We start from the raw sequence: 54,400 nt of genomic DNA, 5'->3' as shown, positions 1-54,400 counted from the left end.
AACTTCACCACCACGCGCGAGGTGCGCAACCCCACACCACCCCGCGCGAGGTGCGCACCCCTCACCGCGCGGCTGGACATTGAGACCCTGGCCGGCCAGCTGGCCGAGGTGACGCGCCAGCGCGAGGCGGCCGAGCGCCGCCGCCCCGCCCAGCACGGCCGCCGCCGCCGCCAGCCCCAGCCGGCCGGTGACGCTGGCCGCCGCGCGGGCCAGCCGGGCCCGCTTCCCCGCCGGCACCAGCGCGCCGTCGCGCAGGCCGATGCGGCGGCCCCGCCCCTCGCGCAGGGCGGCGTAGGCGGCCTCGGCCGCCGCGACCTCGGCCCGGGTGGGGGCGGTGCGGATGGAGACGTAGCCCGTGACCTGCCCCGCCTCCAGCACGGGGGTGACGTTGGCGCGCACCCAGTAGAAGTCGCCGGACTTGGTTCTGTTCTTCACCAGCCCTTCCCAGGGGCGGCCGGCCTTGGCGGTGGCCCACAGGTCGGCGAAGGCGGCGGGCGGCATGTGGGGGTGGCGCACGATGTTGTGCGGCGCGCCCGACAGCTCCTCCATGCTGAAGCCGCTGACCTGCACGAAGGCGGCGTTGCAGAAGGCGATGCGCCCGCCGGCATCGGTGCGGGAGACCAGCATCTCCCCCTCGGGCAGCGGCACCTCGCGCCCGGTGATGGGTTGGTTCACGCGCATCGGCTTCACCCTGTTCCTCGCCCGCCAGGGTGGGCGGCGGGGATGAAGGGAGGGTGAAGCGCGCGGTTACAAGCCGGTCAGGACGGCGCCACCTCCACCACTGCGTCCGCCGCCCAGGCGCCGTCGGCGCGGGCCAGCAGCGGGTTGACCTCCGCCGAGAGCAGGCGCGGCCCGGCGGCGGCGCCGAAGCGCGACAGCGCGGCCAGGGCGCGGGCCACCGCGGCGACGTCCGCCCGGGGCCGGCCGCGCGCGCCGTCCAGCAGGGCGAAGCCCTTCAGCGAGCGGATCATCGCCTCCGCCTCCGCCTCGCCGAAGGGGCAGCGGCGGAAGGCCACGTCCTTCAGCACCTCGATGAACACGCCGCCCAGGCCGACCATGGCGACGGGGCCGAACACCGGGTCGCGCACCACGCCCAGCGCCATCTCCACCGCGCCGTCCACCTGCTTGGCCACCAGCGCGCCTTCCAGCCGCGCCCCCGGCGCGCGCGCGGCGGCGCGCTCCATCAGGGTGGCGAAGCCCTGGCGCACCGCCGCCTCGTCCCCCACGCCCAGCAGCACGCCGCCGATCTCGCTCTTGTGGAGGATGTCGGGGGACAGGATCTTCATCACCACGGGGAAGCCGATGCGGCGGGCGGCCGCCACCGCCGCCTCGGCGTCGGCGCAGGCTTCCTCCGGCACCGGGGGCAGGCCGGCGGCGGCCAGCAGGCGCTTGGCCTCGGCCTCGCCCGGGGTGGCGGCGGGCAGGGACACCGCGGGCAGCGCGGCGGCGGCGGCGGGGGCGCGGGCGAAGGCCTCGCCGAAGCGCCCCTGCGCGTGCAGCGCCACCACGGCGCGCGTCGGGTCCTCAAACACCAGGAAGCCCGCCTCCTCCCACTCGCGCACCACCGGCGGCTCGGCGATGATGGACACCGCCCACAGGCGGTCGGGGTGTTCCGCCGCCACCGCGGCCATCTGCGCGCGCACCTTGGGCCCGACGGTGGGCGAGCCGCCGACCTGGGTGAAGAAGCCCAGGCAGGAGGTGTAGCCGCCATCCACCGCCATGGCGCGGGCGAACTCGCCCACCAGCTCGATCTGGTTGAAGGCCTGGGCGGTGCAGTCCACCGGGTTGCGCGGGGCGCAGAAGGGCACGAAGCCGCGCAGGCGCTCCTGCGCCGCCTCCGGCATCGGCGGCAGGGGGAAGTCCAGCGTCTCCGCGACGTCGGAGATCAGCACGCCGGCGCCGCCGCTCACCGTCACCACGCCCAGGGTGTTGCGCACGGGGTAGACGCGCTTCGTGGCGGCGTAGGCGATGTCCAGCAGCTCCTCCGTGTTGCGGGCGCGCACCACGCCGAACTCGGCCAGCACGGCGTCGGTCACCGCGTCGTTGCCGGCGATGGAGGCGGTGTGGGACTGAGCGGCGTGCGCGCCCAGCTCGGAGCGGCCGACCTTCATCATCACGATGGGCTTGCGGTTGCGCCGCGCGAGGTCCAGCGCGGCGAGGAACTTCTCCGACTCGCGGATGCCCTCGGCATAGGCGCAGATGACGTCCACCTCCGGCGCCTGGGCCATCCAGCCCAGCACGTCGCCCAGCGCCACCTCGGCCTCGTTGCCGGTGGTGACGCAGACCGGCGTGCCGATGTTGCGGTTGCGCGCCAGCGAATACAGGTGGGTGCCGTAGGCCCCCGACTGCGAGGCGATGCCGATGCGCCCGGGCACCGGCCAGCCCTGCTCGAAGCTGGCGGAGAAGATGGGGAAGAAGCCGATGGCGTCGTTGAACAGGCCCAGGCAGTTGGGGCCCAGCAGCCGCATGCCGTGGCGATTGGCCGCCTCCACCAGCCGGTCCTGCATGGCGGCGCCTTGGGCGCCCACCTCGGCGAAGCCGGCGGTGAACATGATGGCGGCCTTGGTGCCCTTGGCGCCCAGCGCCTCCACCGCCGCCAGCGCCGCCGCGCCCGGCACGGCGATGAGGCCGACATCCGGCGTGCCGGGCAGCGCGGCGACGTCGGGGAAGCAGCGCAGCCCCTGCACCTGATCGCGCTTGGGGTTCACCGGCCACAGCTCGCCACCGAAGCCGCGCGCCTTCATGTAGGCGATGGGCCGGCCGCCGATGCGCGTGGCGTCGTCGGAGGCGCCGATGATGGCGAGCGAGCGCGGGCGGATGAGGGGGTCGAGCGAGGCGAAGTTCATGGCGAGGCCGGTGTCCCGTTCAGCAGGGTGAGGTAGAGGTCGCGCGCGGCGTCCAGCTCGGCCAGCGCCACGCGCTCGTGCGGGGTGTGCGCCACGCCGATGTCGCCGGGGCCGAGGATCACGCAGGGCGCGATGTCCTGCAGGATGGAGGCGTCGGTGCCGAAGGGCACGGTGCGCGCCGCCTGCCCGGCGGCGGCGGCGCATTCGCGCACCAGCGGGTGGTCCTCCGGCAGCTCGGGCGGCAGGCCCTCGCGCGCGATGTCCAGCGCCACGCCGCATTCCCCCGCCGCGCGCTCCAGCCGCGCCAGCAGCGGCGCCGGGTCCATGCGGCGGGAGTAGCGGAACTTCACCCGCGCGGTGGCGACCGGCACGGTGACGTTGATGGCGGTGCCGTGGTTGTCCAGCACCAGGTTGAAGTCGGAGAAGGGCGGGTCGTAGGCGGCGTCCTGCCAGGCGGGGTCCTCGCGCAGCGTGGCGTGGATGGCGCGCAGCTCCATCAGGAAGGGGATCAGCGCCCAGTTGGCGTTGCTGCCCAGCCCGGTGGAGGAATGCGCCTGCACCCCGCGCGCGGTGGCGGTGACGTTGATGTGCGAGCGGTGCCCGCGCACCGGCGCCAGCCGCGTCGGCTCGGCCACCAGGATGCCGCGCGGCGCCGCCTGCCGCACCAGGGCGGAGCGCGCCGCCACCTCCCGCGCGCCGGCCTTGGTGGTTTCCTCGTCGGTGGTGAGGATCAGCGTGGCGCGCGGCGCGGCCTGCGCGGCGCGGAGGATGGCGGCCAGCGGGCCCTTCATGTCGGCGGAGCCCAGCCCGTGCAGCACGCCGCCGCGGATGGCGCCGGACCACGGGTCCTCCGTCCAGCCCGTCTCGGGCACGGTGTCCATGTGGGCGGAAAGCGCCAGCCCGCCCGGCCCGCCGCGATGCGCCACGATCACGCGCTTGGCCACCCCGGCGGCGTCCGCGTAGTCCAGCCGCTCGACGGCGAAGCCGGCCAGCTCGGCCTCCACCCGTTCGGCGACGGCGAGGTTGGAGACGGCGGAGCGGCTGTCGGTCCGCACCAGTTCGGCGGCCAGTGCGCCCAGGTCGTTTCCCATCGGCCCAGGCTTGCCCGAAGCGGCGGGAAGGGCAACCCTCGCCGCCATCATGACAGCCTATCTCGACCCGCGCACGGGGCGCGAATACCCGCTCGACCAGCCGCGCTGGTGCGGCGAGGGCAAGGCGCCGCTGCTGCTGACGCCACTGCCGGGCATCGGGCGCGACGACATCGCGCCGCTGCGCTCGGTGTGGCGCTTCGCCGCCGCCCTGCCCTTCCTGCCGGCCACGCCGATCTCCATGGGCGAGGGCTGCACGCCGCTGGTCGAGGCGCCGCTGGGCGGCGGCACCGCGCTGCTGAAATGCGAGTGGTTCATGCCGACCGGCTCGTTCAAGGACCGCGGCGCCTCGGTGATGCTGTCGCTGCTGCGCGAGCAGGGGGTGCGGGCGGTGCTGGAGGATTCATCCGGCAATGGCGGCGCGGCGGTGAGCGCCTATGCGGCCGCGGGCGGCATGGAGGCCACCATCTACGTGCCGGCCTCCACCAGCCCGGCCAAGACGGTGCAGAGCCGCGCGGCTGGCGCCGCCATCACCCTGGTGCCGGGCAGCCGCCAGGATTGCGCCGAGGCGGCGGAGGCCAGGGCGCGGGACATCTTCTACGCCAGCCACAACTGGCACCCCTTCTTCCTGCACGGCACCAAGACCCTGGCCTATGAGCTGTGGGAGGAGCTGGGCTTCCGCGCGCCGGACAACGTGGTGATTCCCTGCGGCGCGGGCTCCAACGTGCTGGGGTTGCAGATCGGCTTCTCCGAGTTGCTGCGGGCCAGGCAGATCGCGCGGCTGCCGCGGCTGTGGGCGGCGCAGCCCGCCCATTGCGGCCCGATCGCCCGCGCCGCGCTGGGCCTGCCGCCGCAGGAGGCGAAGCCCACCATCGCCGAGGGCACCGCCATCGCCCAGCCGATCCGCCTGCCCGAATGCGTGGAGGCGCTGAAGCGGAGCGAGGGCGGCGCGGTGCTGCTGGAGGAGGCGGAGATCGCCGCCGCCGCGCTCGCGCTGGCGCGGCGCGGCGTCTATGTGGAGCCGACCTGCGCCCAGGCCGCCGCGGCCTTCAGCAAACTGCTGGAGGCCGGGCGTATCGCTTCGCGCGAGACCACGGTGGTGCTGATGACCGGCACCGGGCTGAAATCCACGCCGCGCTACGCCGAGCTGCTGGGGGTGACGCTGTGACGCTGGACGAGCTGGATACCCCCGCCCTGGTGCTGGACCTGGGCGTGCTGCGCCGGAACCTGGCGATGATGCGCGACGCCATCGCGCGGCACCCGGGCGTGGCGCTGCGCCCGCACCTGAAGACCGCCAAGTGCCGCGAGGTGGCGGAACTCGCAGCACCCGATGGCGGCCCCATCACCGTCTCGACCCTGGCGGAAGCGCGCTTCTTGCTCGATGGCTGGCCGGACCAGATCTACGGGGTGGGCATCACGCCGAAGAAGCTGGGCGCGCTGGCGGCGCTGAACGCGCAGGGCGCGCAGGTGAAGGCCATCACCGACGACGCCGACGCCGCCCGCGCCATCGCTGCCGACGGACGCGTGGACGCGCTGGTGGAGGTGGATTGCGGCGAAGGCCGCGGCGGCGTGGACCCGGCCGAGACGCTGGCGGTGGCCCGCGCGCTGGGCCCGCGCTTCGCCGGCATCTTCACCCATGCCGGCCATTCCTATGCCGGGCGTTCGCCGGACCAGATGGCGGAGATCGCGGAGGCCGAGCGCGCCGCCGTGGTCCGCGCCGCCGATGCGCTGCGCGAGGCGGGGCTGGCGCCGCGCATCGTTTCCATGGGCTCCTCGCCCACCGCGCTGCACGCGCGCTCGCTGGCCGGCATCACCGAGCTGCGGGCCGGCGTCTACATGTTCGGCGACCTGTTCCAGGAGCAGTTGGGCACCCACCCGGAGGGCGAGATCGCCGTCACCGTCCTGGCCAGCGTCATCGGCCGCAAGCCACGGCAGGGCGTGCTGCTGCTGGATGCCGGGGCGCTGGCGATGAGCAAGGACCGCTCCACCCAGGCCGCGCCGCGCGACGACGGCTTCGGCCTGGTGCTGGACCTGGACGGGCAACGCGCCTTCGGCCACGCCGTGCTGCACCGCGCCTACCAGGAGCACGGCGTCGCCTCGCCGATGCCCGACATGCCGGTGGGCGCGAAGCTGCGCGTGGCGCCCAACCATTCCTGCCTGACGGCGGCGGCCTTCGACCGCTATCATGTGGTGGATGGCGGCCGCGAGGTGGTGGCGACATGGGAGCGCGTGAACGGGTGGTGAGCCTTGCGGCGCTGCGGGAGGGCGAGGCGGCGCGGATGGACGCCGCCTGCATCCGCTGCGGCGCCTGCTTCGCGGCCTGCCCGATGGTGCCGTTCAGCGCGGCGAAGGACGCCGACCCGGTGGGCGCGGTGGTGGGCGTGCTGGACCTGCTGGCCGGCGGCGCGGGGGACGAAGCCAGCCGCGCCTGGACGGCGGCCTGCACCCGCACCGGGTCCTGCAACGAGGCCTGCCCGGCCGGGGTGGACCCGCGGCTGATGCTGCGCCTGGCGAAGTGGCGCGGGAGCGAGACCGGCGCCCTGCCGAAGCGTGACGCGCGCGACGCCATGGCGCGCGCCAAGGTGTTCGCCCGGCTGGGCATGAGCGAGGAGGAGCAGGCGCGATGGCTGTGAACCTGTTCTGGTACGGATGCAACATGACGCGCCACGCCGAGATCATCCGCCTGGGCGAGCGCCTGCTGCGCTGCGTGGGCACCGAGGCCGAGCCGGTGGGCGGCCCCGGCGCATGCTGCGGCAGCCCCAAGGAAAGCGAGCCGCGCATCAGCGAGGCGATGGCCGGGCGCACCATGGCGGGCTTCGCGGCGCGCGGGGCGGCGAAGGTGCTGACCTGGTGCCCCTCCTGCCACATGAACCTGGAGGACTTCATGGCGCCGGTCAGCGGCGCCGGCTTTACCCACGCCCATCTGTGCGAGGCGCTGCACGAGGGGCGCGCGGCGCTGCGCCCGCTGATGGTGAACCGCGTGCCGGCGCGGGTGCTGCTGGACGCCCATGCCGGCTTCAACGACCGCGCCGAGGTGAACCGCCTGATCCCCGACCTGCTGCGCCTGGTGCCCGGCGTGGAGGTGCTGGCGCACCCGTATCGCGCGCCGTCCTACATGTGCTTCGGCCTGGCCGGGGTGCCGGGCGCGCTGGACGCGCACAAGGCGCGGCTGCTGGAAGCGGCGCGCGAGACGGGCGCCGACACGGTGGTGACCATCTTCCATTCCTGCCACCGCGAGCTGGTGGCCCTGGAGCGCACCCATGGCCTGCGCGTGCTGAACTGGGTCCACCTGCTGGCCGAGGGCGCCGGCTGGGAGTACCGCGACGACTACAAGGACTGGCGCAACGCCGACGACCCGCTGGCGGCGATGGGCGCCGCGCGCGTGAGGGCGGCGGGCGAGGAGGCGGTGCGCAAGCTGGCGGTGCCGGAGCTCACCCGGCCGCGCTGAACTCGCCGCGCCGGTAGCCCTGGGCGAAGAGCAGCGCCGAAAGGTCGCCCTGCGTCACCACATGGCGGGCGGCGGCGCGCACCGCGGGCTTGGCGCGGAAGGCCACGCCCAGCCCGGCGGCCTGGATCATCGGCAGGTCGTTGGCGCCGTCGCCCACGGCGCAGCAAGCCTCCAGCGGCAGGCCGCGCGCGGCGGCCAGGCGCTTGAGCGTGGCCAGCTTGCTGTCCTTGTCCAGGATGGGCTCGGCCACCGTGCCGGCCAGCTTGCCGGCCTTCGTCAGCAGCGTATTGGAATGGTGCTCATGGAAGCCCACCCGTTCCGCCACCCGCCCGGTGAAGAAGGTGAAGCCGCCGGAGACCAGGGCGCAATGCGCGCCATGCGCCCGCATGGTCCCCACCAGTTCCAGCGCGCCGGGCATCAGCTGCGTCTCGCGCCAGGTGTCCTCCAGCGCGGCTTCGTCCAGGCCCTTGAGCATCGCCACGCGCTCGCGCAGCGCCGCCTTGAAGTCCAGCTCGCCATTCATCGCCCGCGCCGTGATGGCGGCGATGACGTCCTTCAGGCCGGCGGCGGCGGCCATCTCGTCCAGCGTCTCGGTGGTGACGATCGTGCTGTCCATGTCGGCGATGAGCAGGCGCTTGCGGCGGCCCTCGGCGGGGGTGGCCAGCAGGTCCGGCGCATCGGCGCCCAGCGCGGCGCGGGCGGCGGCCACCGCCTGCTCGGGCGCAAGCTCGGCGAAGGGGAGGTCGGCGGCCTCGGCCTCGCCCAGCCAGTCGGGCGCGCCGGTGGCGGCGCCCAGGGCGCGCAGCGCGTCGCGCGCCGCCGAGACATGCGCGGGCGCCAGCGCGCCCGGCGCGGCGACGAGGGTCAGGACATGGGACATGGCGGCCGGACCATGGCGGCGCGGCGGTGAGCGCGCAACCCCGCGTCCGATCGCCGCAAGGCGGAGCCCGGAGGCGTGAACCGGCCGCGCGACCCCGCGCCGTCATCGTCTGCGGCCCCACCGCCTCGGGCAAGTCGGCGCTGGCGCTGGCGCTGGCGGAGCGGCTGGGCGGCACCGTCATCAACGCCGACGCCATGCAGTGCTACCGCGAGCTGCGGGTGCTGACGGCGCGGCCCGGCACGGAGGACGAGGCGCGGGCGCGGCACGCCCTGTACGGCTTCCTGCCGGCGGCGGTGGCCGGTTCCGTCGCCTCATGGCGCGCGGCGGCGCTGGAGGCGATGGCGCAAGCGCGGCTGCCCATCCTGTGCGGCGGGACGGGCATGTACCTGCGCGCGCTGACCCAGGGCATCGCCGCCCTGCCCGATGTCGCGCCCGCCGCCCGCGCCGAGGCCCGCGCCCTGCTGGCCGAGCGCGGCGCCCCCGCCCTGCACGCCCTGCTGCACCCGGAGGACGCGGCGATGCTGCGCCCCTCCGACAGCCAGCGCATCGCCCGCGCCTTCGAGGTGTGGCGCAGCAGCGGCACGCCGCTGGCGCAGTGGCAGAAGCAGGCCCCTGCCCTGCCGCCCGCCCCGCACGCCTTCCGCGTGCTGCGGCTGGACCCGCCGCGCGACGCGCTGCGGCAGGCGATCGCCGCGCGCTGGCACGCCATGCTGGAAGGCGGCGCCGTGGAGGAAGTGCGGGCCCTGCTGGCGCAGCGCCTGGACCCTGCCCTGCCGGCGATGCGCGCCCATGGCATGCCGGAACTGGCGGCGCTGCTGCGCGGCGAGGTGACGGAGGCCGAGGCCAGCCGCCGCGCCATCGCCGCCACCGTGGCCTATACCCGGCGCCAGGGCACTTGGTTCCGGCATCAGACGCTGGTGGACCCGGCGGGCGTGCATATCATCTATGCGCGCATCGCGTCTCTGTCGCAATTTTCGGAAAGCGAACGGGCCGAAATCTTTGCTTTTCTTCACGAGGACGGTTGACGCGCCGCAGCATGGGCCGTAGGACGGCGCTTCCTTCGCCACCACGGAAGCATCGGAAGCCATGTCCGCCACCACCGCCGCCACCCCTGCCGCCACGGATCTGCGTCCGGGCGCGGAGGTCGTCCTTCGCGCGCTGAAGGACCAGGGCGTGGACGTCATCTTCGGCTATCCCGGCGGCGCCGTGCTGCCGATCTACGACGCGCTGTTCCAGCAGAACCACATCCGCCACATCCTGGTGCGGCACGAGCAGGCGGCGGTGCACGCGGCCGAGGGCTATGCGCGCTCCACCGGCAAGGTCGGCGTGGTGCTGGTCACCTCCGGCCCCGGCGCCACCAATGCGGTGACGGGGCTGGTGGACGCGCTGATGGACAGCATCCCCATCGTCTGCCTCACCGGGCAGGTGCCCACCCACCTGATCGGCAACGACGCCTTCCAGGAGGCCGACACCACCGGCATCACCCGGCCCGCCACCAAGCACAATTACCTGGTGAAGCGCAGCGAGGACCTGGCGGGCGTGGTGCACGACGCCTTCTACGTCGCGCGCTCCGGCCGGCCCGGGCCGGTGGTGGTGGACCTGCCCAAGGACATCCTGATCAAGCCGGCGCCCTACAGCGAGGCGCCGAAGCCCGAGGCGCCGCACAAATCCTATCGCCCGCGGCTGGAGCCGGATGCCGATGCCATCCGCGCCGCCGTGCGCCTGCTCAAGCGCGCCGAGCGGCCCATCGTCTATGCCGGCGGCGGCGTGATCAACGCCGGGCCGGAGGCGTCGCGCCTGCTGGCGGAGTTCGTGCGCCTGACGGGCTTCCCCTGCACCAACACGCTGATGGGGCTGGGCGCCTTCCCGGCCAGCGACCGGCAGTTCCTCGGCATGCTGGGGATGCACGGCACGGTCGAGGCCAACATGGCCATGCATGGCTGCGACGTGATGCTCAACATCGGCGCGCGCTTCGACGACCGGGTGACCGGGCGGCTGGACGCCTTCTCGCCGGGGTCGAAGAAGATCCACGCCGACATCGACCCCTCCTCCATCAACAAGAACGTGAAGGTGGACGTCGCCATCGTCGGCGATGCCGGCCGGGTGCTCCACGCGCTGATCGAGGCGTGGAAGGCCGACGAGACGCCGGTGCCGCGCGCCGCCCAGGCGGCGTGGTGGGAGGCCATCGCGGGCTGGCGCGCCAAGGATTGCCTGCGCTACGTCCAGCAGGGCTCCATCATCAAGCCGCAGCACGCGGTGCGCCGCCTGTACGAGATGACGCAGGCCAGCGGCCGCGACACCTTCATCTCCACCGAGGTGGGGCAGCACCAGATGTGGGCGGCGCAGTATTTCGGCTTCGACAAGCCGAACCGCTGGATGACCTCCGGCGGGCTGGGCACCATGGGCTACGGGCTGCCGGCGGCGATGGGCGTGCAGATCGCCCACCCCGACGCGCTGTGCATCGACATCGCCGGCGAGGCCTCGATCCTGATGAACATCCAGGAGATGGGGACGCTGGCGCAGTACCGCCTGCCGGTGAAGGTCTTCATCCTCAACAACGAGTACATGGGCATGGTGCGCCAGTGGCAGGAGCTGCTGCACGGCTCGCGCTACAGCGAATCCTACTCCGAGGCGCTGCCCGACTTCGTGAAGCTGGCCGAGGCCTTCCACGCCCGCGGCCTGCGCGCCGAGAACGCCGAGCAGCTGGACGGCGTGATCGCCGAGATGCTGGCGCATCCGGGGCCGGTGATCGCCGACATCTGCGTCGCCAAGGACGAGAACTGCTTCCCGATGATCCCCTCTGGCGCGGCGCACAACGAGATGATCCTGGGCCCGGGGGCGGAGCAGAACGCCCGGAGCGTGACGGACGAGGGCAAGGTGCTGGTGTGATGCAGCGTTCCGCCACCATCGCCGTGCTCGTGGAGAACGAGGCCGGCGTGCTCGCCCGCGTGATCGGGCTGTTCTCCGGCCGCGGCTACAACATCGACAGCCTGACCGTGGCCCCGGTGGCCGAGGATGGGCGGCTGTCGCGCATCACCGTCGTCACCTCGGGCACGGAGATGGTGATCGAGCAGATCAAGGCGCAGCTGGACCGGCTGGTGCCGGTGCACCGCGTCAGCGACCTGACGCTGGAGGGCCCGCACCTGACGCGGGAGCTGGCGCTGATCAAGGTGGTGGCGAAGGGCGACCACCGGGTCGAGGCGCTGCGGCTGGCCGATGCCTTCCGCGCCCGGGTGGTGGACGCCACCACGGAAAGCTTCGTCTTCGAGATGACCGGCAACGCCGAGAAGATCGACGCCTTCCTCGGCCTGATGCGCCCGCTGGGCTTGGCCGAGGTGTCGCGCACCGGGGCCGTGGCGATCGCGCGGGGCACCTGCGCGCTGGCGGCCTGAAACCTTGGCAGGGCTGGCGCACTTCGCGGGACGTTCCACCACGGATGCCATCGCCATGCGCCTCTTCGCCTGCCAGGAGTGCCGCAACCTGCTGCACTTCGAGAACGTCTCCTGCGAATCCTGCGGCCACGCGCTGGGCTTCCTGCCCGCGCGCGGCATGATGAGCGCCTTCGACACCCAATGGGTGTCGCTGCTGGACAAGCGGCCCTGGAAGCCCTGCGGCAACGCCCAGCACGGCGTGTGCAACTGGATGCTGCCGGCCGACGACGCGCAGGAGTTGTGCGCCGCCTGCCAGCACAACAGCGTCATCCCCGACCTGTCGGTGAGCGAGAACCTGCCGCTGTGGCAGAAGCTGGAGATCGCCAAGCGGCGCCTGCTCTACACGCTCGACCGCCTGTCCCTGCCGCATGACCCGGCGGAGCTGCGCTTCGAGTTCCTGGCCGACACCCCCGGCGCCCCGGCGATGACCGGCCACGACAACGGCCAGATCATCATCGCCCTGGCCGAGGCCGACGACGCCGAGCGCGAGAAGCGCCGCACCGCGCTGAACGAGCCCTACCGCACCCTGCTGGGCCACATGCGCCACGAGGTCGGCCACTACTACTTCCTGGTGCTGGTGGAGCGCGCCGGGCGCACGGAAGAGTTCCGCGCGCTGTTCGGCGACGAGAGCACGGATTACGGCGCCGCCCTGCAGGCGCACTACGCCAAGCCGCCCAGCGACGAGTGGCGCGGCGCCCACATCTCCAGCTACGCCGCCGCCCACCCGCACGAGGACTGGGCGGAGTGCTTCGCCCACTACCTGCACATGATGGACAGCCTGGAGATGGCGGCGAGCTTCGGCATGCGCGTCCGCCCCCGGCTGGACCGCGAGGGGGTGCTGGAGGCGGAGGTGGACTTCAACCCCTACAAGGCGTCCATGGAGGAGGTGCTGAGCGCCTGGACGCCGCTGACCGTGGCCATGAACGCGATGAACCGCTGCATGGGCACGCCGGACCTCTACCCCTTCGTGCTGAGCGGCCCGGTTGCGGAAAAGCTCGGCTTCATCCATCGCATCATCCAGGAGCGGCCGCACTAGCGCCGCGCCCATCACCCGGAGAGAGAACAAGACCATGCGTGTGTATTATGACCGCGACGCGGACGTGAACCTGATCAAGGCCAAGAAGGTCGCGGTCATCGGCTTCGGCTCGCAGGGCCACGCCCATGCGATGAACATGCGCGATTCCGGCGTGAAGGACGTGGCCATCGGCGCCCGCCCCGGCGCCTCCTGGCGCAAGGCCGAGGCCGCGGGCTTCCAGGTGATGACGCCGACCGACGCCGCCAAGTGGGCCGACATCGTCATGGTGCTGACGCCCGACGAGCTGCAGGGCGACCTGTACCGCGACGAGCTGCACGCCAACCTGAAGGAAGGCGCGGCCATCGCCTTCGCGCACGGGCTGAACGTGCACTTCAACCTGATCGAGCCGCGCGCCGACCTCGACGTGTTCATGATCGCGCCCAAGGGCCCCGGCCACACCGTGCGCTCCGAGTACCAGAAGGGCGGCGGCGTGCCCTGCCTGGTGGCCGTGCACCAGAACCCCTCGGGCAATGCGCTGGAGATCGCGCTGTCCTACGCCTCCGCCGTGGGCGGCGGCCGCTCGGGCATCATCGAGACGACCTTCAAGGAGGAGTGCGAGACCGACCTGTTCGGCGAGCAGGTGGTGCTGTGCGGCGGCCTCGTCGAGCTCATCAAGGCCGGGTACGAGACGCTGGTCGAGGCCGGCTACGCCCCCGAGATGGCGTATTTCGAGTGCCTGCACGAGGTGAAGCTGATCGTGGACCTGATCTACGAGGGCGGCATCGCCAACATGAACTACTCCATCTCCAACACCGCCGAGTACGGCGAGTACGTGACGGGGCCGCGCATCATCACCGCCGAGACCAAGGCCGAGATGAAGCGCGTGCTGGACGACATCCAGAGCGGCAAGTTCGCCCGCGACTGGATGCTGGAGAACCGGGTGAACCAGGCCAGCTTCAAGGCCACCCGGCGGCGGCTCGCCGAGCACCCGATCGAGCAGGTGGGCGAGAAGCTGCGCGGCATGATGCCCTGGATCGGCAAGAACGCCCTGGTGGACAAGGCGCGGAACTGAGGCGACGCGCATCCGGCGCGCAGCCTGGGTCGCGCGCCGGGTTTCCCCTTGCCTGACCCGGGCGAAGGCCCGGGTGCGGCGCCGGGCTGCGGCCCGGCTGCTCGCTTTCGCGTCCCGGCGCCGCGGCGCCCGGCCCATGCAGCGCCGCGCCGGGCGGGCGCTTGACGCGCCGCCGGGCCGGGCGCACCTCGGGCGCGTGCTGCACCTCATCAAGCTCTCGGTCGGGCCGAAGGATGTGGGCCAGCTGCGCCGCATCCAGGCGCTGCGCGCCGCCGCCCAGCCCCCGCTTCGCCACCAGACGCGCATGTCCCCCAAGCGCCGGGAGGAGCTGCTGGCCGGCGGCTCCATCTACTGGGTGGTGGCGGGCTTCGTGCAGGTGCGCCAGCGCCTGCTCGACATCGTGGAGGACCGCTGGGACGACGACACCGCCTGCTGCGGCCTGGTGCTGCACCCCGAGCTGGTGCCGGTGGAGGCGCGCGCGGTAAAGGCCTTCCAGGGCTGGCGCTACCTGCCGGCCGAGGAAGCCCCGCCCGACGTGGTGCCGGGCCAGGAGGCGGTGCGCGGCCTGGACCGCCTGCCGCCCAGGCTGCGCGCCGCGCTGCGCGAGGCGCGCCTCATCTGAGCGCCGCGCCCGGTCCGCGCGGGGCACGGCCCGGAACGGCCGCGCATCGGCGCCGGGTGCCGCCCGGCACGGCGCACCATCTGCTCAGCGCCAGGCAGCGGGCACGTGGCGGAAGGGCAGCGCGCCCAGGTCCAGGCTGGCCGGGCCGGGGCAATCGGCCTCGATGATGGCGCTGCAGCGGGCCTCGAAGGCGGCGCGGAAATGGTTCTTGGCCTTGTTGGCCAGCAGCCGCACCGCCCCGGGCGCGATGCCGTGCAGGGCGAAGAACTCCGGGTCCACCGCCGCTTCCTTGCGGCTGGTCAGCACCACGCGCAGCGGGCCGCGGCGCAGCAGCGCGGTGGGGCCAAGGTCCACCGGGGCGCCGTGCTCCATCGGGCCGCTGTTGAGGAAGCGGCCATGGGTCAGCCGCTCCACCACCCCGGCGAAGGGCACCGGCGGGCCGAAGGCGGCGGTGGTGCGCCCGCCCAGGGCGCGCTCCAGCCGCCCGCCCTCGCCGGCGGCCTGGGCGGCGCGCACGGCGTCGGCATCGTGCAGGAAGGCGAACACCGTCTCGGGCAGGGCGTCGCCGCGGTCCAGCAGGGCGCGCAGCAGGGCGGGCGTGTCGGCCGCGCCGCCCGACAGCGGGTTGTCGGCCGGGTCCAGCAGGGCCACCAGCCCGGGCGGGGCCGCCAGCGCCTGCTCCAGCGCCGCCTCCGGGCCCGGCAGCGCCACCGCGAAGCGCGCCTCCCGCGCGGCGATGGCGTCGCGCAGGCGGCGCGCCAGGGCGCGCACCGGCACCTCCTCCGTGCCCCAGACCATGGCGGAGGGGCCGGCATGCGGGCTGTCGCCCCAGGCGAAGCCGCCGAAGGGCGAGGCGTCGAGGATGGGCCCGCCCTCGGCTGCCGCCGCCTCGGCCCAGATTTCGGCCATCGGGCCGGCGGCGTGGCGCATGTGGAAGGAGTGCAGCACGCGCGGGTGCTTCACCAGGCAGCCGTGCAGGCGCTCGCCGCGCAGGGCGCGGTCCAGCAGGCGCAGGGCGCGGGTGGCGGCGGCGTCCATGTCGGTGTGCGGATAGGTGCGGTAGGCGCTGGCGCCGTCCAGCAGGCCCGGGACCTGCGGGGACATGTTGCCGTGGAAGTCGAAGGAGGCGACGAGGCGCGCGCGCGGCCCCAGCGCGTGGCGGGCGCGGCGCAGCGCCGTCAGGTCGGCCTCCGGGTCGGTCTCGGTGACGCAGGCGCCGTGCAGCGAGAGGTAGGCGCCGTCGAAGCCGCCCTGCGCCAGCCCGGCCTCCACCTCCTCCAGCCAGGCGGCGAAGGCGTCGTCGGCCATCGGGCCGCCGGGCTGGGCGGCGGCGCAGCGCAGCACCGTGATGTCCCAGTCCGGCCGGGCGGCGGCCCAGGCGGCGACGGCGCCCAGTTCGGTCGCGGTGCCGGCGTAGCGGCGCAGCGCCTCCTCCCCCGCCAGCCATTCGCGGCCGGCGAAGGCGTGCAGCGGCGTCGGCGCGGGGGCGAAGCTGTTGCCCTCGAACCACAGGCGGGCGACGGCGATGCGCGGCATGGCCCCGGTCTAGAGCACGATCCGCATTGATGGAATCATCAAAGCGGTGAATCGTCCTCTCAGCGAGGGCTGGATCATGATCCAGCCCGCCCGCGCCGCTCACACCACCTGCAGCAGCCCGGCGAACAGGCGGCCGCGCTGCGCCAGCGAGGGCACGTGGATGTGCTCCTCCAGCGTGTGGGCCATGGCGCCCTGCACCCCCAGCCCGTCCAGGGTGGGGATGCCCATGGCCCCGGTGAAGTTGCCGTCCGAGCCGCCGCCGGCCGATTCGTGCGGCAGGTCGAAGCCCAGGCGCCGCGCCAGCCCGGCGGCGGTGGCGTGCAGCGCCAGCACCTGGGCGTCGGGCTCCCACACCGGGCGCGTCACGCCGCGCGTCACCGTCAGCGCCACGTCGTTGCCGCTGGGGCGCAGGGCCAGCATGCGCTCCACCGCCGCGTCCAGGTCCTGCTGGCGCTTGGCCATGGACAGGCTCTCGGCGTCGCAATGGGTGGCGACGCAGTTCACCCACTGCCCGCCGCGGATGACGCCGACGGAGAAGGTGCAGGCCTCCGACGTCATCTCCTCGATGGCGACCACCTGCTTCGCCATCTCGCGGATGGCGGAGCGGCCCTCGGCCAGCCGGGCGCCGGCGTGGGAGGGGCGGCCGGTGGTGCGCAGGTTGAAGCGCGCGATGGCGTAGCGGCCGGTGACCACGCCGCCATCGGCGCGCGCCGGCTCGGGCACCAGCACCACGGCGTGGCGCGCCGCCTCGGCCTCGATGAGGTCGCGCGTGGAGGGGGAGCCCACCTCCTCGTCGCTGGTCAGCAGCACGCTCACCGGGCGGCGGGTGGCGATGCCGGCGCGGAGGAGCTGGCCGATGGCCTCGATGGCGAGAAAGGTGCCGCCCTTCATGTCCTGGATGCCGGGCCCCCAGGCGGTGTCGCCGGCGTGGCGGAACGGCAGGCCGCCGGCCAGGGTGCCGACGGGGTGCACCGTGTCCAGGTGGGCCAGCACCAGCACGCCCTTCTCCCGCGAGTCATGGCCGAAGCGGGCGCGCACGCAGTCGCCGAAGCCCAGGCGGCCGGGGATGGTCTCCACCGCCGCGCCCATCAGCGTCAGGTGGCGCGCGGCCATGGCCATCATGCGGTTCACCGCGGCGCTGTCGTGGGTGGGGCTCTCGCACTCCACCCAGGCGCGCAGCCCTTGCAGCATCGCTTCGGCGTCGAAGGGGAGGTCGAGCTTGGCGTCCATGGTCATTCCCTGTCCTATGGGGGAATCATGAAGCTGCTCGTCGCCAACGCCAACACCACCCAGGCCATCACGGAGCTGTGCGCCGCCGCCGCCCGCGCCGCCGCCAGCCCGGGCACCGAGGTCATCCCCGCCACGCCGCGCTTCGGCCCGGCGGTGATCGGCACCCGGGCGGAGGACATCGTCGCCGGCCACGCCCTGCTTTCCCTGCTGGCGGAGCATGCCGGGCAGGTGGACGCGGTGGTGCTGGCGGTGAGCCACGACACCGCGCTGGAGGCGGCGCGCCAGCTGATGCCCTGCCCGGTGGTGGGCATGACGGAGGCCGCCTGCCTGATGGCCTGCACCCAGGGCGGGCGCTTCGGCCTGGTGACCTTCGGCGGGGTGGAGACCTACCGCGAGCGCATCACCCGGCATGGGCTGATCGGGCGCTGCGCCTCGCTGGTGGGGGTGGACGCCACGCCGCAGGAGGCGGTGGCCGACCGCGCGGCGGTGGAGGCCAAGGTGCTGCGCGGTATCACCCACGCCGCCACCGAGGGCGCCGATTGCGTGATGCTGGGCGGGGCGGCGCTGGCCGGCATGGCGGCCGGCCTGGCGCCGGCCAGCCCGGTGCCGCTGCTGGACGGCATCGCCTGCGCCACCGTGCTGGCCGAGGCGCTGGTGCGGCTGCGCCTGCCCAAGCCGCGGCTGGGCTCCTTCGCCGCGCCGTCCGGCCGGGCCTCCATCGGGCTGGACGCGGCGCTGGCGGCGATGCTGCGCGGCTGATTCCCTTGAACGTGGGCGGGTGGCGCGTCATCTAGGGCCGATGGTCGAGCTCAAGCCGTGCAGGCGCCGCAAGGCGGTGGGATTCGCCGCCATGGCGATGGGTCCGGTGGGGCTGGTGCTGCCCGTGCTGCCGGGCTTCCTGTTCGTGGCGGTGGGCGTCTTCGTGCTGCGCGACCAGTACGTGTGGGCGCATCGCGGCGTCGGCGTCATCCGCGAGCGCTGGCCGCAGATGATCCCGGGCATCGAGGCGCGGGAGGAGAAGGCGCTGGCCTGGGCCGACCGGCAATGGGCGAAGGCGCGCGGGGTGCTGGGGCGGGGCTAGATCATGATCTAGCCTTTGCTGAGAGGAAGATTCACCGCCTTGATGATTCCATGGGGGCGGATCGTGCTCCGGGGCCACCCGCCCGCGGCGGAGCGCGCGCTAGCCGCGCTCCATCGCCGCGCGCAGCGCCGGGCTGGCCTGGGCGCGCACGCCGGCCTGGTCGGCCTCCGGCCGGTTCTGCGACAGCTTGCGCTTGCCGGACAGCGCCTCCACCGTCAGCACCACGCCGACGATGCCCTTGAGCTGCGCCTGGACGAAGGCTTCCGGCGCGTCCTCCACCGCCCAGGGCTCGGGGCGGCCGGCCTCGTGATGGTCGGTCAGTCCGGCGACGATCTCCCGCAGCCGGGCGGCGTCCTCCACCAGCTCCACCGGGCCCTCGGCGTGCACCGCCTCGTAGTTCCAGGTGGGCACCACCTTGCCGTGCTCGCGCTTGCTCGCGTAGGCGGAGGGGGAGACGTAGCCCTCCGCCCCCGTCCACACCGCGATGGCCCGCCCGGCGGCGCGCAGGGCGGCGACCTGCGGGTTGGCGCGGGCCAGGTGGCCCACCACCCGGCGCCCGTCGGTCAGCAGCGGCAGGTGGCTGAGCGCCGGCACGCCGCCGGGGCCGTGGCAGGCCAGCAGCGCCAGCCGCGGCGCCTGCATCAGCGGCAGCAGCGCCTCCAGCCGCTCCTCGCGGAAGGCGGGGGGGTTGTAGAGGCTCACAGGGCGGGCAGCGGCGCGCCGGTCTCGCGCCGCAGCGGGAAGCGGCCCCAGCCGCGCTCGTATTGCGGCGGGATGGCGAAGGCGTCCTGCGCGCCCAGCTCCTGCGCCGCGCGCAGCGGCCAGTGCGGCTCGCGCAGCAGGGCGCGGGCCAGCAGCACCATGTCGCATTGCCCGGCTTCCAGCGCCGCCTCGGCCTGGCGGGGCTCGGTGATGAGGCCGACGCCCATCACCGGCAGGCCGGCGCCGGCGCGCACCGCCGCCGCGCCGGGCAGCTGGTAGCCGGGGCCGACGGGAATCTGCTGGCGCGCGTCCAGCCCGCCGCTGGTGATGTCCGCCACGTCGGCCACGCCGCGCAGGCGGCGGCACAGCTCCACCGTCTCCTCCGTGGTCCAGCCGCCCTCCACCCAATCGGTGTGGGACAGGCGGATGCCCAGCGCCACCTCCTCCGGCAGGGCGGCGCGCAGCCGGCCCATCGCCTCGCGCACGATGCGGGTGCGGCCGTCGAAGCCGCCGCCCCAGGCGTCGTTGCGGCGGTTGGACAGCGGCGACAGGAACTGGTGCAGCAGGTAGCCATGGGCGGCGTGCAGCTCCACCAGCGCGTAGCCGGCGCGGGCGGCGCGCACCCCGGCGGCGACGGTGGCGGCCAGCGCCGCCTCGATGTCGGCCTCCGTCATGGCGCGCGGGGTGTCGTAGCCCTGGAAGGCCTCGGCGCTGGGGGCCAGCGCCTCCCAGCCCGGGGTGGCGGGGGCGGTGTCCCAGGCCGGGGCGCGGGAGCCCTTGCGGCCGGAATGCGCCAGCTGGGTGGCCGGCACCGCGCCGACGGCGGCGATGGAAGCGGCCAGCCGCCGGTGCCCCTCCAGCTGGGAATCGTCCCAGATGCCCAGGTCATGCGGGGAGATGCGGCCCTCGGGCGTCACCGCCGCGGCTTCCGTCATCACCATGCCGGCGCCGCCCACGGCGCGGGACAGCAGGTGGGCCAGGTGCCAGTCGGTCGGGCGGCCGTCCTCGCCGGCGCAGTACTGGCACATGGGCGAGACGCCGATGCGGTTGCGGAAGGTGGCGCCGCGCAGGCGCCAGGGCTGGAACAGGGGGCTCACGAACGGTTCTCCTGGCTCCAGGGCGGCAGGCGGCCCAGGCGGTTCTGGAGGATGACGAGGGTGGGCGACAGGATGCGCCCGGCGGCGTCCGCCGGGAAGCGGGCCAGCGCCACGGCGTCGGAGACGTTGCCGCCCACCGCCTCCACCACCCCCGGCCCGGCGGCCACCACCAGGTCGCAATGCATGGGGCGGAACTGGCCGCGCTCGGCCGCGCGCTGGGACCAGTCGGCCAGGGGGCGGCGGGAGCGGTCGCGGCAGACCAGGTCGCCCGGCTCGGGCGCGTAGCTGGCCGGGTGGCGCGGCAGGAAGGGCGCGGTGGCGGGAAAGGCGGCGGCCAGCGCGTCCTGGTGGTCGAGGTAGCGGGAATGGGCGGCGGAGGGCGCCCATTCCGGCGCGTCCACCCCGGCGGCGGCCATCAGCCAGGAGATGAAGGCCGCCGACCAGAAGGGCTCGGCCCACAGCGGGGCCGGCTCGCCGGCCAGGGCGCGGAGGTAGAGGGCGCGGTTGCGCGGGATGGCGCCCTCGGCGTCCGGCACGGCGCGCCAGTAGGCCAGCACGCGCGGGAAGCCGGCGGGGTCGGATTCGCGGGCGGGCAGGCCGGCGCATTCCCCGGCCAGGGGAAGGCCGGGCTCGCCCGACTGCACGCAGCCCCATTCGCGCCATTCGGCCAGGGCCAGGCGCAGCAGGCGCTCGCGCGCCGCCTGCGGGTAGGGCAAGGGCGGCTGCAGGGCGGGGGCGGCCGGCGGCGGCGCGGCGCAGGCGGCGAGCAGCAGGATGAGCAGGAGGGGGAGCAGGCGCGGCACGCGCGGGGCATGCCGCAGGGCGACAAGGGCGGCAAGCCCGCGTATCGTCGCCGCCATGTCCGGCCGCCTGTTCTTCCGCTCCGAGGTCTTCGGCACCGGGCCGCGCCGCCGGCGCCCGCCCACGGGCGAATCCTGGCGGGAGGCGGCGCGCGACATCCCCGTGCATGCGCGCTGCGACGTGCTGGTGGCCGGCGGCGGGCCGGCGGGGGTGGCGGCGGCGGTGGCGGCGGCGCGGCTGGGGGCCAGGGTCATCCTGCTGGAACGCCACAACCACCTGGGCGGGCTGTCCACCGGCGGGCTGGTGATCTGGATCGACCGCATGACCGGCTGGGATGGCGGGCTGCTGATCCGCGGCTTCGCGGAGGAGTTCCTGGCCCGGCTGCCGGCCGGCGCCGTGTCCGGCCCGCCGCGCGCCGCCTGGGGGGCGCGGGACGCCGCATCGGCCGCGTGGTGGGGCGCGCGCACCGCGGCCTTCCACGGCACGGTGACCCACAGCCCCACCTGCGACCCCGAGGCGATGAAGCTGCTGGCGCAGGAGATGGTTCTGGAGGCGGGGGCGGAGATCCTGTTCCACGCCTGGGGCGCCGAGCCCCTGCTGGACGAGGCCGGCGCCGTGGCCGGGCTGGCCTTCGAGAGCAAGCAGGGCCGCCGCGCCATCCTGGCCGGCTGCACGGTGGACGCTACCGGCGACGGCGACCTGTTCGCCCGCGCCGGCGCGCCCTTCGACGCCGACGTGGACCCGGACGACATCCATGGCTGCATGAACACCTCCTGGCTGTTCGGCGGGGTGGACATGCCGCGCCACCTGCGCTGGCGCGCCGCGCGCCCGGCGGAGTGGAGCGCCTTCCTGCAGCGCCACAAGCAGCGCCACCGCTTCTTCGACAAGGCCTTCGTGAGCTGGCGCGACGACGTGGCGCTGTTCATGGGCCCGCGCCTGGCCGGGTTCTCGGCGCTGGAGGTGGACGACCTGACGGAGGTGGAGCTGCGCTCGCACCGGCTGATGGCGCTGCACCTGGAGGCGTACCGCGAGGCGCCGGGCTTCGAGAACGCCTTCCTGATGCTGTCGGCCCCGCAGCTGGGGGTGCGCCACGCGCGCCGGCTGCACGGCGTGGCGGCGGTGCGGCGCGAGGACTGGGACGGGGGGGTGCGCCCGGATGAGGTGGGCGTCTCGCCCTCGCTGGCGCCGGCCTTCGGCGAGGTCTCGGTGCCCTATGGCGCGCTGGTGCCGCTTGGGCTGGACGGGCTGCTGGCGCCGGGGCGCCACCTGTCCTGCGACGCCACCAGCCATTCCTTCCTGCGCGAGATCCCGCAATGCTGGCTGACCGGGCAGGCGGCCGGGGCGGCGGCGGCGCTGTCCGTCGCGGCCGGGGTGGCGCCGCGCCGCCTGCCCGTGGAGGACCTGCAGGCGGCGCTGCTGCGGCAGGGCGCCTGGCTGCGCCCCGCGGCGGCTCAGCCCATGGCGAAGGCCGGCGCCTCGGTGGCGGCGGGGCGGTAGGCCGGGGCCTGGGATTCGCGGATGATGTAGCCGCGGCCCCAGACGGTGCCGATGATGTTGGCCGCGCCCGCCTGCTGCAGCTTCTTGCGCAGCTTGCAGACGAAGACGTCGATGATCTTGGCGTCGGGCTCGTCCATGCCGCCGTAGAGGTGGTCCAGGAAGTTCTCCTTGGACAGCACGGAGCCGCGGCGGAGCATCAGCAGCTCCAGGATGGCGTATTCCTTGCCGGTGAGGTGGACCGGCGCGCCCTGCACCGCGACCTCCTTGGCGGCGAGGTCGAGCGAGATGGCGCCCATCTGGATGCGCGGCTGGGAATAGCCCTTGGAGCGGCGGATCATCGCCTGCATGCGGGCCGCCAGCTCATCGGGGTCGAAGGGCTTAGCCAGGTAGTCGTCGGCGCCGGCGCCCAGGGCCTTGACCTTGGCGGCGGTCTTGTTGACGGCGGAGAGCACCATCACCGGCGCCTCCACCCGCGCTCCGCGCAGGCGGGAGACGACCTCGTAGCCCTCGATGTCGGGCAGCATGATGTCCACGATCACGGCGTCGTAGTCGTAGAGGCGGGCCAGTTCCAGCGCCTCGGCGCCGCTGTCGGCCACGTCCACCACCATGCGGTGCTGCTGCAGCTGGAACGAGATGCCGCGCGCCGCCGTCCGATCGTCTTCCACCAGCAGGATCCGCATTTTCCGCCTCCACACGTTCTGCGTGCAGTGGTGATACCACCAGGGCGTGCACCCGCGAAGGGGGAATCAACGATTGTTGTGTCTTTAAAAAGGAATGACCGTTAAAACGAGACGAACATCTCCATAAATCGTCAAAACTAGGGGTGCTGGTGGGTGCTGCGTCCAGCCTTCTGGGATTCCTGCGGAATCAGCTCGCTGGACGGCACGGATGATCATCAGGCGCGACAGAGTCTCACCGCACGAAAAAGGGCGGGGACCGAAGCCCCCGCCCTGCCCAGGCCCCCTCGCGGGTGCGCCGGGTTCACTCGTCGCCGGAAGCCATCTCGCGGCGGCGGCGGATCGCCGCGCCCAGGATGTCACCCAGCGAGGCGCCGGAATCCGCGGTGCCGTACTCGCGCACGGCCTCGCGCTCCTCCTCGATCTCCTTGCCCTTGATGGTCAGGGACAGGCGGCGCGCCGCACGGTCCACGGCCACCACGCGGGCGTCCACCTTCTCGCCCACCGCGAACTTCTCGGGGCGCTGGTCCTGGCGGTCGCGCGCCAGCTCGGCCCGGCGGATGAAGCCGGTCAGCACGTCGTCCACCTTCACCTCGATGCCGTTGGCCTCGACCTTGGTGACGGTGCAGGTGACGATCTCGCCCTTGCGGACGCGCTCCAGCACCTCGGCGGCCGGGTCGGCCTCCAGCTGCTTGATGCCGAGCGAGATGCGCTCCTTCTCGACGTCCACGTCCAGCACCTTGGCCTTGACGATGTCGCCCTTCTTGTAGTTCGCCATCGCCTGCTCGCCCGACAGGTCCCAGCTGAGGTCGGACAGGTGGACCATGCCGTCCACGTCCGGGCCCACGCCGATGAACAGGCCGAACTCGGTGATGTTGCGGATCTCGCCCTCGATGGTGCTGCCCAGCGGGTGGGCCTGCACGAACAGCTCCCAGGGGTTGCCCTGGGCCTGCTTGAGGCCGAGCGAGATGCGGCGCTTGGGCTCGTCCACGTCCAGGATCATCACGTCCACCTGCTCGGAGGTGGCGACGATCTTGCCCGGGTGGACGTTCTTCTTGGTCCAGCTCATCTCGGAGACGTGGACCAGGCCCTCGACGCCCGGCTCCAGCTCCACGAAGGCGCCGTAGTCGGTGATGTTGGTCACGCGGCCGCTGTACTTGGCGTTCACCGGGTACTTCAGCGCCACGCCGTCCCACGGGTCGGCCATCAGCTGCTTCATGCCCAGGCTGATGCGCTGGGTGTCCTGGTTGAAGCGGATCACCTGCACCTTGACCGGCATGCCGATCGTCAGCGCCTCGGAGGGGTGGTTGATGCGGCGCCAGGCGATGTCGGTGACGTGCAGCAGGCCGTCCACGCCGCCCAGGTCCACGAAGGCGCCGTAGTCGGTGATGTTCTTCACCACGCCGTCCAGCACCATGCCTTCCTTCAGGCCCTGCACCAGCTCGGCGCGCTGCTCGGCGCGCGTCTCCTCCAGCACGGCGCGGCGGGAGACGACGATGTTGCCGCGGGCGCGGTCCATCTTGAGGATCTGGAAGGGCTGCTTCTGGCCCATCAGCGGGCCGACGTCGCGCACCGGGCGGATGTCCACCTGGGAGCCGGGCAGGAACGCCACCGCGCCGCCCAGGTCAACCGTGAAGCCGCCCTTGACGCGGCCGAAGATGGTGCCGTCCACGCGCTGGTTGGCGGCGAAGGCCTTCTCCAGCAGGGTCCAGGCCTCCTCGCGGCGGGCCTTCTCGCGGCTCAGGACGATGGAGCCGTCCTTGTCCTCGTAGCGCTCGACGAAGAGGTCCACGACGTCGCCGGGGTTCACCTCGGGCTTCATGCCCTGCGGCGCGAATTCCTTGAGCGGGACGCGGCCCTCGCTCTTCAGGCCGACGTCCACCACGGCCACGTCATCGTCGATGCGGATGACCTTGCCGGTGACGACGGAACCGGCGAAGCCGGTGTTGGCGCCGAGCATCTCATCGAGGAGAGCGGCGAAATCTTCTGCCATGTAGCGGTTTTGTCCTGGGGATGCCGGGGCGCCACGCGCCCCGAGTATCTGGTCCTGCGCCCCCCGGCTGCACCGGGGCACGGCGTGCCATTCCTGGCCTGGCTGCGCGTGACGGTCCGCGGCCGATCCGGCACCCGGCATGGATGCGCGGCTGACATGGGCTTAATCCATGCCGCAGTCAAGCGGAAAGCTTGACTTTCGCGGCGATGATCCCAAGCGCGGCGCGGAACGCGGCCTCGGCGTCCAGCGCGGTGGTGTCGAGCAGCACGGCGTCCGGCGCCGGGGCCAGCGGCGCCACGTCGCGGCCGGCGTCGCGCGCGTCGCGCGCCGCCATCTCGGCCGCCACCTCGGCCAGCGGGCCCTGCCCGCCGCGCTCGGCGTGGCGGCGGCGGGCGCGCGCCTCCGCGCTGGCGGTGACGAACAGCTTCACCGTGGCCTGCGGGAACACCACCGTGCCGATGTCGCGCCCGTCCAGCACCGCGCCGCGCTCCTCCCCGAAGCGGCGCTGGAACTCCAGCAGGGCGGCGCGCACGCCGGGCACCGCCGCCACCTTGGAGGCGGCGTCGTCCTGCGCCGGGCCGCGCAGGTCGGTGCGCGACAGGTCCGCGGCGCGCAGGCGGCGCGCCGCCGCCTCGGCCGCCGCGGGGTCGGCCGGGTCGGCGCCGGCATCCAGCACCAGCCGGCCGGTGGCGCGGTACAGCAGCCCGGTGTCGAGGTAGGGCAGGCCCAGATGGGCAGCCAGCCGCCGCGCCAGCGTGCCCTTGCCGGCCGCCGCCGGCCCGTCCACCGCCACGATCATGCGGGCCGCCCGCATGGGTCTTTCCGCGCCCCCAGGCGCCGGGCGCCGCCTCCGGCGGCCCGGCTCGCGCCGCGACGCGGCTGCGCGGGCGGGAAAGGCCGCTGGGCGGCGGGGCGCGCCGGGCGCGCCCGGGCGGCCGCCCTCATGCCACCACCTCCCGGCCCGCCGCGCCGTTCAGCAGGGCGGTGAAGCCGGGAAAGGAGGTGGCGATGAAGCCGCCATCATCCACCGCCATGCCCGCCTTGCTGGCCAGCCCCAGCACCAGGCCGGACATCGCCAGCCGGTGGTCCATGCGGGTGGCCACGGTGCCGCCGCCGGGCGGCGGGCCGCCGCAGCCCTCCACCAGCAGGTCGTCGCCCTCGATGGCGCAGCGCACGCCGGCGGCCGCCAGCATCTCCGCCGTGCCCAGCAGGCGGTCGCTTTCCTTCACCCGCAGCTCGCCCAGGCCGCGGAAGCGGCTGGGGCCGCGCGCGCCCGCGGCGGCGACGGCCAGGATGGGGTATTCGTCGATCATGCTGGGCGCGCGTTCCGCCGGCACGTCCACGCCGCGCAGCGCCGCGGCCTCCGCCACCAGGTCGCCCACCGGCTCGCCGCCCTCGGTGCGGGCGTCCTCCACCCGCAGCTCGGCGCCCATCTCGCGCAGCGTCGTGAACAGGCCGGTGCGCAGCGGGTTCAGCCCCACCCCGGCCAGGGTGAGGCGCGAGCCCGGCACCAGCAGCGCGGCGACGACGAAGAAGGCGGCGGAGGACGGGTCGCCCGGCACCGCCACCGGGGCGGCGCGCAGCTCGGGCTGGCCGTCCAGCTCCACCACGCGGCCGTGGCCTTCCGCCGCCACGCGCACCGTGGCGCCGAAGTGGCGCAGCATGTTCTCCGAATGGTCGCGCGTGGCCTCCTTCTCCACCACGCGCGTGACGCCCGGCGCGCAGAGGCCGGCCAGCAGGCAGGCGCTCTTCACCTGGGCGGAGGCGACGGGCAGCACGTAGTCCAGCGGCAGCGGGTCGCGCGCGCCCTGGATGGCCAGCGGCAGCCGCCCGCCGGCGCGGCCTTGGAACACCGCGCCGGTGGCGGCCAGCGGCGCGGTGACGCGGCCCATCGGGCGGCGGCGCAGCGAGGCGTCGCCCGTCATCACCGCGAAGAGGGGGTGGCCGGCCAGCAGGCCGCAGATCAGGCGCGCCGCGGTGCCGCTGTTGCCCATGTCCAGCACGTCGTCGGGTTCCAGCAGGCCGCCGATGCCGCGCCCGGCGACGCGCCAGGCGCCGCCGCCCAGGCGCTCCACCTCGGCGCCCAGCAGGCGCATGGCGGCGGCGGTGCGCAGCACGTCCTCGCCTTCCAGCAGGCCCGTGACCTCCGTGGTGCCGACGGCCAGCGCGCCGAACATCAGCGCGCGGTGGGAGATGGACTTGTCGCCCGGCACGGCGATGCGCCCGCCCAGCGGGCCGGGGGCGGGGCGGGCGGAAAGCGGCGTGGGTTCGGCGGCGTGCGTCATCGGTGGGGTGGTTTGACACCGCGGCGGCGGGCGTGGCAATGCGCCCCGCCCGCGCCCGGCGCGCGGATTTCACGGATCGAGGGGTTCCATGGCCAAGCCGGAACTGGGTTTGAAGCGCGTCTGCGTCGCCTGCTCCACGAAGTTCTACGACCTGGCGAAGCAGCCCGCCGCCTGCCCCAAGTGCGGGACGGAGCAGCCGGCCGAGCAGCCGCGCCTGCGCCGCGCCGCCGCGCCGCTGCCGGAGGAGAAGCTGAAGAAGCGCGCCGCCGCGCCGGAGGGCGACACCGACGAGGTGGAGCTGGAGGACGTGGACGCCGAGGCGGTCGAGGACGCGGACGACCTGGAGGACGAGGACGACGCCATCGACGCCGACATCGAGGTCGAGGGCGAGCGCGACGAGGAAGGCTGACGGCGCCTTCGGCGCCTGGTGTCCGGCGCCCCCGGGCGCCGGGTGCGCGCGTCCGCGCGCTTGGCTGGCGCCGCGCGGCGGAACCGCCCCTGCCCCGCGCGCCGATGGGCCGCGCGCCGCGCCTTGCGACGCTGGTTCCTCCCGCCCTCGGGCGACGGACCCGCGTTCCGCCACGCCGCCGCATGACGGACATGCGGCGGTTGCCCGGCCCCCTCGGGGGGTCTATCTCCCCGCGATGCGCCTTCTCCTCGCCCTGATGCTGCTCGCCGCCCTGCCGGCGGCGGCGCAGAACCGCCCGGCCGCCCTGGGCGAGTTCCAGTCCTGGACCGCCGCCACCCACACGGAGAACGGGCAGAAGGTGTGCTACGCCTTCGCCCGCGCCCGCTCCGCCGAGGGCGTGCCGGGCCGCGAGGCGCGCAACGTCATGCTGCTGGTGACCCACCGCCCCGCCGGGCGCGACCAGGTGGCCGCGCGCGTGGCCTATTCCTTCGCCCGCGGCGCCGAGCCGCGGCTGCTGGTCGGCCCCGCCGAGTTCGCCTTCTACACCGCCGGCGACACCGCCTTCGCGCGCGAGGGCGCCAAGGTGGTGGCCGCGCTGCGCGGCGGGCGGGAGGCGCTGCTGCGCGGCCCCGGCCCCAACGGGCGCGGCCAGGCGGCCGACACCTTCCCGCTGGCCGGCTTCGGCGCCGCCTACGACGCCATCACCCGCGAATGCCCGGCGGCGCGGCGATGAACCCGCCCGCCCCCGCGGCGCCGGCCTCCCGCGCCTTCCAGCCGCATGCGCGCAGCCTGCCGCCCTCCGACGGGCTGACGGAGGCCGAGCGCGGGCGCATCCTGGCCAAGGCCGCCGCCTTCGCCCCGCCGCCGATGGAGGACGCCCAGGGCCGGCGCGAGCTGGTGGGCCTGTCGCGCGCGGAGCTTGCGGCCGCCATGGCCGAAATCGGCGAGAAGCCGTTCCGCGCCAAGCAGCTGTGGCACTGGATCTACCACCAGGGGGAGCGCGACTTCGCGCGCATGTCCACCATCGCGCGGCCCTTGCAGCAGAAGCTGGCGGAGCGCTTCGTGGTCGGCCGCCCCGGCGTGGCGACGGAGCAGACCAGCCGCGACGGCACCCGCAAGTGGCTGTTCGAGTGGCGCGACGGCCAGAAGGTCGAGACGGTGTACATCCCCGAGGAGGACCGCGGGGCGCTGTGCATCTCCACCCAGGTGGGCTGCACCCTGTCCTGCGCCTTCTGCCACACCGGCACGCAGCGGCTGGTGCGCAACCTGGGCGCGGCGGAGATCGTGGGCCAGTTCCTGGCGGCGCGCGACAGCTACGGCGAATGGCCGACGCCCAAGGGCGAGGAAGGCCGGCGGCTGAGCAACATCGTCGTGATGGGCATGGGCGAGCCGCTCTACAACTACGAGGCCGTGGCGCAGGCGCTCACGGTCCTGATGGACCATGAGGGGGTGGCGCTGTCGCGGCGGCGCATCACCCTGTCCACCTCCGGCGTGGTGCCGATGATGGACCGCTGCGGGGCGGAGCTGGGGGTGAACCTGGCGGTGTCGCTCCATGCCACCCGCGACGCGCTGCGCGACGAGATCGTGCCGCTGAACCGCAAGTACCCCATCGCCGAGCTGCTGGACGCCTGCCGGCGCTATCCCGGCGCCTCCAACGCCCGGCGCATCACCTTCGAGTACGTGATGCTGCGCGGGGTGAACGACAGCGAGGCCGAGGCGCACGAGCTGGTGCGGCTGCTGCGCGGCATCCCGGCCAAGGTGAACCTGATCCCCTTCAACCCCTGGCCCGGCTCGCCCTATCGCACCAGCACGCCGGAGCAGGTGGAGCGCTTCGCCGCCATCGTGAACGCCGCCGGCTACTCCGCCCCGGTGCGGCGGCCGCGCGGGCGCGACATCCTGGCCGCCTGCGGCCAGCTGAAGACGGAATCCGAACGGCAGCGCCGCGCGTGAGCGCGCGCCTGGCCCTCGCCATCCTCGGGACGGTGCTGGCCTGGCTGCCCTTCCTGGGCGTGCTGCTCTCCTCCCTCATCGCCGACGCGCTGGGCTGCACGCTGAACGAGGCGGCGGCGCATCCCTGCATCGTGCTGGGGGTGGACATCGGCGGGGCGCTGGTGACGGGCTTCGTGCTGGGCTGGCTGATGCTGGTCACCTGGCCGGTGATGATGGCGTCGCTGGTCGGCTGGCCCATCTGGGCGTTCCGCCGCTGGTGGGCGCGGCGTTGAGCGCGCGCGCCCTGCCGGTGGGGCTGATGGCGCTGGGCGGCTTCGCCACCGGCTGCGGCATGCGCATGCTGGACCCGCTGCTGCCGATGATCGCGGTGGGGTTCGGCACCACCGTCTCGGCCGCCGCGGTGCTGGTGGCGGCCTTCATGCTGCCCTACGGCGCCGGGCAGTTGCTGACCGGGCCGCTGGGCGACCGCTTCGGCAAGATCCGCGTCGCCGCGCTGGCGCTGGTGCTCTACGGGCTGGTGACGATGGGCGCCGTGGTGGCCGAGAGCCTGGCCGGGGTGGCGGTGATCCGCGCGCTGGGCGGGCTGGCGGCGGGCGCCGTCATCCCGCTGCTGATGGCGCATGTGGGCGACGTGGTCCCCTATGAGGGGCGGCAGGCCGCCATCGGCCGCTTCCTGACCGGCAACGTGATGGCGACCATGCTGGCCGGGCCGATCAGCGGCGTGTTGGGCGAGTGGTTCGGCTGGCGCGCCTCCTTCCTCGCCGGGGGCGCGCTGGCGCTGGGGGTGGGGGCGGTGCTGTGGTGGCGGCTGGTGGCCGGGCGCACCCGCCCGCCGGCCAGCGGGCTGAGCGCGGTGGCGGGCTACCTGCGGATGCTGCGCGCGCCGACCGGGCGGCGGCTGCTGGCGGTGACGGCGCTGAACGGGGCGCTGCTGTTCGGCGGCTCGTTTCCCTTCATCGCCTCCTACCTGATCGAGGATTTCGGGCTCTCGGCGGGCGAGGCCGGGCTGGTGATGGCGGGGTTCGGCGTCGGCGCGCTGGCCTATACCCGGCTGGCGCCGCGGCTGCTGCGCCGGCTGGGCGAGGCGGGGATGCTGCGCGCCGGCGGGCTGGGGCTGGCGCTGCTGCTGGGCGCCATCGCCGCCGCGCCGCACTGGGGGGTGGTGCTGGCGGCGCAGCTTTGCATGGGCATGGCCTTCTTCTGCTTCCACGGCGTGCTGCAGGCCCGCGCCACCGAGGCGCTGCCGGAAGCGCGGGGGACGGCGGTCAGCGCCTTCGCCATGGCGCTGTTCCTGGGGCAGACGGTGGGGAGCTTGGTGTTCGCCAGCGTCATCGGGCTGGGCGGGTATCGCTGGGTGTTCGCCCTGGCCAGCGCGGGCATCGCGGCGCTGGGGCTGGCAGCGGCGCGGCGGCGGCAGCCCGGGGCGTGACGCCTGTTTCCGGGGGGCCGCCCCCCGGCCACGCGGCGGGGGCGCTGCACCGCCGCCGGCCGCGCCTTATTCCAGCACCGCCAGCCCGAAGCCCGCATCGCCGTAGCGCCCGGCGTTGTAGAGCATCCAGCGCGCCCCGGCGGCGTCGAACACCGTGGGATAGGTGACGGATTCGCCTTCCCAGCCGCCGGGACCGGGGGCGATGCCGGCCAGGGCGTCCTGCCGCTGCCAGGCCCGCCCATCGGCGGAGGCAGCGGTGCCGATGCGGTAGGGCCAGTCGTCGCCGCGGAAGGCGTAGAAGGCGCGCCAGCCGCCCCCCGCCTCGCGCAGCGGGCAGAAGCGGGCGATGGCGGCCTCGCCGGGGTGGGCGTGGTCCAGCGCGGCGCCGGGGCTGGGCGTCCAGCGCCGCCCGTCGGGCGAGGTGGCGTGGCGGATGGCGTAGCGCGGCTTCCAGGCGCCGCCGACCCGTTCCCAGGGCCGGCCGGACTGGTACCACATGCGCCAGCCCCCGGCGCCGTCCGGCAGCACGGCGGGGTTGGCGACGAAGGCCGGGTCCTCCGGCCCGGGGGCCAGCACCGGGCCGGGCTGAGCGCGGCGGAACGGGGTGTCCGGCGCGCAGCCGGCCGGGCGGGTGGCCAGGCCGATGGCGGCGCCGAAGGGCCGGCCGGGCGGGCGCGTCCAGCCCTGGTAGTACAGGCGCTCCTCGCCGCCGGATTCCGCCACCCAGGCGCCCATGGCTCCCCAGGCGTCGAAGGCGTCGCCCGCGCCGGGCGAGAGCAGCGGCGCCACGCCCAGGCGGCGCGGCCGGGTGGGGGCGCGCAGATCCATCTCCAGCCAAGCCAGGTGGCAGCGGCCCTGGCCGTCGCGCGGGCTGAACAGCACGCGCAGCGCGTGGCCGCCCAGCGGCAGCGGGATGGGCACCATGGCGTGGCTGCGCATCCAGGCCTGCTGGCCGCGCGCCACGAACACCCGGCCCAGCTTGCGCCAGCGCATCGCCCCACCCTGCATGGGCGCAGCATGACACCGGGGCGATTTACGCTTCCCTAAGGGGGGCGGTGCTTCGCTGCCGGGGTCGTTCCGGGAAGGATTCCCCGCCCATGCAGCCTGCCGCGCCGCCGGTCCGCTTCAACCAGCCCAGCCTCGCCGGGAACGAGATGGCCTACATCCGGCAGGCGCTGGAGGCCGGGCACCTGTCGGGCAACGGCGCCTTCACCCGCCGCTGCCAGGAGCGCGTCTCGGCCGCCGCGGGCGGCGGGCGGGCGCTGCTGACCCATTCGGGCACCGCGGCGCTGGAGATGGCGGCCATCCTGTGCGGGCTGGAGGCGGGGGACGAGGTGCTGATGCCCTCCTTCACCTTCGCCAGCACCGCCAACGCCTTCGTGCTGCGCGGCGCGGTGCCGGTGTTCGTGGACGTGCGGCCCGACACGCTGAACCTGGACGAGGCGCTGCTGGAGGCGGCGCTGACGCCGCGCACCCGCGCGGTGTGCGCCGTGCACTACGCCGGCGTGGCCTGCGACATGGACGCCGTGCTGCGCTTCGCCCGCCGCCACGGGCTGTGGGTGGTGGAGGACGCGGCCCAGGCGCTGCACGCCTGCTGGCAGGACCGCCCGCTGGGCTCCTTCGGCGATTTCGCCGCCTTCTCCTTCCACGAGACCAAGAACGTCATCAGCGGCGAGGGCGGGGCGCTGGTGGTGAACGACCCCGCCGCCGCCGCCCGCGCCGAGGTGGTGTGGGAGAAGGGCACCGACCGCGCCCGCTTCGCCCGCGGCGAGGTGGCGCGCTACACCTGGGTGGACCTCGGCTCCTCCTTCCTGCCGGGCGAGCTGACGGCGGCCTTCCTGCTGGCGCAGCTGGAGGCCGCGCCCGCCCTCACCGCGCGCCGGCTGGCGCTGTGGCACCGCTACCATGCCGGGCTGGCCGGGCTGGCGGCGGCGGGGCGGCTGGGCCGGCCGCAGGTGCCGCAGGGGGCGGGGCACAACGGCCACATCTACCGCGTCATGGCGCGCGACGGCGCGGCGCGCGAGGGGCTGCGCGCGGCGCTGGGCCGCGCCGGGGTGGCGGCGGTGGGCCACTACGTGCCGCTGCACTCGGCCCCCGCCGGGCGGCGCTTCGGCCGCACGCCGCTGCCCATGCCGGTGACGGACGACGCCGCGGCGCGCCTGCTGCGCCTGCCGCTGCACCCGCGGCTGGGCGAGGGCGAGCAGGACCGCGTGCTGGACGCGCTGGCGCGGGCGGCCTGAGGGTGGGGCGCACGGTGGTGGTGACGCAGGGCAACTTCCTGCCCTGGCGCGGCTGGTTCGCCCTGCTGGCGCGCGCCGATGCCTGGGTGGTGCTGGACGGCGTGCAGTTCACCCGGCGGGACTGGCGCAGCCGCAACCGCATCAAGACCCCGCGCGGCCCGGCCTGGCTGAGCGTGCCGGTGCAGGTGAGCGGGCGCTTCCACCAGGCGGTGGAGGAGGCGCGCATCGCCGACCCCGGCTGGGCCGGGGCGATGCTGGGCGCCATCGCCGCCGCCTACCGCCCCGCCGCCCACTTCGCCGAGGTGTTCCCCTGGCTGGCGGCGCAGCTGCGCGCGGCGGCGGCGGAGCCCCTGCTGTCGCGCGCCAACGAGGGCCTGACCCGCGCCGTGGCCGCCCGGCTGGGCCTGGGGCCGGAGGTGCTGCGCGACCGCGCGCTGCTGCCGCCCGAGGCGCTGCGGGCCATGGACGCCTCGGAGCGGCTGGCGGCGCTGGCCGCCGCCGCCGGGGCCACGCGCTACCTGACCGGACCGGCGGCGCGCGCCTACCTGGACCCGTCGCCGTTCCGGCGGCGCGGCATCGCGCTGGACTGGATGGATTACGGCCCCTGCCCGCCCTACCCGCAGCCCTGGGGCCCCTTCCTGCCGGGAATGAGCGTGGTGGACCTGCTGCTGAATGCCGGCCCCGCCGCCCCGGCCCTGCTGGGAGGCGCGCGGCCGTGAACCCCGCCATCCTGGCCGGGCAGCGCGACTACTACGCCGCCAGCCTGGCCGCGCACGGGCCGGGGGCGCGCGGGGTGGACTGGAACGGGGCGGAGTCCCAGGCGCGGCGCTTCGCGCAGTTCCTGCGCCTGCTGGAAGGCCAGCCGGAGGCCAGCGTGCTGGACCTGGGCTGCGGCTGCGGCGACCTGCTGCCCTTCCTGCGCGCCGCCGGCCACCGCGGCCCCTACCAGGGCTGGGACCTGGCGCCGGAGATGGTGGCGGCCGCCCGCGCCCGCCACGGCGAGGGGCCGGGCCACGCCTTCCACCTGGGCGCCGTGCCGGCGGCGGCGGCCGACTTCGCCCTCGCCTCCGGCGTGCTGCACGTGAAGGGGGCGGTGGGCGAGGCCGAATGGGCGGCGCATGCCGCGGCGGTGCAGGAGGTGCTGGCCGGCTGCGGGCGGCGGGGCTTCGGCTGGAACATGCTGTCCCGCTGCTCGGACCCTGGAAGGCGGCGGCCGCACCTGTTCTACGCCGACCCGGTGGAGGAGCTGGGGCGCTGCCTGGGGCGTTTCGGGCGGCACGTGGCGCTGCTGCAGGATTACGGGCTGTGGGAGTTCACCCTGCTGGTGCGGCGGGGGGAGGTTGCCGCCCCGCCCGTCCCCTCCTAATCCTGCCCGCAAAGCGGAGAGTTGCCCGATGCGCGTGAAGGACGTGAAGAAGGTCGTGCTCGCCTATTCCGGCGGGCTCGACACCAGCGTGATCCTCAAGTGGCTCCAGGCCACCTACAAGTGCGAGGTGGTGACCTTCACCGCCGACCTCGGCCAGGGCGAGGAGCTGGGGCCGGCGCGCGACAAGGCGCTGATGCTCGGCATCAAGCCCGGGAACATCTACATGGACGACCTGCGCGAGACCTTCACGCGCGACTTCGTGTTCCCGATGTTCCGCGCCAACGCGCTGTATGAGGGGCTCTACCTGCTGGGCACCTCCATCGCCCGTCCGCTGATCAGCCAGCGGCAGATCGAGATCGCGGAGGAGGTGGGGGCCGACGCCGTTTCCCACGGCGCCACCGGCAAGGGCAACGACCAGGTCCGGTTCGAGATCAGCTATTACGCGCTGAAGCCCGACATCAAGATCATCGCCCCCTGGCGCGAATGGGACCTGACCAGCCGCACCAGGCTGATCGAGTTCGCCGAGGCGCACCAGATCCCCATCGCCAAGGACAAGCGCGGCGAGGCGCCGTTCTCCGTGGACGCCAACCTGCTGCACAGCAGCAGCGAGGGCAAGATCCTGGAGGAGCCGTGGGACGCGCCGGACGAGATGGTCTGGCAGCGCACCATCTCCCCCCTCGAAGCGCCGGACACGCCGACAGAGATCACCATCCAGTTCAAGCGCGGCGACGCCGTGGGCATCAACGGCGAGGCGCTGTCGCCCGCCGCGCTGCTGACCAGGCTGAACGCGCTGGGCAAGGCCAACGGCATCGGCCGGCTGGACCTGGTGGAGAACCGCTTCGTCGGCATGAAGTCCCGCGGCTGCTACGAGACGCCGGGCGGCACCATCCTGCACTACGCCCACCGCGCCATCGAATCCATCACGCTGGACCGCGAGGCCTGCCACCTGAAGGACAGCCTGATGCCCCGCTACGCGGAGTGCATCTACAACGGCTTCTGGTTCTCCCCCGAGCGGCGCATGCTGCAGGCGCTGATCGACGCGTCGCAGGAAAGCGTGGAGGGCGAGGTGCGGCTGAAGCTCTACAAGGGCAATGTCATCGTGTCCGGCCGGCGCTCGCCCCACAGCCTGTATTCGATGAAGCACGTCACCTTCGAGGACGACCAGGGCGCCTACGACCAGTTCGACGCCCAGGGCTTCATCAAGCTGAACGCGCTGCGGCTGCGGCTGGGCGCCATGGCCGGCCGCCGCGGCGGCGCCCTCTGACGGCGGCGCATGCCCACCGGTGGCGCAGCCGGCTGCGCCACCTCTACACCGCGCAATCCCCCCCGGCGCGGCGCTTCCGCTACGCGCTGCTGGGGCTGGACCTGCTGAGCCTGGGCTGGATCGTCGCCGCCTCCTTCGGCCCCGGCGAGCGGGTGGTGGTGGCGGTGGACATGGCGCTGGGCGCCGTGCTGCTGGGGGAGTTCGCCGCCCGCCACGCCATCCGCGACCACCCGCTGCGCTCCGCCTCCCGCTGGCTGGAGCTGGCGGATTTGGCGGCCATCCTCACCCTGCTGCTCTCGCCGTTGTTGCAGCACGCGCTGGGCTTCCTGCGGGTGCTGCGGGCGCTGCGGCTGTTCCACTCGGCGCGGCTGGCGATGTCCCTGCGGCAGGACTGGGACGGCTTCCGCCGCAACGAAGCGGCGATGATGGCCGGGGCGCAGCTGCTGGTCTTCGTGTTCGTGATGACCGGCGTGGTGTTCGAGCTGCGCTGGCTGATGGGCGGCGGCATCCACAACTACGGGGATGCGCTCTACTTCACCGTCACCGCGCTGACCACCACCGGCTTCGGCGACATCACGCCCAAGGAGACGGCGGGGCGGCTGCTGGCGGTGTTCATCATGCTGGCGGGGGTGACGCTGTTCCTGCGCCTGGCCTCGGCCCTGTTCCGGCCGGAGAAGGTGGAGTTCCCCTGCCCCGCCTGCGGCCTGCGCCGGCACGACGCCGACGCGGTGCACTGCAAGGCCTGCGGCACGCTGGTGAACATTCCCGACGAGGGGCGCTAGATCATGATCCAGCCTTTGCTGGGAGGAGGATTCACCGCCTCCCTGATTCCATCCAGGCGGATCGTGCCCTAGCCGCCGTTCTTCTCGATCGTCAGGTCCGGCGCGTCGGGGTTCTTCATGCCGACGATGTGGTAGCCGCAATCCACGTGGTGCACCTCGCCCGAGACGCCGGTGGACAGCGGGCTGAGCAGGTAGAGGCCGGCGCCGCCCACCTCCTCCAGCCCCACGTTGCGCTGCATCGGCGCGTTGTACTGGTTCCACTTCAGGATGTAGCGGAAGTCGCCGATGCCGCTCGCCGCCAGCGTCTTGATCGGCCCGGCGGAGATGGCGTTGACGCGGATGTTGCGCGGGCCGAGGTCGGCGGCCATGTAGCGCACGCTGGCCTCCAGCGCCGCCTTGGCCACGCCCATCACGTTGTAGTGCGGCACCCACTTCTCCGCGCCCAGGTAGCTCAGCGTCAGCAGCGAGCCGCCCTCGCCCATCAGCGCGGCGGCGCGGCGGCCGGCGGCGGCGAAGGAGTAGCAGGAGATGTCGAGCGCCTGCAGGAAGGCCTCGCGCGGGGTGTCCAGGAAGCGGCCGCGCAGGAACTGCTTGTCGGCGAAGCCGATGGCGTGGACCAGGAAGTCCAGCTTGCCCCAGCGCGCCTCGATGCCGGCGAAGGCGCGGTCCAGGTCCTCGTCGGAGCCGACGTCGCAGGGCAGCACCAGGTCGCTGCCCACGCTCTCGGCCAGGGGGCGCACGCGCTTCTCCAGCGCCTCGCCCTGGTAGGTGAAGGCGAGTTCCGCGCCCTGCGCCGCGCAGGCCTTGGCGATGGCCCAGGCGATGGAGCGGTCGTTGGCCACGCCCATGACGAGGCCGCGCCTTCCCTGCATCAGCGTTCCGGTCGGGATCGGGGTCTCGGTCATCGCGGGTCCGTCGAGGAAGGCCGGGGGGAGCGGTTGCGGGGTCAGGGTGGTGGTGGCACATGCCCCCAGGACCGGCAAGACCCGCCCAGGAGAGCGCCCGTGAGCACCGACCCCTACGCCCTGTTCTCCGACTGGCTGGGCGAGGCGGCGCGGAGCGAGCCCAACGACCCCAACGCGCTGTGCCTGGCCACCTGCACGCCGGAGGGGCGGCCCTCCGCGCGCATGGTGCTGCTGAAGGGGCACGACGCGCGGGGCTTCGTGTTCTACACCAACCTGGAATCCCGCAAGGGGCGCGAACTGGCGGCCAACCCCTTCGCCGCGCTGTGCTTCCACTGGAAGACGCTGCAGCGCTCCGTGCGGGTGGAAGGCGCGGTGGAGGCGGTGAGCGAGGCCGAGGCCGACGAGTACTACGCCTCCCGCGCGCGGGGCTCGCGCATCGGCGCCTGGGCGTCGCGGCAGTCGCGCCCGCTGGAGGGGCGCTGGGCGCTGGAGAAGGCGGTGGCCGACTACACGCTGAAGTTCGGCGTCGGCGCCATCCCGCGGCCGCCGCATTGGTCGGGCTTCCGCGTGGTGCCGGAGCGCATCGAGTTCTGGCGCGACATGCCCTTCCGCCTGCACGAGCGCCGGGTGTTCCACCGCGACGGCGCCGCCTGGCGGGAGGAGGCGCTGTACCCGTGAGCGAGGCCGCCGCCTTCCTGCGCGCCATGGCGGAGGAGGTGGCGGAGACGCACATCTCCTGGGTGTTCCTGGGCCGTGACCGCGCCTGGAAAGTGAAGAAGCCGGTCAACCTGGGCTTCCTGGACTTCACCACCCTGGCGGAGCGCGAGCGGCTGACGCGGCACGAATTCGCGCTGAACGCCCCCCACGCGCCGGGCCTGTACCGCCGCGTGGTGCCCGTCACCCGCGCGCCCGACGGCACCCTGGCCCTGGATGGCGCGGGCGCGCCGGTGGAATGGGCGCTGGAGATGCGCCGCCTGCCGCCGGGCGCCTTCCTGGACGTGGCCCCCCTGCCCGACCCGCGCGCCCTGGCCGACGCGGTGGCGGCGCTGCACGCCGCCGCGCCGCCGCGCGCGGGCGACGGCGCGCTGGACCGCATCCTGGCCCAGAACCGCGACTCCGCCCTGGCCGCCGGGCTGCCGGAGGCGCGGGTGCGCGGCTGGTTCGCCGCCGCCGCCGCGCTGCACGACCGGCTGCGCCCGCTGCTGGCGGAGCGCGCCGCCGCCGGCCGGCTGCGTCGCTGCCACGGCGACCTGCACCTGGGCAACCTGTGCCTGCTGGACGGCGCGGTGCGCCCCTTCGACGCGCTGGAATTCGACGAGGCGATGGCCACGGTGGACGTGGGCTACGACCTGGCCTTCCTGCTGATGGACCTGGAGCGCCGCCACGGCCGCGCGGGCGCCAACGCGGTGCTGAACCGCTGGGTGGCGCGCACCGGCGACTGGCAGGTGGTGGGCGGGCTGCCGCTGTGGCTGTCGCTGCGCGCCATCATCCGCGCCCATGTGGAATGCCGGCGCGGCCGCGCCTGGGAGGGGCTGCTGGAGGCGGCGGAGGCGGCGCTGCGCCCCGCCCCGGCGCCCCTGGTGGCGGTGGGCGGCTTGCAGGGCACCGGCAAGAGCCACCTGGCCCGCCGCCTGGCGCCGCTGCTGGGCGCCGCGCCCGGCGCGCTGGTGCTGCGCTCGGACGAGATCAGGAAGCGCCGGCACGGCGCGGCGCCGGAGGAGCGGCTGCCCCCGGCCGCCTATGCGCCGGCGGAAAGCGCCGCGGTGTTCGCCGAGCTGGCGGCGGCGGCGCGCGGCGCGGTGGCGTTGGGCCACGCCGCCATCGCCGACGCGGTGTTCGCCCGCGCGGAGGAGCGCGCGGCGCTGGGCCCCTGCCAGGGGCTGTGGCTGACGGCGCCGATGGCGGTGCTGCGCGCCCGCGTGGCCGCGCGGACCGGCGATGCCTCGGACGCCGACGTGGCGGTGCTGGAGGCGACGGCGGCCCGCGGCGCCGCCGCGCCGGAATGGACGGCGCTGGACGCGGCGGACGACCCGCTGCCGGCGGCGTGCAAGGCGCTGGACCTGGACGCGCCCGCCCCGCCATAACTGCACGCGAAACGAGTCGCTGGGGGAAGAAGACCATGGCCTATCGCCGCCTGCTGCTGCCGCTGACCGGCACCGCCGCCGGGGAGGCCGCCCTGGCCACCGCGCTGATGGTGGCGCGCATCTGGAACGCCCATGTCCATTGCCTGCACGTGCGGGTGGACGCGCGCGACGTGGCGCCGCTGGCCGGCGAGGGCCTGTCGGGCGCGATGATCGAGGAGATGATGGCCGCCACCGAGCGCGAGAGCGGCGACCGGGCGGGGCGCGTGCGCGCCCTGTTCGAGCGCTTCGCCAGCGCGGCCGGCGACGTCGCCATCGCCAACTCGGCCGAGACGGCGCTGAAGTCGGCCGGGCCGACGCTGTCCTTCGAATCCATCGCCGGGCGGGAGGAGGACGTGGTGGCGCAGCAGTCGCGCCTCTACGACATGGCGGTGGTGCCGCACCCGGAGGCGGACGAGGACGTGAGCAGCAGCGACGCGCTGCACGCCGTGCTGTTCGACAGCGGCCGCCCGGTGCTGATCGCGCCGCGCCACGCGCCCGCCACCATCGGCACGCGGGTGTGCTGCGCCTGGAACGGCAGCGCCGAGAGCGCCACCGCCATCGCCGCCGCCCTGCCCTGGCTGCACCGCGCCGAGGCGCGGCGCATCCTGTATTCCGCCGACTACCAGCGCCGCGGCCCCAAGGTGGAGGGCATCCTGGCCTACCTGCACTGGCACGAGATCACCGCCGAGGCGGTGGAGTTCCGCCCGATGACCAAGGACGTGGGCGCGGGCCTGCTGGGCGCGGCGCGCGACTTCGGGGCGGACCTGCTGTGCATGGGCGCCTACAGCCATTCCCGGCTGCGCCAGCTCATCCTCGGCGGGGTGACGCGGCACGTGCTGGAGAACGCGGACGTGCCGGTGCTGATGTGCCGCTGAGGCGGGCCGGGCCTCAGCCCGGGATGGCGCGGGCGTAGACCATCGCCTGGCGCAGCTTGGCCAGCTTCAGCCGCAGCGCGGCCGGCAGCACGCGCCACAGCGCCAGGCGCAGCAGCAGCGCCGCCAGCCAGCCCCAGCCGCTGACGGGCCGCAGGGCGCGCATCAGCGGCCACAGGCGGTGGCGGCGCACCGCCGCCGGGTGGGCCTGCGCCAGCAGCGCGTAGTTGCCCACCGAGCGGTCCAGCCGGCCCAGCCAGCCGGCATCCGTGTGGTGCTCCATGTGCGACACGGTGTTGTCCACGTGGCGCACCGGGGCGTGCGGGCGGATGCGCAGCGCCCAGTCGGTGTCCTCCCACCCCCAGCCGGTGAAGCGGCCGTCGAAGGGGGCGCGCAGGAACAGCTCGCGCCGCAGCTGGAAGTTGGCCGACAGGAAATGGCCCTCGGGGTCGGCGTTGCGCGCCGCCGCCGGCAGCCATTCGCGCATGCGGCTGTGCGCCTCGAACAGGCGGGAATCCGGCGGGGCGGGCGGGCAGCGCCGGCCGGTGCGGCCGCCGCAGGTCACGGCGCCCGGCGCCTCCTGCGCCGCCTGGAGCGCGCGGGCGACGAAGCCCGGCGCGTCGGGCAGGCTGTCGGCGTCCAGGAACAGCACGTGCTCGCCCTTGGCGGCCCCGGCCAGGGCGTTGCGGGCGCCGGAGCGGCCCAGGTTGCGCGGCGCCAGGGCGAAGCCGGCGGCCAGGCCGCGCGCGGCGGCCATGGCCAGCACCTCCTCCTGCCCCGCCAGGGCCGGGTTGCCGTCCACCAGCACCAGCAGCTCGGCCGCCAGCGGCTGCTCCAGCGCGGCGATGTCGGCCAGCAGCTCCGCCGCCAGGGGGCGCACGTCGCGGTCGAAGGTGGGCACCAGCACGGACAGCAGCGGGCGCGCCCCGGCGCGGGCCGGCGTCTCGCGCATCATCGCGCCACCCCGCGCGCCGCCAGCGCCCAGACCAGGGCGGTGCACAGCGCCTGCACCAGCAGCCGCGCCAGCACCGCGCCCTCCAGGCCCAGCAGCGGCGTCGCCAGCCAGCACAGGCCCAGCGTCAGCGCCAGCGACACCACCACCACCGCCAGCCGGTGCGATTGCCGCCCGGTGGCGCTCAGCAGGTCGGCGCCCACCACGTAGGCGCCGAGCAGCGGCGGCAGCGGCGCCAGCAGGCGCACCAGGAAGGGCAGCCCGGCATAGGCGCCGCCGAACACCAGCGGCAGCAGCCCGGCGAACAGCAGCAGCCCCGCGCCCCCCGCCGCGCCCAGGGCGGCGGCCAGCCCGGCCATGCGGCGGGCCAGGGCGCGGCAGGCCTCCAGGCTTTCGGCGGCCAGCCGGAACATGCGGGCATACAGCGCGTAGCCAAGCGCCTTGATGGGCAGCGCCACCACGTCCACCACCCGGAAGGCGGCGGCGTAGAGGCCGGCGGCCTCCGGGCCGAGGAACTGCAGCACGATGGGCTTGTCCAGGTCCTTCACCGAGGCCTGCAGCGCGCTTTCGGCGGCGAAGGTCAGCCCCTCCGCCCACAGGCCGGGGATCCAGGCCGGGCGGGGCCAGCCATGGTCGCGCACCACCAGCCCCAGGCACAGCAGCGCCGACAGCGCCGAGGCCCCGAGGTACCAGCCCGCCCAGGCCTCCATGGTCAGCGGCGCGTGCAGCAGCCCGGCCAGGATGATGGCCGCCAGCCGCAGCGCGCCGGGGATGACGGTGGCCGCCGATTGCCGCCCCGGCTGCCCGGCGGCCATGGCGACGCTGATGGCCAGGTTGGCCCAGCGCCCCAGCCAGAGGTCGGCCAGCAGCACCATCGCCAGCGCCGCCGGGCCCAGGTGCCCGGCCTCGACCAGCGGCAGCAGCAGGAACAGCGCCAGCCCCAGCGGCAGGGCGGTGAGCAGGATGGACAGTAGCCCGTGCCCCACCCAGTGCCGCATCGCCGCCGGGTCGCGCGCCACCTCGCGGATGAGCAGCTGGTCGCTGCCCCAGCCGGCGAAGCAGCCCACCGCCACGGTGATGGCGGTGAGCGCGGCGAACAGGCCGTAGCCCTCCGGGCCCAGCAGCCGCAGCGCCAGCACCAGCCAGCCGACCTGCGTCAGCAGCTGCAGCCCGAAGCCGCCGAAGATCACCGAGACGTCGAGCGCCAGCGCCTTCTCCGGCAGGAAGCGCGCCAGCAGGGCGCGGGCGCGGCGGGGCGGCCTCATCCGCGCCCGGTGAGCTTGCGGAAGAGGCGCTGGCGGCGGGCGAAGCGGTCCAGCCCGGCGGCGTCGCCCAGGTAGGCGCGCATCAGCGGCGGGTCGTTCCACGGCGCGTCGTGCCAGGCCTGGCGCAGCCGGGGCGAGGAAGCGTCGCGCAGCCATTCGCCAGGGAACAGGGTGATCTCCGTGCCCGGTCCGGGCAGCGGCACCGCGGCGGGGTCGCGCCCCGCCACCCAGGCGGCGAAGGCGCCGCCCAGCCCCTCGCCGGGGCGGGCGGCGAGGTGGCAGATGGGGGTGGCGCGCGGGTTCATCTCGATCAGCAGGCGGCGGCCGGTGCCTTCCTCCACCACGAAGTCGAAGCCCAGCAGGCCGGACAGGCCCAGCGCCTCCACCATCGCCGCGGCGGAGGCCGCCATCTGCGCGTCCTCCACCACGCGGATCACCGTGGCGGGCGCGGTGGGGCCGGCGGCCTGCAGCACCTCCACCGACAGGCCGGCCAGCACGCGGCCGCGGTCGGCCAGCACGGCGCGGTTGGCGGGGAAGCCGTTGACGAACTCCTGCAGGTCGGGGTCGTGGCGGCGCCAGTGGCGGCGGGTGAACACCGGGCGGGAGCTGCCCTCCCACGCCGCGAGCTTCAGCGCCGCCAGCAGGCCGGGGCGCGCGGTGGCGCGGGCGAAGGCGGCCGGCGCCTCCTCCATCCGCCGCAGCACGATGACGCCCGCCCCGCCCCAGGAGCCGTCGGTCTTGAGCACCTGCGGCAGACCGTGCGCGCGCAGCGCCGCCTCCAGCGCCGGCAGGCCGGGCACCGGCAGGGTGCGCGGCATCGGCAGGCCCAGCCGGGCGGCCAGGGCCATCTGCGCGCTCTTGGCCCCGGCCACGGCGTAGCCGCGCGCGTCGCCCAGGCTGGCCTCCACCACCTCGCGCAGGTCGGGCTCGGCGTGCAGGGAGGCCAGCAGGGCGGCGCCGCGGTCGTCGGTGGGGACCACGCGGTCGGGGCGGCAGGCGCGGATGGCGGCGGCGATGTCGGCCTGCTTGCGCCAGGGGCGCAGCTTGTGCTGGCGCGCCGGCGCGGCGGAGCGCGCGATGAGCGAGTGCCACAGGCTCACCGCCTCCACCTCCGCGCCGGCCTCGCGCAGGGCCATCGCCAGGCGGGCGGCGGGCGTCCAGTGCTGGGTGGAGACGAGCAGCAGCCTCACGCGCGGGAGGCCCGGGCGAGGCGCCACCAGGTGAGCTTGCCCGCGACCTCGGTGAACTTGACCGAGAGCAGCGCCGCCGGGCGGCCGCCGCCGCGCAGCGCCGCCAGCGCCCAGCGCAGCCCCACCACGCCCAGCTGCGCCGCCGCGCGGGCCTGCAGCAGCAGCGCGTCGCGCCGCGGCGCGCCGGAGCGGCGCAGCAGCACGGTGCCGTAGATCTGCCCGGTGCGGAAGTTGCGGCCGCGCATGTAGGCCAGGGTGGCGCGCTCGGGCGGCACCAGCTCGTGCACCACCGCCTCGGCGCACCAGACGAAGCGGCGGCCCTGCGCGAACAGGCGCAGGAACAGGTCGAAATCCTCGCCGCCGCAGCGGCCCAGGAAGGGGTCGAAGGGCGCCGGGCCGTCCAGGCAGGTGGCGCGCAGCAGCAGGGAATTGCCCGTGCCGATCCAGCGGCCGGACACCGATTCATCGTGGCGCAGCGTCAGCGCCGTGCCGGTGGGCCAGGACAGGAGGCGCTCGTAGGAGCGGCCGGTGGGGTCCCAGGCGGGGGGGCCGCCGGGGAATTCGGGCAGCACGGCGCCGAACACCAGATCCGCCCCCGTGGCGGCCTGGGTGGCGACCAGGGCGGCCAGCCAGCCCGGCTCGCAGCGCTCGTCATCGTCCAGGAAGGCCACGCGCTCGCCGGTGCTGGCGGCCACGCCGGCGTTGCGCGCCAGGGAGATGTTGGGCTCGGGCACGGCGAGGAAGCGCAGCGGCAGGCCGGGGGCGGGCATCATCGCCTCCACCGCCGCGCGGGCATTGGCGTCGGGGGAGTTGTCCACCACCAGCACCTCCGCCTCCTCGCCCGCGGGCAGCGCCTGGGCGCGCGCGGTGGCGATGGCGCGCGCCAGCGGGCCGGGGCGGTTGAAGGTGCAGATGACGACGGTGGTGCGCGGCATGGCCGGCGCAGCTTTCCCGCGAAGGATGGCGGGGCGCAACCCGAGGGGGTTTGCGGGTCCGCCCGCGCCGCGCCAGCCGGGTCAGCCGCCCCGGGGCACCTTGCGCATGGCGCGCAGCAGGCGCGGCGCTTCCAGCAGGTAGCGGCGCCACAGGCGGCGGGGCTCGCTGGCCAGGCGGTGCAGCCATTCCAGGTGGGCGCGCTGCATCCAGCCCGGGGCGCGGCGGCGGGCGCCGGCGGCGAATTCCAGCGCCGCGCCCAGGCACAGCCCCACCCCGGTGGCGCCGCCCGCCGCCTGGATGCGCGCGGCCAGCCGCTCCTGCTGCGGCGAGCCGACGCACAGGAACACGAAGCGCGCCGGGTGCGCGCGCACGAAGTCCACCGCCGCCGCCACCGCCGCCTCGTCGCGGATGAAGCCCATCGGCGGCTGGTGGTGGAACAGGGCGGCGAGGCCGAAGCGCCCGCGCAGGGCGGCGGCCACCGCCGGGGTGCCGCCCACCAGCGCCACCGGCGTGGCCGGGCCGATGACGCGCGCCAGCAGCGCCGCCGCCAGGTCGCTGCCCGGGGCCAGGTTCAGCCGCACGCCGCGCCGCGCCGCCAGCAGGCGCAGGATGCGGCTGTCGTTCAGCGACAGCCAGGCGCCTTCATAGAGTTCGCGCAGGGCGGCGTCGCCGGATTCCAGGCGCAGCAGGTGGTCGGCGTTGGGGGTGACGACGTAGGCGAAGGGCGCCGCCGGGTCGCGCGCCGACAGGCGGGCCAGCGCGCCGTCCAGGTCCAGGTCGTCGAAGCGCACGCCCAGCAGGCGCGTCGCGGGCACGGTGGTCATGGGCGTTCCCTGGCCATGGTGGGGGCGATGCTATACGCTTGAAGCGGCAGGATTGTCGCGGGGGCAAGTGGAAGCGCTGGAGGAAGGCTCGGCACGCATGGGGGGCGCGCTGGCGGAGGCGCGCCCGCAGCGGCCGCGCCCCCTGCTGGCCCCGCCCGAGCCCGGCTGGGGCGGCTTCCGCGCCGCCGACCTGCTGGTGACCGCCGCGCTGCGCTGGCGCTGGCTGGCGCTGGCCGCGCTGCTGCCGGCGCTGCTGGGGCTGGGCGCGGCGCTGCTGGTGCCCACCCGCTTCCCCGCCACCGCCACCCTGCTGGTGCAGACGGCGCGCGACGCCTCGGCGGCGGCGGACATCACCGGCATCGGGCCCAACGTGGTGTCGGTGGAGGTGCTGAAGGTGACGCGGGCGGAGGCGGAGATCCTGGCCAGCCCGGAGGTGCTGCGCGCCGCGCTGCGCGCCACCGGCCCCGGCGCCATCCTGCCCGACCAGCGCGCCACCGTGGGCCCGGAATTCGACAAGGCCGCCGAGGAGCTGGGCGAAGCGCTGCGCTGGGAGGCCGAGCCCGGCTCCAACCTGCTGCGGGTGACGCTGAGCCTGCCCGACCGCGCCCGGGCGCTGCGCGGGCTGGAGGCCATCCTGGCGGCGTATTTCGACCGCCGCGCCCTGCTGGCCGGCGACGACGGCGCCCGGCTGCTGGCCGCTGAGCTGGAGCAGGCCAACGCGCGCATCCGCGCCGTGGACGAGCGCATCCGCGCCACCCGCGAGGGGGCGGGGGTGCTGGAGATCGCGCAGGACATCCAGCTGGCCAACGCCCGGCGCGAGGAGCTGAGCCAGCGCGAGAACCGCGCGCGCGAGGCGCTGGCCACCGCCCGCGCCCAGCTGGCGGCGGCCGAGCAGCAGCTTGCCGCCCAGCCGGCCCGCGTGCTGGCCTTCAGCGACACCACCAACCTGCGCACCAACGACGACAGCCGCAACCAGCTGAACCGCCTGCTGGCCGAGCGCGCCCACACCGCCACGCAATACGCCCCCGACTGGCCCGGCCTGCGCGACCTGGACCGGCGCATCGCCTCGCAGCGGGCGCTGGTGCAGCAGGAGGCGCGCACCAACTTCACCACCACGCGCGAGGTGCGCAACCCCAACCAGGAATTGCTGAGCAACCGCGCCGTCACCGCGCGGCTGGACATGGAGACCCTGGCCGGCCAGCTGGCCGAGGTGACGCGCCAGCGCGAGGCGGCCGAGCGCCGCGGCCAGGCCCTGCTGGCCGCCGAGGTGGCGCTGCGCGACCTGCAGCGCGAGCGCGAATCCCTGGAAGGCATCGCCCGCCAGCTGGCGACGCGCGAGGCGGCGCTGCGCATCGGCGAGGAGGCGCGGCGGCAGGCGCGCGCGGGGGTGCAGGTGATCCAGCCGCCCACCGCGCCGGTGCAGGGGCGCTCGCTGCGGCGGGTGATCGCGGCCGGCGGCGTGGTGCTGGGGCTGGGGCTGGCGGCGGCGCTGGCGCTGCTGCTGACGCTGACGCGCCGCACCGCCGCCACCGCCGAGGAAGCGGTGCGCGCCCTGCGCCTGCCCGCCCTGGCGCGGCTGGGCCCGCTGCCCGGCGCCGGGGCCGACCTGGCGCCCAACCCGGCGATGGAGGACCTCGCCTCCCTGCTCGGCGACGCGCGGGTGGACGGGGCGCGGCCGGCGGCCATCCAGCTGGTCGGCGCGGCGCGCGACGACGGGCGGGGGGAGCTGGCGCGCGCCCTGGCGGTGACGCTGGCCCGGCGCGACGGCGGCCGCGTGGCCCTGGTGGACCTGCTGGGCGACGGGCGGGCCCACCTGGCGGCGCTGGGCTCCTCCGCCCCGGCGGCGGAACGCATGCCCGGCGAGGTGCTGATGCTGCCCACCGTGCTGCCGCGGCTGTTCGTTTCCTTCGAGGCGTCGGAATCCGACCTCGCCTCGCCCCGCGCCTCCTTCGCGCGGGCCTCGGGGCAGATGGGACGGATGCGCCGCGCCTTCGAGACCGTCATCGTGGTGGCGCCGGAGGACGCCGACAGCTACGCCGCGCGGCGCCTGGCGGCGGTGGTGGACGCCAACCTGCTGGTGGTGCGCGCCGAGCGCACGGCGATGGGCCGCGCCCGGGCGGCGCGCGACGCCGTGCTGGGCGCCGGCGGGGCGCTGCTGGGGCTGGCCTGCACCGGGCTGCGCCCCGTGCTGCCGCGGCGCCTGCAGGGCTGGGCATGAGGGCCGGGCGACGCGCGCTGCCGGCCCTGCTGCTGGCCGGCTGCACCGGGCACGAGATCACCGCCAGCCCGCGCGGGGCCGGGCGCTTCCTGCCCTGGAGCGACGCCACGCCCGAATACCGCATCGCCGCCGGCGACCGGCTGCGGGTGCAGTACCTGCTGACGCCCGAGTTGAACGAGGTGGCGCTGGTGGCGCCCGACGGGCAGGTGGCGCTGCGCGCCGCCGGGCGGGTGGAGGTGGCCGGGCGCAGCGTGACGGAGGCCGAGCGCGCCGTCGCCCTCGCCTCGCGCCGCTTCCTGACCGAGCCGCTGGTGACGCTGGGCATCGAGGAGGCCGCGGGCTCGGTGGTGCTGGTGGGCGGGCAGGTGCGCAACCCCGGCCAGCACCCGCTGCCGGCGCGGCGCGGCGCGCTGGAGGCGGTGATCCGCGCCGGCGGCTTCACCGACGAGGCGCGGCTGGGCGAGGTGGTGCTGATCCGCCGCGGCCCGGGCGAGCTGCCGATGCTGCGCACGCTGGACCTGCGCGGCTTCGTGTCCGGCACCGGGGCGGAGGACGTGCCGCTGGCGGCGGGGGACATCGTCTTCGTGCCGCGCTCGCGCATCGCCGAGGTCAACCTGTGGATCGACCAGTACGTGAACCGGCTGGTGCCGTTCTCGCGTTCCTTCTCCTATTCGGTGAACCGGCTGCCGACGGCGGGGGCGGCGTTCTGATGGCCACGGCAAGGCCGCGCTTCGTGCGCTGGACGCACGGGCTGGTGAACCGGCTGGTGCGCGGCCTGGACGTGGCCATCCTGCTGCTGGCGCCGCTGCTGTTCCTGCTGCCCTGGGGGCCAGAGGCGCCGCTGGGCCCCTTGCAGGTGGTGCTGGTGGCGCTGCTGCAATGCTGGACCTACGTGGCGGTGCTGGAGCGCCTGCAGGCCTGGCGGGTGGAAAGCTACGAGGGCTTCCTGGCGCAGCTGGGCCACGTGCTGGCCGGCCTGCTGGCGGCCTGGGGCGTGGGGCTGCTGGCGATGCAGGCGGTGCGCCCGGGCCTGCCCTTCGAGGAAAGCTGGTTCTGGAAGTGGCACGGGCTGCAGCTGCTGGCGCTGCTGAACGGGCGCATCGTCGTCACCCACGCCTGGCGCGCGGCGCGGGCGTGCCGGCTGCTGCGGCGGCGCGTGGTGGTGGTGGGCTACGGCTCCACCGCCGCGCGCGTGATCGCCGCGCTGGAGGCGCCGGGGCGGGCGGACGAGTTCGCGCTGGTGGGCGTGTTCAGCCACGTGGGCGACCCGAAGGAGATCGGCGGCCGCGCGGTGGACGGGCACGTGGACGCCCTGCCCGCCTTCGCGCAGCGCACCGAGGTGGACCTGGTGGTGCTGGGCGTGCCGTGGTCCCGCGCGCCGGAGATCTTCCAGCTGCAGGAGAAGCTGCAGACCGTGGCGGCGGACATCGTCGCCCCCTTCGACCTGGACGCGCCGGCGCCGCCGCACGTGCGGCTGCTGGGGCTGGCCGGGCTGCCCTCGCTCCAGCTGATGTCGCGGCCCTTCAAGGGCTCGGAGGCGGTGGCCAAGGTGGTGGAGGACTACGTGGTGGCCGCGGTGGCGCTGGTGCTGGCCTCGCCCGTCATGCTGCTGGCGGCGCTGGCCATCCGGCTGGACAGCCCGGGGCCGGTGCTGTTCCGCCAGCCGCGCACCGGCTTCGGCGGGCAGACCTTCCACATCCTGAAGTTCCGCACCATGACGGTGGACCCCGCCGATGACGGCTCGGTGGGCACGCGCACCCGGCACGACCCGCGCATCACCCGGGTGGGCGGGCTGCTGCGCCGGCTGTCGCTGGACGAGCTGCCGCAGCTCATCAACGTGCTGCGCGGCGAGATGTCCGTGGTGGGGCCGCGCCCCTACGTGGCCAACATGCTGGTGGAGGACCAGCGCTTCGCCGACATGGTGCGCACCTTCGCCCAGCGCCACCGCATCAAGCCCGGGCTGACCGGCTGGGCCCAGGCCAACGGCATGCGCTCGGCCGCGCTGCGCGACCCGGAGAAGGCGCGCCGCTCGGTGGAGATGGACATCTGGTACGTGCTGAACTGGTCGCTGTGGCTGGACGTGCGCATCATGGCCCGCACCCTGGTGGTGGGGCTGGCCGGGCGGAACGTGTTTTGACCGCCACCGCCCGGGTGCGGCTGCCGCCCGGGGTGGCGCCGGTGCCGCCGCCGGCCGCCGGCCTGTCCTTCGCCCAGGTCGGGCCGCGCGCCCAGGCCGCGCTGGCCGCCTGCGCCGCCTTCCTCTACTCGGGCGCCAAGCTGCAGTTCGGCGCCGGCTTCGCCGCGGCGGAGCTGGGCGCGGTGGACCCGGTGAACCGCGCCCTGCAGCTGCTGCTGCTGGGCGGCTGCGGCCTGCTGGCGCTGCGCGCCGGCGCGCCGGCGCTGCGGGTGCTGCTGCGGCTGTGGCCCTTCCTGCTGGTGCTGGCGCTGGTGCTGGCCTCCGCGGCGTGGTCGCAATCGCCGGGGCACACGCTGCGGCGCTCCCTGGCGCTGGTGGCGCTGCTGGCCTGCGTGGCGTCCACCGGGGCGCTGCTGGGGGTGGGGCGGTTCTTCCGCATCCTGCTGGGGGTGGTGGCGGCGCTCATCCTCGCCTCGCTGGCCGAGGCAGCGCTGCGCCCGGCGGTGGGCTTCGACACCGGGGACTACGCCAACGCCATCCGCGGCGTGTTCCCGCAGAAGAACGTCACCGGGCTGGCGATGCTGTTCGCCGCCCTGGCGCTGTCCTTCCTGGTGCTGGAGCGCGGGCGGCTGCGCTGGACGGACGGCGCCTGGCTGGCGGCGCTGCTGGCCATGCTGGTGCTGACGCGCTCCACCACCTCGCTGCTGCTGACGGCGGTGGTGGCGGGGGTGACGCTGCTGGCGCTGTGGGCGGCGCGCGGCGGGCTGTGGGGCGCGGCGGCGGCGCTGGCGACGGCGCTGGGGCTGGTGGCGGCGGCGGTGGCCTTCGCCGGGCTGGGCACGCAGGGCTTCTTCGACCTCATCGGCAAGGATTCCTCCCTCACCGGGCGGACCTTCATCTGGGACGGGGTGTGGCGCGTGATCGCCGGGCGGCCGCTGCTGGGGCACGGCTACGCCGCCTTCTGGCTGGGCGGCGCGCGCGAGGTGCGCGCCCTGGCGGAGCTGGTGGCGTGGGAGGTGCCCAACGCCCACAGCGGCTACCTGGAGGTGCTGCTGCAACTCGGCTGGGCCGGCCTGGCGCTGGTGGGGCTGATGGCGCTGGCCACGGTGGCGCTGGCGCTGCGGGCGGCGCTGCGCGGGCAGGTGGCGCTGGCGCTGTGGGCGGTGCTGGTGCTGGCGGTGGTGGCGGTGATGAACCGCACGGAATCGGTGCTGCTGAACCCCGACTTCCCCCTGCTGTTCTGGCTGCTGGCGCTGGTGGCGCTGGGCGGGCCGGCGCCCCGCGCCCCTGCCCCGCCCCTGCTGCCGCCGCGGCTGGCGGGCGCGCGGCCCTGGCCGGTGGTCACCCCGGGGGAGGCGTGACCCCGGCGCGCCACTCCGCCTCCATGCGGCGGTAGGCGCGCACGCTGGCCACCACCACGCCGGCGTAGATGACGCCCGCCGCGGCCAGCGCCGCCCAGGGCTCGGCCAGCAGCACGGCGACGTAGCCGCCCACCGCCAGCATCAGCGGCAGCACCAGGCCGGGCGGCACCTTGACGCGCTTGGCGCTCCAGGAGGGCACGGTGCTGACCATCAGCCCGCCCACCGCCAGCAGCAGGGCGGCGGCCAGCAGCGGGTGGCGGAAGGCGTGCGCCAGGCCGTCCCACCCCCATTCGGCGAAGGCCAGCGAGGCGAAGATGGGGAACAGCGCCAGCCCCGCCCCGGCGGGCGCCGGCACCCCGGTGAAGAAGTTGCCGGCGAAGGGCGGGCGGGGCGGCGGCAGCGGCGCCCCCGGCTCGGCGATGGAGGCGGCGTTGAAGCGCGCCAGCCGCAGCGAGGAGCAGACGGCGAACATCACGCAGGGCACGAAGCCCAGCGGCCCCACCGCGTTGAGCGTCCAGAGGTAGAGCACCATGGCCGGGGCGACGCCGAAGCTGAGGAAGTCGGCCAGGCTGTCGAACTCCGCCCCGAAGCGCGAGGTGCCCTTGAGCAGCCGGGCGATGCGCCCGTCCAGCCCGTCGATGACGCCGGCGGCGACGATGAAGGCGGCCGCCTGGGGGAAGCGCCCCTCGATGGCGAAGCGGATGGCCACCAGCCCGGCGACCAGGCCCATCATCGTCAGGATGTTGGGGATCATGCGGTTGAGGCTGGGGCCGCCCCAGGGGCGGCGGGCCAGGCGCTCGCGCAGCCGCGGGCGGGCGGGATCCATCAGGCGCGGCCCGGCCCGGCGGGGGCCATCCCGGCGGGCGCCATCTCGGCCAGCACCGTCTCGCCGCCCACGGTGCGCTGGCCGACGGAAACCAGCGGCTCCACCCCCTCGGGCAGGTAGACATCGGTGCGGGAGCCGAAGCGGATGATGCCGTAGCGCTCGCCCGCCAGCAGGGAATCACCCGGCTGGGCGCTGCACAGGATGCGCCGGGCGACCAGGCCGGCAATCTGCACGCAGCCGACGCTGCCGCCGCCGGGCAGGTCCAGCCGCAGGCCGTTGCGCTCGTTGTGCTCGGAGGCCTTGTCGAGCGAGGCGTCGAAGAACTTGCCGGCGCGGTAGGCGCGCTTGCCCACCACGCCCTGCACCGGCGAGCGGTTCACGTGCACGTCCAGCACGGACAGGAAGATGGCGACGCGCTGGCGGGGGGCGGGGCCCATCTCCAGCTCGGGCGGGGGCACGGCCGGGCCGACCATCACGATCTTGCCGTCGGCCGGCGCGAGCACGAGGTGCGGGCGCGGCGGGGGCACCCGCTTGGGGTCGCGGAAGAAGTACAGGCAGAACAGGGCGAAGGCGGCGCCCAGCCAGAACAGCCAGTCGGACACCAGCAGCCCGCCGAGCACGGCGACCAGGGCGCCGCCCCAGATGAAGGGCTTGCCCGCCGGGTGGGGAGGGGCGAGGACGAGGCTCAGGCTGTTGCGGAGGGACATGCGGGCGGTTTATGGTCCGTTCACCTTCCGGGTTCAAGCTGCGCGCCATGCTCACGCTCGGTGCCCTGGCCGTTGACCGCGACGGCCGGATTTTCCCCGCCCCCGGCTCTCCTGCCCCGGCCCTGCGCTTCCGCTGGCGCGGCCGCCCCTGCGAGGCGCGGCTGGAGCCCGGGCGGCTGCGGCTCTCCGCCCTGGCCGGGCGCATCCCCTCCACCGCCGAGCCCGGGGCCGACCGCCCCTGGACGGTGCGGGAGGTGCAGGCGGTGCCGCGCGCCCTGCCCGGCGGGCTGGTGCTGCGGGTGACGCCCGACCACCGGCTGCGGCTGGAGGGCGAGGCGCCCGCCGGCGGCACCGTCACCGCCCTGCTGGGCGAGCTGGTGCGCTTCGCCCTGGCGCTGGACCCCTATCTGGAGCGGCTTGAATCCGCCGGGGCCGGCACCGCGAAGACCTGACCGGGGAAGATGACGTTGGGGTCGCGGATCTGCTCGCGGTTCGCCGCGAAGATCAGGGTGAAGCGCGCCCCACGGCCGTAATTCTCCCGCGCGATGCGCCACAGGGTGTTGCCGGGCTGCACGACGTGGCGCGCCTCGGGCGCGGCCGCCGCGGCGGCGGCGACCACCGCGGGCGTCTCGCGCAGGAAGGGCTGCTCGACGCGCGCCACCACCCGGCCGGCGGCGTCCAGCTGGTCCACCCGCAGCAGGTGGCGGCCGGGCGGCAGGCTCTCGCCGGGGGACAGGCTCCAGCGGCCGGCAGCGTCGGCGGTGGCATCGGCCAGGTGGCGGCCGGCGGCGTAGAGGCGCAGCGCCGCGCCCGGCGGGGCGGTGCCGGCCAGCCGCAGGTCGCCCTCGGCGCCGTAATCCACCACGCCCAGCGCCAGGCGGGTGCCGGCCGGGGCCTGCAGCGCCATCAGCGGCGCCGCCTGCGCCTGGGGCAGCAGCAGCGCCAGCGCGCCGGGGGCGGCGGCGGGCGGGGCGTCGCGCAGGCGCTCCTCCTCGGCCAGGGCGGCGGGGGGTTCGGGCACCAGCATCACCACGCTGGCCTCGCCGGGCACCGGCTCGCCGCCCGGCAGGCGGGACAGCAGGGTCAGCTCGCGCGGGCCGGGGCGCAGGGCGGCGTCGGGCAGGATCACCCATTCGCCGCGCGCGTCGGCGCGGCCGCGGCCCAGGGGGCGGCCATCCTCCAGCAGGGTCACCTCGCTGCCCGGGGCGGCGCGGCCGGCGGTGACCAGCATGCCGTTGCGGCCCAGCCGCGCCACGTCGAAGCGCGGCGGCAACGGGCGGGCGGCCTCCCGCGGCGCGGCGGCGGGGGGCGGCGGCGCGTCGGCGGGGGCGGCGCGGGCGGGG

The 54,400-nt window shown here is 75.1% G+C and carries 54 protein-coding genes; 31 read left to right on the top strand and 23 right to left on the bottom strand.

Going from position 1 to position 54,400, the window contains the following annotated elements; genetic code table 11:
- The 3 genes from ACI6QG_RS16770 to ACI6QG_RS16760 form a co-directional block, all read right to left on the bottom strand.
- Positions 1-675, bottom strand: a 675-nt coding sequence (locus ACI6QG_RS16770) for a PAS domain-containing protein (RefSeq protein ID WP_491630746.1), incomplete at its 3' end; no start/stop codon positions are given.
- Positions 676-758: 83 nt separating this feature from the next.
- The gene (locus ACI6QG_RS16765) at positions 759-2,846 is read right to left on the bottom strand and encodes an acetate--CoA ligase family protein (RefSeq protein ID WP_407025735.1); all 2,088 of its coding nucleotides are present in this window, start codon (positions 2,844-2,846) and stop codon (positions 759-761) included.
- Positions 2,843-3,937 carry a M20/M25/M40 family metallo-hydrolase gene (locus tag ACI6QG_RS16760; RefSeq protein WP_407025734.1) on the bottom strand — a complete coding sequence of 365 codons (1,095 nt, stop codon included), beginning with the start codon at positions 3,935-3,937 and terminating at the stop codon, positions 2,843-2,845. Before ACI6QG_RS16760 ends, ACI6QG_RS16765 begins: the two co-directional genes overlap by 4 nt.
- Positions 3,938-3,986: 49 nt before the next feature.
- On the opposite strand from ACI6QG_RS16760, the gene ACI6QG_RS16755 reads away from it, so the two are divergent.
- From ACI6QG_RS16755 to ACI6QG_RS16740, 4 genes are read left to right on the top strand one after another with little or no spacing between them, the layout of a single operon-like run.
- Positions 3,987-5,102: a pyridoxal-phosphate dependent enzyme gene (locus ACI6QG_RS16755; protein WP_407025733.1), complete on the top strand. Its 1,116-nt coding sequence runs from the start codon at positions 3,987-3,989 to the stop codon at positions 5,100-5,102.
- Positions 5,099-6,178 carry an alanine racemase gene (locus tag ACI6QG_RS16750; RefSeq protein WP_407025732.1) on the top strand — a complete coding sequence of 360 codons (1,080 nt, stop codon included), beginning with the start codon at positions 5,099-5,101 and terminating at the stop codon, positions 6,176-6,178. The genes ACI6QG_RS16755 and ACI6QG_RS16750 overlap by 4 nt, the downstream gene beginning before the upstream one ends.
- The gene (locus ACI6QG_RS16745) at positions 6,154-6,567 is read left to right on the top strand and encodes a 4Fe-4S dicluster domain-containing protein (RefSeq protein ID WP_407025731.1); all 414 of its coding nucleotides are present in this window, start codon (positions 6,154-6,156) and stop codon (positions 6,565-6,567) included. Before ACI6QG_RS16750 ends, ACI6QG_RS16745 begins: the two co-directional genes overlap by 25 nt.
- Positions 6,558-7,382 carry a heterodisulfide reductase-related iron-sulfur binding cluster gene (locus ACI6QG_RS16740; RefSeq protein ID WP_407025730.1) on the top strand — a complete coding sequence of 275 codons (825 nt, stop codon included), beginning with the start codon at positions 6,558-6,560 and terminating at the stop codon, positions 7,380-7,382. The genes ACI6QG_RS16745 and ACI6QG_RS16740 overlap by 10 nt, the downstream gene beginning before the upstream one ends.
- Here ACI6QG_RS16740 and serB read toward each other — a convergent pair.
- Entirely contained in the window at positions 7,366-8,262 is an 897-nt protein-coding gene (serB, locus tag ACI6QG_RS16735; protein WP_407025729.1) for a phosphoserine phosphatase SerB, read from the bottom strand. The genes ACI6QG_RS16740 and serB overlap by 17 nt on opposite strands.
- Positions 8,263-8,366: 104 nt before the next feature.
- Between serB and miaA the strand changes: the two genes are divergently transcribed.
- The 6 genes from miaA to ACI6QG_RS16705 all read left to right on the top strand — a co-directional run bounded on the left by miaA (position 8,367) and on the right by ACI6QG_RS16705 (position 14,402).
- Positions 8,367-9,287 carry a tRNA (adenosine(37)-N6)-dimethylallyltransferase MiaA gene (miaA, locus tag ACI6QG_RS16730; RefSeq protein WP_407025738.1) on the top strand — a complete coding sequence of 307 codons (921 nt, stop codon included), beginning with the start codon at positions 8,367-8,369 and terminating at the stop codon, positions 9,285-9,287.
- Positions 9,288-9,348: 61 nt separating this feature from the next.
- Positions 9,349-11,151 carry an acetolactate synthase 3 large subunit gene (locus tag ACI6QG_RS16725; protein ID WP_407025728.1) on the top strand — a complete coding sequence of 601 codons (1,803 nt, stop codon included), beginning with the start codon at positions 9,349-9,351 and terminating at the stop codon, positions 11,149-11,151.
- Entirely contained in the window at positions 11,151-11,654 is a 504-nt protein-coding gene (gene ilvN, locus ACI6QG_RS16720; protein ID WP_407025727.1) for an acetolactate synthase small subunit, read from the top strand. The genes ACI6QG_RS16725 and ilvN overlap by 1 nt, the downstream gene beginning before the upstream one ends.
- 55 nt (positions 11,655-11,709) lie before the next feature.
- Positions 11,710-12,729 carry a zinc-binding metallopeptidase family protein gene (locus ACI6QG_RS16715; RefSeq protein WP_407025726.1) on the top strand — a complete coding sequence of 340 codons (1,020 nt, stop codon included), beginning with the start codon at positions 11,710-11,712 and terminating at the stop codon, positions 12,727-12,729.
- Positions 12,730-12,763: 34 nt separating this feature from the next.
- Complete coding sequence (gene ilvC, locus ACI6QG_RS16710) at positions 12,764-13,780, top strand: ketol-acid reductoisomerase (RefSeq protein WP_407025725.1); 1,017 nt, start codon at positions 12,764-12,766, stop codon at positions 13,778-13,780.
- Between the two features lie 196 nt (positions 13,781-13,976).
- Positions 13,977-14,402 (top strand): DUF1489 family protein, encoded by a 426-nt coding sequence (locus ACI6QG_RS16705; protein ID WP_407025724.1) that lies wholly within the window; start codon positions 13,977-13,979, stop codon positions 14,400-14,402.
- Positions 14,403-14,486: 84 nt separating this feature from the next.
- Here ACI6QG_RS16705 and ACI6QG_RS16700 read toward each other — a convergent pair whose 3' ends face one another.
- A complete protein-coding gene (locus ACI6QG_RS16700; RefSeq protein WP_407025723.1) occupies positions 14,487-15,938 on the bottom strand; it encodes a M81 family metallopeptidase in 1,452 nt (483 codons plus the stop codon).
- A gap of 99 nt (positions 15,939-16,037) precedes the next feature.
- Entirely contained in the window at positions 16,038-17,168 is a 1,131-nt protein-coding gene (locus ACI6QG_RS16695; RefSeq protein ID WP_407025722.1) for a M20/M25/M40 family metallo-hydrolase, read from the bottom strand.
- A 27-nt stretch (positions 17,169-17,195) separates the two neighbouring features.
- Here ACI6QG_RS16695 and ACI6QG_RS16690 point away from each other — a divergent pair, with 27 nt between their 5' ends.
- On the top strand, positions 17,196-17,927 hold the full coding sequence (locus ACI6QG_RS16690; protein ID WP_407025721.1) for an aspartate/glutamate racemase family protein: 732 nt from the start codon (positions 17,196-17,198) through the stop codon (positions 17,925-17,927).
- A 40-nt stretch (positions 17,928-17,967) separates the two neighbouring features.
- Positions 17,968-18,249, top strand: coding sequence for a hypothetical protein (locus tag ACI6QG_RS16685; RefSeq protein WP_407025720.1), 282 nt, complete (start codon positions 17,968-17,970; stop codon positions 18,247-18,249).
- Positions 18,250-18,348: 99 nt separating this feature from the next.
- Here ACI6QG_RS16685 and ACI6QG_RS16680 read toward each other — a convergent pair whose 3' ends face one another.
- Genes ACI6QG_RS16680 through ACI6QG_RS16670 form a run of 3 tightly spaced genes read right to left on the bottom strand, consistent with a single transcriptional unit; the run spans position 18,349 to position 20,851 of the window.
- Positions 18,349-18,951 (bottom strand): FMN-binding negative transcriptional regulator, encoded by a 603-nt coding sequence (locus ACI6QG_RS16680; RefSeq protein WP_407025719.1) that lies wholly within the window; start codon positions 18,949-18,951, stop codon positions 18,349-18,351.
- Entirely contained in the window at positions 18,948-20,048 is a 1,101-nt protein-coding gene (locus tag ACI6QG_RS16675) for an NADH:flavin oxidoreductase/NADH oxidase (protein ID WP_407025718.1), read from the bottom strand. Before ACI6QG_RS16675 ends, ACI6QG_RS16680 begins: the two co-directional genes overlap by 4 nt.
- Complete coding sequence (locus tag ACI6QG_RS16670) at positions 20,045-20,851, bottom strand: DUF2272 domain-containing protein (RefSeq protein ID WP_407025717.1); 807 nt, start codon at positions 20,849-20,851, stop codon at positions 20,045-20,047. The genes ACI6QG_RS16675 and ACI6QG_RS16670 overlap by 4 nt, the downstream gene beginning before the upstream one ends.
- A gap of 55 nt (positions 20,852-20,906) precedes the next feature.
- Here ACI6QG_RS16670 and ACI6QG_RS16665 point away from each other — a divergent pair, with 55 nt between their 5' ends.
- A complete protein-coding gene (locus ACI6QG_RS16665; RefSeq protein ID WP_407025716.1) occupies positions 20,907-22,346 on the top strand; it encodes an FAD-dependent oxidoreductase in 1,440 nt (479 codons plus the stop codon).
- Here ACI6QG_RS16665 and ACI6QG_RS16660 read toward each other — a convergent pair.
- The 4 genes from ACI6QG_RS16660 to aroA all read right to left on the bottom strand — a co-directional run bounded on the left by ACI6QG_RS16660 (position 22,301) and on the right by aroA (position 27,301).
- Entirely contained in the window at positions 22,301-23,026 is a 726-nt protein-coding gene (locus tag ACI6QG_RS16660) for a response regulator transcription factor (protein WP_407025715.1), read from the bottom strand. The two genes, ACI6QG_RS16665 and ACI6QG_RS16660, sit on opposite strands and share 46 nt — an antisense overlap.
- Positions 23,027-23,327: 301 nt before the next feature.
- Positions 23,328-25,016: a 30S ribosomal protein S1 gene (gene rpsA, locus ACI6QG_RS16655; RefSeq protein ID WP_407025714.1), complete on the bottom strand. Its 1,689-nt coding sequence runs from the start codon at positions 25,014-25,016 to the stop codon at positions 23,328-23,330.
- Positions 25,017-25,194: 178 nt separating this feature from the next.
- Entirely contained in the window at positions 25,195-25,830 is a 636-nt protein-coding gene (gene cmk / locus ACI6QG_RS16650) for a (d)CMP kinase (RefSeq protein WP_407025713.1), read from the bottom strand.
- A gap of 127 nt (positions 25,831-25,957) precedes the next feature.
- Positions 25,958-27,301, bottom strand: coding sequence for a 3-phosphoshikimate 1-carboxyvinyltransferase (aroA, locus tag ACI6QG_RS16645; RefSeq protein ID WP_407025712.1), 1,344 nt, complete (start codon positions 27,299-27,301; stop codon positions 25,958-25,960).
- Positions 27,302-27,389: 88 nt separating this feature from the next.
- Here aroA and ACI6QG_RS16640 point away from each other — a divergent pair, with 88 nt between their 5' ends.
- The 5 genes from ACI6QG_RS16640 (at position 27,390) to ACI6QG_RS16620 (ending at position 31,089) form a co-directional block, all read left to right on the top strand.
- Positions 27,390-27,710, top strand: a complete 321-nt coding sequence (locus ACI6QG_RS16640) for a TIGR02300 family protein (RefSeq protein WP_407025711.1) — start codon at positions 27,390-27,392, stop codon at positions 27,708-27,710.
- 235 nt (positions 27,711-27,945) lie between these two features.
- Positions 27,946-28,443 (top strand): invasion associated locus B family protein, encoded by a 498-nt coding sequence (locus tag ACI6QG_RS16635; RefSeq protein WP_407025710.1) that lies wholly within the window; start codon positions 27,946-27,948, stop codon positions 28,441-28,443.
- Complete coding sequence (gene rlmN / locus ACI6QG_RS16630) at positions 28,422-29,660, top strand: dual-specificity RNA methyltransferase RlmN (protein WP_407025709.1); 1,239 nt, start codon at positions 28,422-28,424, stop codon at positions 29,658-29,660. The genes ACI6QG_RS16635 and rlmN overlap by 22 nt, the downstream gene beginning before the upstream one ends.
- Complete coding sequence (locus tag ACI6QG_RS16625) at positions 29,657-29,932, top strand: hypothetical protein (protein WP_407025708.1); 276 nt, start codon at positions 29,657-29,659, stop codon at positions 29,930-29,932. Before rlmN ends, ACI6QG_RS16625 begins: the two co-directional genes overlap by 4 nt.
- Positions 29,929-31,089, top strand: coding sequence for an MFS transporter (locus ACI6QG_RS16620; RefSeq protein WP_407025707.1), 1,161 nt, complete (start codon positions 29,929-29,931; stop codon positions 31,087-31,089). The genes ACI6QG_RS16625 and ACI6QG_RS16620 overlap by 4 nt, the downstream gene beginning before the upstream one ends.
- Positions 31,090-31,155: 66 nt before the next feature.
- Here ACI6QG_RS16620 and ACI6QG_RS16615 read toward each other — a convergent pair whose 3' ends face one another.
- Positions 31,156-32,097, bottom strand: a complete 942-nt coding sequence (locus ACI6QG_RS16615; RefSeq protein WP_407025706.1) for a glycoside hydrolase family protein — start codon at positions 32,095-32,097, stop codon at positions 31,156-31,158.
- Between the two features lie 89 nt (positions 32,098-32,186).
- Between ACI6QG_RS16615 and rffA the strand changes: the two genes are divergently transcribed.
- From rffA to ACI6QG_RS16590, 5 genes are all read left to right on the top strand, one after another.
- Positions 32,187-33,329 (top strand): dTDP-4-amino-4,6-dideoxygalactose transaminase, encoded by a 1,143-nt coding sequence (rffA, locus tag ACI6QG_RS16610; protein ID WP_407025705.1) that lies wholly within the window; start codon positions 32,187-32,189, stop codon positions 33,327-33,329.
- Positions 33,330-33,331: 2 nt separating this feature from the next.
- Complete coding sequence (locus ACI6QG_RS16605) at positions 33,332-34,048, top strand: WbqC family protein (RefSeq protein WP_407025704.1); 717 nt, start codon at positions 33,332-33,334, stop codon at positions 34,046-34,048.
- Positions 34,045-34,695, top strand: coding sequence for a methyltransferase domain-containing protein (locus ACI6QG_RS16600; protein WP_407025703.1), 651 nt, complete (start codon positions 34,045-34,047; stop codon positions 34,693-34,695). Before ACI6QG_RS16605 ends, ACI6QG_RS16600 begins: the two co-directional genes overlap by 4 nt.
- Positions 34,696-34,723: 28 nt before the next feature.
- Positions 34,724-35,959 (top strand): argininosuccinate synthase, encoded by a 1,236-nt coding sequence (locus ACI6QG_RS16595; protein WP_407025702.1) that lies wholly within the window; start codon positions 34,724-34,726, stop codon positions 35,957-35,959.
- Between the two features lie 170 nt (positions 35,960-36,129).
- Complete coding sequence (locus ACI6QG_RS16590) at positions 36,130-36,741, top strand: potassium channel family protein (protein ID WP_407025737.1); 612 nt, start codon at positions 36,130-36,132, stop codon at positions 36,739-36,741.
- Between the two features lie 68 nt (positions 36,742-36,809).
- On the opposite strand, the gene fabI is transcribed toward ACI6QG_RS16590, so the two are convergent.
- On the bottom strand, positions 36,810-37,646 hold the full coding sequence (fabI, locus tag ACI6QG_RS16585) for an enoyl-ACP reductase FabI (protein WP_407025701.1): 837 nt from the start codon (positions 37,644-37,646) through the stop codon (positions 36,810-36,812).
- Between the two features lie 99 nt (positions 37,647-37,745).
- Between fabI and pdxH the strand changes: the two genes are divergently transcribed.
- From pdxH to ACI6QG_RS16570, 3 genes are read left to right on the top strand one after another with little or no spacing between them, the layout of a single operon-like run.
- Complete coding sequence (gene pdxH / locus ACI6QG_RS16580) at positions 37,746-38,324, top strand: pyridoxamine 5'-phosphate oxidase (protein ID WP_407025700.1); 579 nt, start codon at positions 37,746-37,748, stop codon at positions 38,322-38,324.
- Positions 38,321-39,730 (top strand): bifunctional aminoglycoside phosphotransferase/ATP-binding protein, encoded by a 1,410-nt coding sequence (locus ACI6QG_RS16575; protein WP_407025699.1) that lies wholly within the window; start codon positions 38,321-38,323, stop codon positions 39,728-39,730. Before pdxH ends, ACI6QG_RS16575 begins: the two co-directional genes overlap by 4 nt.
- Positions 39,731-39,765: 35 nt before the next feature.
- Positions 39,766-40,644, top strand: coding sequence for a universal stress protein (locus tag ACI6QG_RS16570; protein WP_407025698.1), 879 nt, complete (start codon positions 39,766-39,768; stop codon positions 40,642-40,644).
- 13 nt (positions 40,645-40,657) lie between these two features.
- On the opposite strand, the gene ACI6QG_RS16565 is transcribed toward ACI6QG_RS16570, so the two are convergent.
- The 5 genes from ACI6QG_RS16565 to ACI6QG_RS16545 form a co-directional block, all read right to left on the bottom strand.
- Positions 40,658-41,596, bottom strand: a complete 939-nt coding sequence (locus tag ACI6QG_RS16565; protein WP_407025697.1) for a glycosyltransferase family 2 protein — start codon at positions 41,594-41,596, stop codon at positions 40,658-40,660.
- Positions 41,593-42,858 (bottom strand): lipopolysaccharide biosynthesis protein, encoded by a 1,266-nt coding sequence (locus ACI6QG_RS16560; RefSeq protein WP_407025696.1) that lies wholly within the window; start codon positions 42,856-42,858, stop codon positions 41,593-41,595. The genes ACI6QG_RS16565 and ACI6QG_RS16560 overlap by 4 nt, the downstream gene beginning before the upstream one ends.
- Positions 42,855-44,048, bottom strand: coding sequence for a hypothetical protein (locus ACI6QG_RS16555; RefSeq protein WP_407025695.1), 1,194 nt, complete (start codon positions 44,046-44,048; stop codon positions 42,855-42,857). Before ACI6QG_RS16555 ends, ACI6QG_RS16560 begins: the two co-directional genes overlap by 4 nt.
- Positions 44,045-44,983, bottom strand: coding sequence for a glycosyltransferase family 2 protein (locus tag ACI6QG_RS16550; RefSeq protein WP_407025694.1), 939 nt, complete (start codon positions 44,981-44,983; stop codon positions 44,045-44,047). The genes ACI6QG_RS16555 and ACI6QG_RS16550 overlap by 4 nt, the downstream gene beginning before the upstream one ends.
- A gap of 81 nt (positions 44,984-45,064) precedes the next feature.
- Positions 45,065-45,808 (bottom strand): WecB/TagA/CpsF family glycosyltransferase, encoded by a 744-nt coding sequence (locus tag ACI6QG_RS16545; RefSeq protein ID WP_407025693.1) that lies wholly within the window; start codon positions 45,806-45,808, stop codon positions 45,065-45,067.
- A 67-nt stretch (positions 45,809-45,875) separates the two neighbouring features.
- Between ACI6QG_RS16545 and ACI6QG_RS16540 the strand changes: the two genes are divergently transcribed.
- Genes ACI6QG_RS16540 through ACI6QG_RS16525 form a run of 4 tightly spaced genes read left to right on the top strand, consistent with a single transcriptional unit; the run spans position 45,876 to position 51,524 of the window.
- Positions 45,876-48,026: a GumC domain-containing protein gene (locus tag ACI6QG_RS16540; RefSeq protein WP_407025692.1), complete on the top strand. Its 2,151-nt coding sequence runs from the start codon at positions 45,876-45,878 to the stop codon at positions 48,024-48,026.
- The gene (locus ACI6QG_RS16535) at positions 48,023-48,736 is read left to right on the top strand and encodes a polysaccharide biosynthesis/export family protein (RefSeq protein WP_407025691.1); all 714 of its coding nucleotides are present in this window, start codon (positions 48,023-48,025) and stop codon (positions 48,734-48,736) included. The genes ACI6QG_RS16540 and ACI6QG_RS16535 overlap by 4 nt, the downstream gene beginning before the upstream one ends.
- Entirely contained in the window at positions 48,736-50,163 is a 1,428-nt protein-coding gene (locus ACI6QG_RS16530; protein WP_407025690.1) for an exopolysaccharide biosynthesis polyprenyl glycosylphosphotransferase, read from the top strand. The genes ACI6QG_RS16535 and ACI6QG_RS16530 overlap by 1 nt, the downstream gene beginning before the upstream one ends.
- Positions 50,160-51,524 carry an O-antigen ligase family protein gene (locus ACI6QG_RS16525; protein WP_407025689.1) on the top strand — a complete coding sequence of 455 codons (1,365 nt, stop codon included), beginning with the start codon at positions 50,160-50,162 and terminating at the stop codon, positions 51,522-51,524. Before ACI6QG_RS16530 ends, ACI6QG_RS16525 begins: the two co-directional genes overlap by 4 nt.
- On the opposite strand, the gene ACI6QG_RS16520 is transcribed toward ACI6QG_RS16525, so the two are convergent.
- Both ACI6QG_RS16520 and ACI6QG_RS16515 read right to left on the bottom strand, forming a co-directional pair.
- Entirely contained in the window at positions 51,505-52,350 is an 846-nt protein-coding gene (locus ACI6QG_RS16520) for a CDP-alcohol phosphatidyltransferase family protein (RefSeq protein WP_407025688.1), read from the bottom strand. The genes ACI6QG_RS16525 and ACI6QG_RS16520 overlap by 20 nt on opposite strands.
- Positions 52,350-53,057, bottom strand: coding sequence for a phosphatidylserine decarboxylase (locus ACI6QG_RS16515; protein ID WP_407025687.1), 708 nt, complete (start codon positions 53,055-53,057; stop codon positions 52,350-52,352). The genes ACI6QG_RS16520 and ACI6QG_RS16515 overlap by 1 nt, the downstream gene beginning before the upstream one ends.
- Before the next feature lie 47 nt (positions 53,058-53,104).
- On the opposite strand from ACI6QG_RS16515, the gene ACI6QG_RS16510 reads away from it, so the two are divergent.
- Complete coding sequence (locus ACI6QG_RS16510) at positions 53,105-53,509, top strand: hypothetical protein (RefSeq protein WP_407025686.1); 405 nt, start codon at positions 53,105-53,107, stop codon at positions 53,507-53,509.
- On the opposite strand, the gene ACI6QG_RS16505 is transcribed toward ACI6QG_RS16510, so the two are convergent.
- Positions 53,461-54,400: LysM peptidoglycan-binding domain-containing protein (locus ACI6QG_RS16505; protein WP_407025685.1), on the bottom strand; the 940-nt coding region annotated here is incomplete at its 5' end. The genes ACI6QG_RS16510 and ACI6QG_RS16505 overlap by 49 nt on opposite strands.

Source organism: Sabulicella flocculans (assembly GCF_045449635.1).
In the GTDB taxonomy this organism is placed as follows: Bacteria; Pseudomonadota; Alphaproteobacteria; order Acetobacterales; family Acetobacteraceae; genus Roseococcus.
The sequence above is the reverse complement of the archived record's forward strand: the minus strand, read 5'-3'. Positions and strand labels throughout refer to the sequence as shown.

Coding starts and splice junctions, on each gene's coding strand:
- ACI6QG_RS16765 (WP_407025735.1), bottom strand. CDS start 2,846: ATGAACTTCGCCTCGCTCGACCCCCTCATCCGCCCGCGCTCGCTCGCC.
- ACI6QG_RS16760 (WP_407025734.1), bottom strand. CDS start 3,937: ATGGGAAACGACCTGGGCGCACTGGCCGCCGAACTGGTGCGGACCGAC.
- ACI6QG_RS16755 (WP_407025733.1), top strand. CDS start 3,987: ATGACAGCCTATCTCGACCCGCGCACGGGGCGCGAATACCCGCTCGAC.
- ACI6QG_RS16745 (WP_407025731.1), top strand. CDS start 6,154: ATGGGAGCGCGTGAACGGGTGGTGAGCCTTGCGGCGCTGCGGGAGGGC.
- ACI6QG_RS16740 (WP_407025730.1), top strand. CDS start 6,558: ATGGCTGTGAACCTGTTCTGGTACGGATGCAACATGACGCGCCACGCC.
- serB (WP_407025729.1), bottom strand. CDS start 8,262: ATGTCCCATGTCCTGACCCTCGTCGCCGCGCCGGGCGCGCTGGCGCCC.
- ACI6QG_RS16725 (WP_407025728.1), top strand. CDS start 9,349: ATGTCCGCCACCACCGCCGCCACCCCTGCCGCCACGGATCTGCGTCCG.
- ilvN (WP_407025727.1), top strand. CDS start 11,151: ATGCAGCGTTCCGCCACCATCGCCGTGCTCGTGGAGAACGAGGCCGGC.
- ACI6QG_RS16715 (WP_407025726.1), top strand. CDS start 11,710: ATGCGCCTCTTCGCCTGCCAGGAGTGCCGCAACCTGCTGCACTTCGAG.
- ilvC (WP_407025725.1), top strand. CDS start 12,764: ATGCGTGTGTATTATGACCGCGACGCGGACGTGAACCTGATCAAGGCC.
- ACI6QG_RS16700 (WP_407025723.1), bottom strand. CDS start 15,938: ATGCCGCGCATCGCCGTCGCCCGCCTGTGGTTCGAGGGCAACAGCTTC.
- ACI6QG_RS16695 (WP_407025722.1), bottom strand. CDS start 17,168: ATGGACGCCAAGCTCGACCTCCCCTTCGACGCCGAAGCGATGCTGCAA.
- ACI6QG_RS16690 (WP_407025721.1), top strand. CDS start 17,196: ATGAAGCTGCTCGTCGCCAACGCCAACACCACCCAGGCCATCACGGAG.
- ACI6QG_RS16685 (WP_407025720.1), top strand. CDS start 17,968: ATGGTCGAGCTCAAGCCGTGCAGGCGCCGCAAGGCGGTGGGATTCGCC.
- ACI6QG_RS16665 (WP_407025716.1), top strand. CDS start 20,907: ATGTCCGGCCGCCTGTTCTTCCGCTCCGAGGTCTTCGGCACCGGGCCG.
- ACI6QG_RS16660 (WP_407025715.1), bottom strand. CDS start 23,026: ATGCGGATCCTGCTGGTGGAAGACGATCGGACGGCGGCGCGCGGCATC.
- rpsA (WP_407025714.1), bottom strand. CDS start 25,016: ATGGCAGAAGATTTCGCCGCTCTCCTCGATGAGATGCTCGGCGCCAAC.
- cmk (WP_407025713.1), bottom strand. CDS start 25,830: ATGCGGGCGGCCCGCATGATCGTGGCGGTGGACGGGCCGGCGGCGGCC.
- aroA (WP_407025712.1), bottom strand. CDS start 27,301: ATGACGCACGCCGCCGAACCCACGCCGCTTTCCGCCCGCCCCGCCCCC.
- ACI6QG_RS16640 (WP_407025711.1), top strand. CDS start 27,390: ATGGCCAAGCCGGAACTGGGTTTGAAGCGCGTCTGCGTCGCCTGCTCC.
- ACI6QG_RS16635 (WP_407025710.1), top strand. CDS start 27,946: ATGCGCCTTCTCCTCGCCCTGATGCTGCTCGCCGCCCTGCCGGCGGCG.
- rlmN (WP_407025709.1), top strand. CDS start 28,422: ATGCCCGGCGGCGCGGCGATGAACCCGCCCGCCCCCGCGGCGCCGGCC.
- ACI6QG_RS16615 (WP_407025706.1), bottom strand. CDS start 32,097: ATGCAGGGTGGGGCGATGCGCTGGCGCAAGCTGGGCCGGGTGTTCGTG.
- rffA (WP_407025705.1), top strand. CDS start 32,187: ATGCAGCCTGCCGCGCCGCCGGTCCGCTTCAACCAGCCCAGCCTCGCC.
- ACI6QG_RS16595 (WP_407025702.1), top strand. CDS start 34,724: ATGCGCGTGAAGGACGTGAAGAAGGTCGTGCTCGCCTATTCCGGCGGG.
- ACI6QG_RS16590 (WP_407025737.1), top strand. CDS start 36,130: ATGGCGCTGGGCGCCGTGCTGCTGGGGGAGTTCGCCGCCCGCCACGCC.
- fabI (WP_407025701.1), bottom strand. CDS start 37,646: ATGACCGAGACCCCGATCCCGACCGGAACGCTGATGCAGGGAAGGCGC.
- ACI6QG_RS16570 (WP_407025698.1), top strand. CDS start 39,766: ATGGCCTATCGCCGCCTGCTGCTGCCGCTGACCGGCACCGCCGCCGGG.
- ACI6QG_RS16565 (WP_407025697.1), bottom strand. CDS start 41,596: ATGATGCGCGAGACGCCGGCCCGCGCCGGGGCGCGCCCGCTGCTGTCC.
- ACI6QG_RS16560 (WP_407025696.1), bottom strand. CDS start 42,858: ATGAGGCCGCCCCGCCGCGCCCGCGCCCTGCTGGCGCGCTTCCTGCCG.
- ACI6QG_RS16550 (WP_407025694.1), bottom strand. CDS start 44,983: ATGCCGCGCACCACCGTCGTCATCTGCACCTTCAACCGCCCCGGCCCG.
- ACI6QG_RS16545 (WP_407025693.1), bottom strand. CDS start 45,808: ATGACCACCGTGCCCGCGACGCGCCTGCTGGGCGTGCGCTTCGACGAC.
- ACI6QG_RS16535 (WP_407025691.1), top strand. CDS start 48,023: ATGAGGGCCGGGCGACGCGCGCTGCCGGCCCTGCTGCTGGCCGGCTGC.
- ACI6QG_RS16530 (WP_407025690.1), top strand. CDS start 48,736: ATGGCCACGGCAAGGCCGCGCTTCGTGCGCTGGACGCACGGGCTGGTG.
- ACI6QG_RS16520 (WP_407025688.1), bottom strand. CDS start 52,350: ATGGATCCCGCCCGCCCGCGGCTGCGCGAGCGCCTGGCCCGCCGCCCC.
- ACI6QG_RS16515 (WP_407025687.1), bottom strand. CDS start 53,057: ATGTCCCTCCGCAACAGCCTGAGCCTCGTCCTCGCCCCTCCCCACCCG.
- ACI6QG_RS16510 (WP_407025686.1), top strand. CDS start 53,105: ATGCTCACGCTCGGTGCCCTGGCCGTTGACCGCGACGGCCGGATTTTC.